Raw genomic sequence first — 57,671 nt, forward strand, 5'->3', positions numbered from 1 at the left:
GGGTCCGGCCGACTTGTCCGGTCGCACCGGCCCGTTCGATTCCACTGGCCCGTCTGGTTCCACCGGCCGTTCCGGCCTCACCGGCTCGTCGGGTCCGGCCGACTCGTCCGGTTCCACCGGCCCCTTGGATTCCACTGGCCCGTCCGGTCGCGCCGGTCCGTCCGGTCCGGTTGAGCCGACGGAGCGTCGGTGACGTGCGGCCACGGCCGCGTACACCACCAGCACCGCCGCGATCGCCGCCAGATGCTCCTTGCCGGCGAGGTTCTCCTTCACCAGCACCTCGACGACCATCGCCACGACGACCGCGCCCGCCGTGAAGTACGCCCGGTAGAGGCATCCCACGAACACGGCGAGCCCGACCACGGCCGCCGACGGCCCGGTGTCCACGACCCGCGCGTCCGACGCCGGCAGCCCCACGAAAAGGACGTCCGGGCCGAGCGCGATGCCCATGCGCGCGTACAGCGTGCCGGCCAGCGTGGCGACGTACGCGATCGCCAGCGTCCGCCGCTTCCCCAGACAGAGCTCCGCGATCCCGAACACGATCAGGATCTGCGCCAGCGCGCCCCACACCGGCAGATCCAGCGCCGGTACGAAGAGGGAGAGCGGCGTCCGCAGCAGCGCGAGCCAGAGCGGCTCCTCGGCGCGCACGGCACCCACGTTCTCGATGAACCGGTAGCCCCAGGACTGGTGGTGCACGGCGTGGACGAGGGCGGCGAGACAGACGGCGGCGATCGTCATGGGGATCGCCCGCAGACGACGCCGCACAAGGGCCGGCCGCACGGTGTCGTACAGCAGCCCCCACTCGGCGCGCGCCCCGCGGACGGCCCCGTTCATCCGTGTGTCCTCATCCGTGCGACTCCAGGTGCTCGCGGTGCGGCCACCACAGCGCCCGCCACGTTCGAAGACCGAACGGAACACCGCGAAGTTGAGCGGGACCCTCGTGATCCCGGTCTCCCCGGCTCGCTCAGGTCGCGTCGTACTCCTCGGCGAGCGTCTTCTCGTCGGCGTCGGCGTCGGCCTTCTCCGGCTCCACCGGCTCCCGCTCGGGGAGCTCCGCCGACAACGCCGCCGCGGCCCGCACCAGCGGCAGCGCCAGCAGCGCCCCCGCCCCTTCCCCGACCTTCACCCCGTGGTCGAGCAGCGGCTCGATGGCCATCCGGTCCAGCGCCTTGGCCTGCGCCGGCTCCCCACTGCTCTGCCCGGCGAGCCACCAGTCCGGCGCCCGGAACGCCACCCGCTGGGCGACCAGCGCACACGCCGCCGAGACGACCCCGTCCAGGATCACCGGCATCTTCCGCACCGCACTCTGCAGCAGGAACCCGGTCATCGCCGCCAGATCCGCCCCGCCCACGGTCGCGAGCAACTGCAACTGGTCCCCGAGCACCGGCCGGGCCCGCCGCAGGGCGTCCCGTACGGCCGCGCACTTGCGCATCCACGCCAGATCGTCGATCGCCCGACCGCCCCGCCCGGTCACCACGGACGCGTCGGTCCCGCACAGCCCCGCCACGAGGACGGCCGCCGCCGTGGTCCCGCCGACGCTCACATCGCCGAGGACGACGAGGTCCGTCCCGGAGTCCGCCTCCTCGTCCGCGAGCGCGACGCCCACGCGGAACGCGGCCTCCGCCTCCTCCGTCGTCAGCGCGTCCTCGACGTCGATACGGCCCGACCCGCGCCGCACCCGGTGCCGTACGACCTCCGCGGGCAGCGCGTCCGGGTCGCAGTCGAGCGAGAGGTCCACCACGCGTACGGGGACGTCGAGCTGCCTGGCAAGCACCGACACCGGGCTGCTGCCGTCGAGGACACCCCGTACCAGCTGGTCCGCCGTGCTCGCGGCCCGCGCGGAGACGCCGAGTTCGGCGATCCCGTGGTCGCCCGCGAACAGCACCACACGGGCCTGGCCGATCGGTCGCACCGGCACGGCCGACTGCGCCGCCGCCAGCCACTCACCCAGGTCGTCGAGGCGGCCCAGCGCCCCGGGCGGCACGATCTGCCTCTCCCGGCGCGCCTCGGCGTCGCGGCGCACCCCGCCGTCGGGGCGCTCGATCAGATCGGTGAAGTCGTCGAGATTAAGCGAGCTCATTCGCCGAACAGTACCGGCAGCGATCGAACACGACCGCGCCACACCGTGACCCCGCGACGTACGGACGCCTCACCACGCCACCGGCACGTCATTGCACCTCGGATCACCCACACCTACGTACCTTTTTGAGGCGAATGTCCTTAGGTCGTCGCCCTTGTCGTCCCCGTTTCCTCCGTCGCCCCGTCGCCCCGTCGCTTCCGCCGTCCCCAGGAGCCGCCATGCCCCCCACCTCGCGGCCGGACCCCGGCCAACTCGCCCCCGGCACCGACCCGTTCCAGGAGCCACGCCGAAACGACTGTCCGTGGTGCGGCTCGCGTCAGTTGCGTACGCGGGTGCGCGCGCCGGAGGGGAGGCGGCGCACGCGGGGCGTGTTCGTGGTCGACGAGTGCCGGGACTGCCGCCACGCCTTCCAGAACCCGCGGCCCACGGCGGACGGGCTGCTCCTCCGCCACCACCAGCACCCCGTCGAGGACCACATCCGCTCGCACCTCACCGGGCGGCTGCGCCACCGGTACCTCCGGGCCGCCGCCCGCGCGCTGCTGCCGTACCCGGAACCGGAGAGCTGGCTCGACGTCGGCACCGGCCACGGCCACTTCCCGGAGGCCGCGCGCGAGATCCACCCGTACACCGCCTTCGACGGCCTCGACCCGACCGCGCGTGTCGAACGGGCCTGGGCGGCGGGGCGCGTAGAGGAGGCTTATCAGGGCCTGCTCACCGACCCGGAGATCACCGCGCGGCTGCGCGCCCGCTACGACGTGGTGAGCATGTTCCACCACCTGGAACACACCGCCGACCCCCGCGAGGAACTCCGCGCCGCCCGCACCGTCCTGCGCCCCGGCGGCCACCTCGTCGTCGAAGTCCCGGAGCCCGTCCGCCCGTTCGGCAGACCGCCCGGCAGAGGACGCCGACCCTGGAGACGGTCCGACCGCCCGCGCCCCCTCCACCTCATGCCCCTGCGCAACCTGCTCGCCGAGCTGGAGTCCCTGGGCTTCGAGATCCTGGTCACCCGCACCTGCGCCGCGCTCCCGGCCCGCGCACACCGCATCATCGCGCGCCGCCCGGCACAACCGGCCGCCCCGGCACCCCTCAGAGTCCCGACGGCCAGGCCCTCAGCCCCGTCAGCGCCCCCTGCCGCCTCCGCGCCCCCTGGGCAGTCCTGGCCCGACCCCTCGGCCTCAGCCCCGTAGGGGCAGCGCCTGACCCGCCACCACCAGCAGCACGTGCTCGCACTCCGCGGCGAAGGCCGCGTTCAGGCGGCCGAGTTCGTCACGGTAACGGCGCCCGGAGGCGGTGGCCGGCACGATCCCGGAGCCCACCTCGTTGGAGACGGCGACCACCGTGCGGCGCGTGTGCCGTACGGCATCGGTCAGCTCGGCGACACGCGCCCGGAGCGCGCGCTCCCCACCCCCGGCCCACTCCGCGTCGTCCCACGCCCCCACCGAGTCCATCGCGTCCGTCAGCCACAGCGACAGACAGTCGATGAGCAGCGGCGCCCCGTGGTCGTCCTTCAACAGCGGTACGAGGTCACAGGTCTCGACCGTGCGCCAGAAGCCGGGCCGCCGCTCACGGTGGGCGGTGACCCGCGCGGCCCACTCCCCGTCGCCGTTGCGCGTCCCACCGGTCGCCACGTACAGCACGTCCGGGAACGCCTCCAGCCGCCGCTCGGCCTCCACCGACTTGCCCGAGCGCGCCCCACCGAGCACGAGCGTCCGGCGCGGCACATCGGGCACGTCCTCGTAGGCGCCCACCGCCAGCGTCGTACCGTCCGACACGGCGCGCGCGCCCGCCGCCGCGAGCCGGCGCGGCAACTCGCCGTCCCCCGGCACGTCATGGTCGATGTGTACGGCGATGACATCGGTGGTCGGCCCGACGACCCCCGCCGCCCGCAGCCGAGCCAGGGCGTCCGGCCGCCCCAGCACATCGGCGAGCACCATGTCGTACGGCTCCACCGACCGCTCGTCCATCCCGGCGGGCGCGCCCCCCGGCGGCAGATACAGCAACCGCTGCCCGCCCGGCCCCGTCACCGCGTACCCCGTCCCCGGCGAGTCCAGCGCCTGCGCCCGCACCCGGTGCCCGGTCAGCAGAGCCAGCTCCCGCCCGTCCGGCACCCGCCCCGGCTGCGGCAGCCCCGCCGGCACCTCCACGGGGGGCCCGTCGTGGGGATGCGACAGCAGCACCTGCCGTACGCCGGTCAACGAGTGCCCGGCGCGTGCGGCCGCTAGGGCGGCGCCCGGGGTGAGGTCGAGCAGCAGTGTGCCGTCCACGAGCAGCGCGGTCGCCCCGCGCGCGGCAGCGCCGAGCGCGGTCGCGCACACCGCGCACGGACAGTCGGGGCGGGGAAGCCCCGCGGGGGCGCCGGTGCCGAGCAATGTCAGTTCCACATCCCCGATTTTCCCGTGTCCCGATGAACACCCGCAGGTCTTGTGCGTCCGACTAGGCTCAGGGAGGACCGGATCTTGCTCGGTACTGTGTGCGGTATCGGGCCGGTACTTACGGAGGCTCACATGGCGGCATGGACGTGGCGGTTCGAGAAGTCCGACGGGGCGGAGGTCCAGCCCGCGGTCCAGCCCGAGGAGTTCACGACCCAGGGAGACGCCGAGTCGTGGATCGGAGAGCACTGGAAAGCGCTGCTGGAGGGCGGCGCCGATCAGGTGCGCCTCTTCGAGGACACGGCGGAGATCTACGGTCCGATGAGCCTGCACGCGCAGTAGCTCCGCGCGGTAGCTCCGCTGGGGGCGGGGTCCCGGATCGGGGCTCCGCCCCGAATCCCCGCAGGAGAACTCGGGGGTGCGGCTGCTCGGCGGGTGCGGGTGGTGTGTGGTTGCTCGCGCAGTTCCCCGCGCCCCTGAAGGGCCAGGCCCTGCGGGCCTGGAAAGCGGCGGGTCGGCGGGCCGAAAAGCACGGGGCGCAGCCCCTGCTTTTCAGGGGCGCGGGGCTGTGCTGATATGCGGCTCCGCCGCGTGGGCGCGACCAGCCCCCACTCACCCGCACCCGCCGACACACCCGCACGCCCGAGCTACTATCAGGCGCCGCGCCCTTACCCCCGCACCCCGCACAGGTGCAGCAACGCGGCCACCCGCCGATAGGGATCCGTCCGCCCCGCCCGCTCCTCGGCCGCGAGCAACGCCTCCAGCGCCTCTGGCACCTCCGGCAGCCCCGCGTCGTCCGCGGCCAGGTCCGTGAACACCCGCACCCCGTACCACGCGTGCAGCGGCGCCCCGATCCCCGCCAGCGCGTCCGTCAGCATCTCCAGCCGGTCCGCCCGCACATCCAGCCCGAGCCGGTTCCGGTACGCGGTGGTGTCGAAGGCCGCCAACGCCCCCGCCCAGTCCCCGGCCAGCCCCGCCCGCATGGCGAGCGCGTCGCCGTTCCGTACGAGCAGCGACAGCAGCCCACCCGGCGCCAGCATCCGCGCCAGCCCCGCCAGCAGCGCGTCCGGCTCCTCGACGTACATCAGGACACCGTGACAGAGCACCACGTCGAAACTGCCCGGCAGGAAGTGCACACCGGTGTCCCGGCCGTCACCCTCGACGATCCGCATCCGCCCGCGGATGCCCTCGGGCTCGGCGGCGACCACCTCCCGGGCCACGGCGATCAGCTTCGGCTCCCGCTCGATCCCGGTCACCGCGTGCCCGGCCCGGGCCAGCCGCAGCGCCTGCGTGCCCTGTCCCATGCCCACGTCGAGCACCCGGAGCCGCTGCCCGACCGGGAAGCGTCCGGCGATCTGCTCGTCCACCTGGCGGGAGACCAGTTCCTGTCGTACGACCTCGCGCAGTGTGCCCAGCCGGTTCAGCCAGGCCTCTGCGGCACCCCCGGAGAAAGCCGTCGTGCTCAGGGTCGCTCTCCGCGCTTGACCTGCGGCTTCGGCAGCCGGAGGCGACGCATCTGGAGGGTGCGCATCAGGGCGTAGGCCACGGCGCCCTTCTTGTTCGCGTCGGGGAAGCGCGCGTTCAGCTGCTTCTTCAGACGGAACCCGAGGCTGATCGAGTCGACCACGATCAGGACGATGACGAAGAGCCACAGCAGCAGCGCGATGTTCTGCAGCGACGCCACCCGCACCATGCTCAGCACGAGGATGATCACGGCCAGCGGCAGGAAGAACTCCGCGACATGGAACCGGGAGTCCACGAAGTCACGGGCGAACTTGCGCACCGGGCCCTTGTCCCGGGCGGGCAGATAGCGCTCGTCGCCGGTCGCCAGCGCCTGGCGCTGCTTCTCCAGCGCGGCACGGCGCTCGTCGCGGGAGCGCTTGGCGGCCTCCTTGCGCGTCGTGGGCGTGTTGGCCACGCTGCGACGCTGGGACTGGGCCTCGCTCCGCTTGGGAGTGGGCCGCCCCTTGGGGGCCTGCGGATGACGGGTCTGCTTGGAGTCGGTCACCGGCGCCTTGTCGGCGACCGGGTCCTTCTCGCTCTTGGCGCGGCTACGGAACACAAAACCCAAGGGTACGGGGTGCCGGGGCATGGACCCCAGCCCGGTGGGGAACGATCCGGCAACACCCGGCGTCTGTGCTGGGGACAGAGCCAGGGCGAATGTGGCCGGAAGTCTCGGAGAAGGGGGAGTGCGGTGAAGGTTCGTCCGTGGGCGAACTGAGGTGTTCCGGGGGGCGGCCCGTACTCAACCCCGGGGAACACCTACTCCCTACGCCGGAGCGGCGCCGTACACAGTCGTCCTTGGGGATGAGCGCATCCGTCCCCGAACAGTGCGGTAATGGATGCAGGGCCCGTACTGTGGGTTCTGTCGCAGACCTGTGAGCTGGAGTCCGTCAGAAGGGGGCGCGCGAAGCCCATGAGCGGTGTCATGAAGCGTATGGGGATGATCTTCCGCGCGAAGGCGAACAAGGCCCTTGACCGGGCCGAGGACCCGCGCGAAACCCTCGATTACTCGTACCAGAAGCAGCTGGAGCTGCTCCAGAAGGTGCGGCGGGGTGTGGCCGACGTCGCCACGTCGCGCAAGCGCCTGGAGCTCCAGCTCAACCAGCTCCAGTCCCAGTCCTCGAAGCTGGAGGACCAGGGCCGCAAGGCGCTCGCGCTGGGCCGGGAGGACCTGGCCCGCGAGGCGCTCTCGCGCCGTGCCGCGCTCCAGCAGCAGGTCACGGACCTGGAGACACAGCACGCCACCCTCCAGGGCGAGGAGGAGAAGCTCACCCTCGCCGCCCAGCGTCTTCAGGCCAAGGTCGACGCCTTCCGCACGAAGAAGGAGACGATCAAGGCCACCTACACGGCCGCCCAGGCCCAGACCCGTATCGGCGAGGCCTTCTCCGGCATCTCCGAGGAGATGGGCGACGTCGGCCTCGCGATCCAGCGCGCCGAGGACAAGACCGCGCAGCTCCAGGCCCGCGCCGGCGCCATCGACGAGCTGCTCGCCTCCGGCGCCCTCGACGACCCGTCCGGCATGCACAAGGACGACATCCAGGCCGAGCTGGACCGCCTCTCCGGCGGCACGGACGTCGAGCTGGAGCTCCAGCGCATGAAGGCGGAGCTGGCCGGCGGTTCGTCCGCGCAGCAGCAGGCCATCGAGGGCGGCACGGGACAGGCCGCCCCGCAGCAGCAGTCCCAGCGGCAGGACACCCCGCGCTTCGACAAGTAGGGGTCTCTCGTCCCCGAGGAGGGCGACATGATCGTACGGATCATGGGGGAGGGGCAGGTGAGGCTGGACGACGTCCACTTCGCCGAGCTGAACAAGCTGGACGACGTACTCCTGGCGGAAATGGAGGTCGGCGACGGCCCGGGCTTCCGCCACACCCTCCACGCCCTCCTGGACAAGGTCCGGGAACTGGGCACGCCCCTGCCCGACGACTCCCTGGAGCCGTCGGAGCTCATCCTCCCGGCGCCGGACGCGACGCTGGAGGAGGTCAAGGAGATGCTGAGCGAAGACGGTCTGATCCCGGGATGAGAAGCAGGGCGCAGCCCTTGCTTTTCAGGGGCGCGGGGCTGCATCGATATGCGGCTCCGCCGCGCGGGCGCGACCAGCCCCCACCAGCCTGCACCGGACCGACGCCCACCCCCTGGTGACAACCGTGAGCACCTTCCAGCGCGCCAGGGCCTGGCTGACAGCGCACCCCACCGCGCTGGACGCGGCCCTCGCCCTCGGCGTCCTCGTCGCGATGGTCGCGGGCTCGTTCGTCGACCCGTCCGCCGACCACGGTGGCAAATGGGGCGCCCGCACCCCCGACCGGCTCAGCCTCGCGCTCATGGTCCCGGCCGCCGCCGTCCTGATCGCCCGCCGCCGCGCGCCCATGCTCGTCCTGGGCGCGACCTCGGCCCTCACCCTCGCCGAGCTGGTGACCGGCGACCCCCGCGCCCCCGTCGCGATGTCCGCCGTGGTCGCGCTCTACACGGTCGCCTCCACCACCGACCGCCCCACCACCTGGCGCGTCGGCCTGCTCACCATGACCGTGCTGACGGGCACGGCCATGCTCGCCGGGCCCCTCCCGTGGTACGACCAGGAGAACATCGGCCTCTTCGCCTGGACCGGCATGGCCGCCACGGCCGGAGACGCGGTCCGCAGCCGCCGGGCCTTCGTGGCGGCCATCAGGGAACGCGCGGAACGAGCCGAACGCACCCGTGAGGAGGAGGCCCGCCGCCGGGTCGCCGAGGAGCGCCTGCGGATCGCCCGCGACCTGCACGATGTCGTCGCCCACCACATCGCCCTGGTCAACGTGCAGGCCGGGGTCGCCGCCCACGTGATGGACAAGCGGCCCGACCAGGCCAAGGAGGCCCTCGCCCACGTCCGTGAGGCGAGCCGTTCCGCGCTCAACGAACTCCGTGCCACGGTCGGCCTGCTCCGCCAGTCCGGCGACCCCGAGGCCCCCACCGAGCCCGCCCCCGGCCTGGCACGGCTCGACGAACTCGTCGGCACCTTCCACAGCGCGGGCCTCGCGGTCGAGGTGGCCCGCGCCGACCAGGGCGTGACCCTGCCGGCCGCCGTCGACCTCGCCGCCTACCGCGTCATCCAGGAAGCCCTCACCAATGTGCGCAAGCACGCCGGTCAGGAGGCCAAGGCCGAGGTCAGCGTCGTACGCGTCGGCTCGAACGTGGAGATCACCGTTCTCGACAACGGCACCGGACCCGAGGGGAAGGACGCGGACGCCGAGGGCGACAGGGACGCCGGCGGAGGCCACGGCCTGCTCGGTATGCGGGAACGGGTGACCGCGATCGGCGGCTCCCTCACCACCGGCCCCCGCTACGGCGGCGGCTTCCGCGTCCATGCGATCCTGCCGCTCGAGCCCCGAACGACCGCCGCAGAAGAACCCGTACGACCGTGACCACCGCCCCGGGGGACCCCGTATGACGATCCGTGTCCTGCTCGCCGACGACCAGGCGCTGCTGCGCAGTGCCTTCCGGGTACTCGTCGACTCGGAGCCGGACATGGAGGTCGTGGGGGAGGCCTCGGACGGGGCGGAGGCGGTGCGGCTCGCGAAGGAGGAGCGAGCGGACGTCGTGCTGATGGACATCCGGATGCCGGGCACGGACGGACTGGCCGCCACCCGCATGATCAGCGCCGATCCGACGCTCGCGCACGTCCGGGTCGTCATCCTCACCACCTTCGAGGTCGACGACTACGTCGTGCGGTCGCTGCGCGCCGGCGCCTCCGGCTTCCTCGGCAAGGGCTCCGAGCCGGACGAACTGCTGAACGCGATCCGGGTCGCGGCCGGCGGCGAGGCGCTGCTGTCGCCCACCGCGACCAAGGGCCTGATCGCCCGCTTCCTCGCCCAGCCGGACGACTCCGCCGACGGCGACGGCGGTGCCGCCGCCCGCTCGGAGCGGCTCTCCACACTGACCGGCCGCGAGCGCGAGGTGCTCGTGCAGGTCGCCGGGGGCCTCTCCAACGACGAGATCGCCGAGCGCCTGGAGGTCAGCCCGCTGACCGTGAAGACACACGTCAACCGGGCCATGGCCAAGCTCGGCGCCCGCGACCGGGCCCAACTGGTGGTCTTCGCCTACGAGTCGGGCCTGGTACGCCCAAGGGTGGACTGAGGGCCGCCGGGGACTACTCCACTCGGAGTATGCGCGGCATAAGGAAATGGCCCTGGGGAGCGAGGGAATAGGGGTCCCCTATGGCTCAGGGTATGAGGTGAGCGCTCACAACCGCTTCACAGGGGCGACACATGGGGGGATCGAAGCCGCATGTGGCATGGGCGTTCGTCCTCCGCTCACGCCACAGAAGAGAGACCCTGACCCATGTCCTGGCTGTCTCGGTTCAGCCTCGCACAACGGGCCCTCGTCGGTCTGATGTCGATCATCGCGCTCGTCTTCGGGGCGATCGCGATACCCCAGCTCAAGCAGCAGCTGCTGCCCACCATCGAACTGCCCATGGTGTCCGTGCTCGCCCCCTACCAGGGCGCGTCCCCGGACGTGGTCGAGAAGCAGGTCGTCGAGCCCATCGAGGACAGCCTCGAAGGCGTCGACGGCATCACCGGCGTCACCTCCACCGCCAGCGAGGGCAACGCCCTGATCATGGCGTCCTTCGACTACGGCCCCGGCACCGACCAGCTCGTCGCCGATGTCCAGCAGGCCGTGAACCGGGTCCGGGCGCAGCTCCCGGACGACGTGGACCCGCAGGTGATCGCCGGCTCGACGGACGACATGCCCACCGTCGTCCTCGCCGTCGCCTCCGACGAGGACCAGCAGGCCCTCGCCGACCGGCTCGACCGGACCGTCGTGCCGACGCTGGAGGGCATCGACGGTGTCGGCCAGGTCACCGTCGACGGCGTACGGGACCTCCAGGTCACCGTCACCCCCGACGACGCGAAGCTGGCGAAGGCGGGCCTGAACACGATGGCCCTCTCCCAGGCGCTCCAGGCCGGTGGCGTCACCGTCCCGGCGGGCTCCTTCGACGAGGACGGTGCCAACCGCACCGTGCAGGTCGGCGGCGGCTACACCTCGCTGGAGCAGATCGAGAACCTGATGGTGCGCGGCGAGGGCGCGAAGAAGCCCGTACGCCTCGGCGATGTCGCCGCCGTCAAGGAGGAGCAGGCCAAGGCCGACTCCATCACCCGCACCAACGGTGAGCCGAGCCTCGCGGTCATGGTCACCATGGACCGCAACGGCAGCGCGGTCGCGATCTCGGAGGCCGTGGAGGACCAACTGCCGGACATGCGGCGGGACCTGGGCTCCGGCGCGACCGTCACCGTGGTCAGCGACCAGGGCCCGGCGGTCTCCAAGTCCATCGACGGTCTGACCACCGAGGGCGCGCTCGGCCTGGTCTTCGCGGTCCTGGTGATCCTGGTCTTCCTGGCGTCGATCCGCTCGACCCTCGTCACCGCGGTGTCCATCCCGCTGTCGGTGGTCCTGGCGCTGATCGTGCTGTGGACCCGGGACCTCTCCCTCAACATGCTGACGCTCGGCGCGCTGACCATCGCCATCGGCCGGGTCGTCGACGACTCGATCGTCGTCCTGGAGAACATCAAGCGCCACCTCGGCTACGGCGAGGAGCGCGAGGAGGCGATCCTCAAGGCGGTCCGCGAGGTCGCCGGCGCCGTCACCTCGTCCACGCTGACGACGGTCGCCGTCTTCCTCCCGATCGGCCTGACCGGCGGCATGGTCGGCGAGCTGTTCGGCAGCTTCTCGCTGACCGTGACGGCGGCCCTGCTGGCCTCCCTCCTCGTCTCCCTGACGGTCGTCCCGGTCCTCTCCTACTGGTTCCTGCGCGCCCCGAAGGGCACGCCCGAGGACGCCGAGGAGGCGCGCCGCAAGGCCGAGGAGAAGGAGGCGAAGAGCCGCCTCCAGCGGTTTTACGTCCCCGTCCTGCGCTTCGCCACGCGTCGCCGGCTGACCAGCGTGGCCATCGCGGTCGTCGTCCTGATCGGCACGTTCGCCATGGCCCCGCTGCTGAAGACGAACTTCTTCGACCCGGGCGACCAGGAAGTCCTCAGCCTCAAGCAGGAGTTGAAGCCCGGCACCAGCCTCGCGGCGACCGACGAGCAGACCAGGAAGGTCGAGAAGCTGCTCGCCGACACCAAGGGGGTCAAGGACTACCAGGTCACCATCGGCTCCTCCGGCTTCCTGGCCGCGTTCGGCGGTGGCACCGACACCAACCAGGCCTCGTACAGCGTCATGCTGGACGACTCGGCCGCCGCCGCGGACGTCCAGGACACGATCGAGAAGGGCCTCGCCGGGCTCTCCGGGATCGGTACGACGACCGTCGCGGTCGGTGACGCCTTCGGCAGCCAGGACCTCAGCGTGGTCGTGAAGGCCGCCGACGGCGACGTCCTGCGCAAGGCGGCCGAGCAGGTCCACGACGCGGTCTCGACCATGGACAACGTCACCGACGTCACCAGTGACCTGGCCCAGAGCGTGCCCCGCATCTCGGTCAAGGCCACCGACAAGGCGGCCGCGGCCGGCTTCGACGACCAGACCCTCGGCGCTGCCGTCGGCCAGGCCGTACGCGGGACGACCAGTGGCCGGGCCATCCTCGACGACACCGAGCGGGACGTCGTCATCAAGTCGGCGAAGCCCGCCGAGACGCTCCAGGAGCTGCGGGACCTGCCGCTGGGCGCGGTGAAGCTCGGCGACATCGCGGACGTCGAGCTGGTGGACGGCCCGGTCTCCATGACCCGGATCGACGGCCAGCGGGCCGCGACGATCACGGCGAAGCCCAAGGGCGACAACACCGGCGCGGTCAGCACCGACCTCACCGCCAAGCTGGACGCCCTGAAGCTCCCCGAGGGCGCCACCGCCGACATCGGCGGCGTCTCCGAGGACCAGGACGAGGCCTTCGCCTCCCTCGGCCTCGCGATGCTCGCGGCGATCGCGATCGTCTTCATGCTGCTGGTCGCGACCTTCCGGTCCCTGATCCAGCCGCTGATCCTGCTGGTCTCCATCCCGTTCGCGGCCACCGGCGCGATCGGCCTGCTGATCATCACCGGTACGCCTATGGGTGTCCCCGCGATGATCGGCATGCTGATGCTCATCGGCATCGTGGTGACGAACGCGATCGTGCTGATCGACCTGATCAACCAGTACCGCCGACAGGGCCACAGCACGGTCGAGGCGGTCATCGAGGGCGGCCGCCACCGCCTCCGTCCGATCCTGATGACGGCGCTGGCGACGATCTTCGCGCTGCTTCCCATGGCCCTCGGCATCACGGGCGAGGGCGGCTTCATCGCCCAGCCGCTGGCCGTGGTCGTCATCGGCGGCCTGATCACCTCCACCCTCCTGACCCTCCTGCTGGTCCCGACCCTCTACACGATGATCGAGATCCGCAAGGAGCGCCGGGCGAAGAAGAAGGCCCTGAAGCGGGCGGGCACCCCGTCCGAGCCGACGAAGTCGGAGTCGGAGAAGCCGGAGCCCGCCGGGGTGTGACACCCCCGCGCCCAGGGCGGCCGGGTCCCGAACCATGTGGGTTCGGGACCCGGCCGTCTGCGTGCCGCCCTTGCGTATCCTGTGCCTCGAACTGCTTCACGGGGGAGGGGCCCGCGCGTGGCGCTGCACAGCGACGACCCGAGATCGGTCGGCGGGTACAAGGTGGTCGACCGGCTCGGCAACGGAGGCATGGGCGTCGTCTACCGGGCCAGGGCACGCTCCGGCCGCGAGGTCGCCGTGAAGGTGGTGCACGCCCAGTACGCGCAGGACGCCGTCTTCCGCACCCGGTTCCGGCAGGAGATCGAGGCCGTCCGCAAGGTCAGCGGCGCCTTCACCGCGGCGGTCGTGGACTCCGACCCGGAGGCCGCACGCCCCTGGATGGCGACCCAGTACGTGCCCGGTCGCTCGCTCGCCCAGCGGATCCACGACCGGGGCCCGCTCCGTGACACCGAGCTGCGCTCCCTGGCCCTCGGGCTCGTCGAGGCGCTGCGGGACATCCACCGGGCCGGTGTGGTGCACCGGGACCTGAAACCGGCCAACGTCCTGATGGCGGCGGACGGCCCCCGCGTCATCGACTTCGGCATCTCCCGCGCGGCGGAGAACCACGCCCTGACCGAGACCGGACAGATGATCGGCACCCCGCCCTTCATGTCCCCGGAACAGCTCACCGACGCCCGCACGGCCGGCCCGGCCTCGGACGTCTTCTCCCTCGGGACGCTGCTGGTGTACGCCCTCACCGGGCGGGGCCCCTTCGACGCGGACAGCCCCTATCTGACGGCCTACCGGGTGATCCACGACGAACCCGTGCTGGACGGGGTGGAAGGGCCGCTGCGCACCGTTGTGGAGCGCTGTCTGGCCAAGGAGGCCGCCGACCGCCCCGGACTCGACGAACTGGCGCGGGAGTTCGAGACCGCCCTGCCGGAGCCGGAGCCGGGCGCCCTGCCGGCGGTGGCCCGGCACGAGGACGCCGCGGCCGTCGCCACGGAGATCCACGTCGGGACCGGGACGGGCCCGGAGCCGGACCCACGCCCCGCCCGCCGACGCCGTCCCCTGCTCGCCGCGACCGGCACCGTCGGCGCGCTGGTCCTCGGAGTGACCGCCTATCTGCTGGGGCCGGGTGGCGTGGACACGACCGACGCGGCGGCCCCGGCGCCGTCCGCGACCTCCCGCTGGACGGCTCCGCCCAGCGGCTGGAAGCCCTGGCAGACGACGGTGTTCGCGACGGCGTCGGCCGGCGCACGCCGACCGCTGCCCCCGAAGGACGGCAGCCACGGCGGCGCTCCCTCCTGCCAGGCGCACGGCAACGACGTCTACTGCGCGGGCGCGGGAGCCCTCCCGGTCCGCGTCGACGGCCGTACCGGAAAGACCCTCTGGCGCGCGGGCATCGCACCGGCCACCACCGAGCGGAGGCTGTACCACGCCTCGGTCCTCGGTGTCCGGGACGGCACCGTCCTCGTGCAGCAGACCGTCTCCGGCGACGAGCCCGTGGTGGACCCGGTCCATCTCGTCGCCCTCGACGCCAAGACCGGTGAGCAGCTGTGGACCCGTCAGGTGGACACCACCCACGTCTACACGGCCCTGACCGATGGCCTGGTCCTCACCCCCGAACACGGCGGCGAGACGGTCACGGCCCGTTCCCCGCGCACGGGCGCCGAGCGCTGGTCCCTGCCGATGCCGGCCGGTCACCACTGCGTGTTCACCACGGCCGGAGCGGGCACGTACGCGCACTGCCGGCCGGTGACCCGGGACGCCAAGGCGGCCAACGCGGAATCCCGGGTCCTGGTCGTGGACCGCGCCGACGGCTCGGCCCGGACCGTGAAGGTGCCGCTGAACAGCGTCCTGCTCGGCGCGAAGCAGGGAGACCTGGTCCTGGTCGCGGACGACACCGAGTACACCGACGCGACCCGCGGCAGCGACCCGACGTACGACACGATCCTGCTCCTGGACCCGGAGACCGGGGCCCGGGTGATGACGAAGCCGGGCGAGAACGGGCGGGGCCGGGCGGCCCTGACGGGCGGCGTGCTGGTGTTCACCCGGTCCGGCGGCCAGGTGACCGCCGTGTCACCGCACACGGGCGAGCTGCTGTGGCGGGCCAGGACCAGTCTGGAACGTCCGGGCGAGCCCGGGTACGACGCCGTGACGGGCACCCTCTACCTGGCCAGCGTCACCGGCAGGGTCGCGGCGCTCGACAGGCTCAAGGGCACCCTGCTGTGGGAGACGCTGCCCCGTGCCACGCCGACCTGGTCCGTCCAGGGCGCGCCCTGGACGCTGCCCCACGAGGGAGCGCTGGTCGTGGCCGCCCCCGACGGCGCTCTCTTCTCCCTCGATCCCGCTCACCCCGACCGGGAGCCCGTGTCGGGGTGAGCGCGCGTCGCGGTACGAGGGCTACGGCAGCGCCAGCATCCGCTCCAGCGCCAGCTTGGCGAACGCCTCGGTCTCCTTGTCGACCTCGATCCGGTTGACGAGGTTGCCCTCGGCCAGCGACTCCAGCGTCCAGACCAGGTGGGGCAGGTCGATCCGGTTCATGGTGGAGCAGAAGCAGACCGTCTTGTCGAGGAAGACGATCTCCTTGCCCTCGGGCGCGAAACGGTTCGCCAGCCGCCGGACGAGGTTCAGCTCGGTGCCGATGGCCCACTTGGAACCGGCCGGCGCGGCCTCCAGCGCCTTGATGATGTACTCGGTCGACCCGACGTAGTCCGCCGCCGCCACGACCTCGTGCCTGCACTCGGGGTGGACGAGGACGTTCACACCCGGGATGCGCTCCCGTACGTCGTTCACGGACTGCAGGCTGAAGCGCCCGTGCACCGAGCAGTGCCCCCGCCACAGGATCATCTTCGCGGCCCGCAGCTGCTCGACGGTGAGGCCGCCGCCCGGCTTGTGCGGGTTGTAGACGACACAGTCGTCGAGCGACATCCCCATGTCCCGCACGGCCGTGTTGCGCCCCAGGTGCTGGTCCGGCAGGAACAGGACCTTCTCACCCTGCTCGAAGGCCCAGTCCAGGGCCCGCTTGGCGTTCGACGAGGTGCAGATCGTGCCGCCGTGCTTGCCGGTGAAGGCCTTGATGTCGGCGGAGGAGTTCATGTACGAGACGGGCACGACCTGCTCGACTATGCCGGCCTCCGTCAGCACGTCCCAGCACTCGGCGACCTGCTCGGCGGTGGCCATGTCGGCCATGGAGCACCCGGCGGCGAGGTCCGGCAGCACCACCTTCTGGTCGTCGCCGGTCAGGATGTCCGCCGACTCCGCCATGAAGTGCACACCGCAGAACACGATGTACTCGGCCTCGGGCCGCGCCGCCGCGTCCCGGGCCAGCTTGAAGGAGTCGCCCGTGACGTCCGCGAACTGGATGACCTCGTCGCGCTGGTAGTGGTGGCCGAGCACGAAGACCTTGTCCCCGAGCTTCTCCTTGGCCGCGCGGGCACGCTCGACCAGGTCGGGGTCGGACGGGGAGGGGAGATCGCCGGGGCACTCGACGCCGCGCTCGCTCCTCGGGTCGGCCTCGCGGCCGAGCAGCAGCAGGGCGAGGGGCGTCGGCTGTACGTCGAGCTCCTGGGTCTGGGCGGTGGTCACGACACGCACCCTTTCTGTTCTGCGGCTCGCCGCCCGGGGGAGGGTCGGCGGGACATTCGGGCTATCCTTTTCGTCGAATTGACGTTATCTATCATAACCGCTTCACGTCACGTTGACGATGTCCATAGCGTCGATGTGACATGAATCCCGGTGACGGCATCCCGGGCCGCCGTCCACAGGTCGGTGCCCACTTCACGGGCCATGTGCGAGCATGAAGAGAGACGCGAGGGAAATCCGCGCGGCCCGGAATGAATCCGGGGCTCCGGCGGTTGCACTCGTCGGCAAGCAGTCTCCGTACAACCCGGGAGAGATGTAGATGTCCGTATCGGACGAGTCCACCACCGTCACCGACGGCATCATCCTGTCCGACGCCGCCGCGGCGAAGGTCAAGGCCCTGCTCGACCAGGAAGGCCGTGACGATCTGGCGCTGCGCGTCGCCGTTCAGCCCGGCGGCTGCTCCGGCCTGCGCTACCAGCTCTTCTTCGACGAGCGGTCCCTCGACGGCGACGTCGTCAAGGACTTCGACGGGGTCAAGGTCGTCACCGACCGCATGAGCGCTCCCTACCTGGGCGGTGCCTCCATCGACTTCGTCGACACCATCGAGAAGCAGGGCTTCACCATCGACAACCCGAACGCGACGGGCTCCTGCGCCTGCGGCGACTCCTTCAGCTGAGTCGCGGCCCGCGCGGCAGCGGTTCGCGCACGGGTGACAGACACGACGAAGGCGGCGTCCCCCTCCGACGGGGACGCCGCCTTCGTACGTCTGCTCGCCTGCCGCGGGGCCGTCCGCCGGCCTGTCGCGGCGGTGCCTACCGCGGCTGCAGCTCCGCGATCCCGCCCTCCGGGATCGCCTCGCCGTCCGACCCGACCACCTTCCGGTCGCCCAGCGGCTCGTCCAGCCGCACCGTCCGCTCCACCGCCTTGGCGATCAGGATGCAGACCTTGTCCTCCCACGGCGTGTCGGTCACGGTGACCTTCACCTCACCCGACTCCTCGCTCACCGAGGCCGTGTAGTCGCTGCACACCCCGCCCCAGAAGGTCACGGTCAGCTCGTCGCCGTCGACCGTGTAGCCCTCCACCCGCACATCGCGCGAGGACGGACCGGTGGACGGCGTGTCACCCGGGCCGCCGGGCTCCTCGGTCGGCTCCGACCGGGCCTCGGGGGAGGTCAGGTACTTCGGGTCGATCGCCGGATGCGTCACCGTGTACGGGTCCCCGGCCCCCGCCGGCCGCACCTCGAACAGCCAGGACGGCACCAGCGCCGGCCGGCCGTCCACGTGGTGCGAGGCGAGCCCGAACACCGCGTTCCCGACGGTGACCGGCTCCGGCTTCGGCGGCGTGGACATCCGCTCGCACGGCGTCGTCGGGTCCGCTCCGACCGTCCCGCTCTCGCCGGCCGGCTCGTTCTCGCCCTCCAGCGGTACGGGACCGGTGCAGCCGCCGACCCCCCCGCGCGCGGTGCCGGCACCCTGACCGGAGCCGTTCAGCAGCTCCAGCGCCCGCTCCGCGTCGACCACGGCGTACGTGTCGCTCTTCACCGGCGACTTCAGGTTGCCGCTGCCGCCGGCCACCTGGCCGTCGGCGCCGATCTGGATGCCGGTCGTCCAGCCGTACGTCGGCAGACCGCCGACCTCGGGATCGGCGTTCACCACCCGTACGGCGCCCATGAGCTGGGTGGCGTCGAGCTTGGCGTCGTCCTGGCCGACGGCCTTGAGCACCGGGGCCGCCGCCTTCTCGGCCGCCGCCTCGCTCACCGGGTCGCCGCCCTCGGCCGCGCCGCCGGAGCAGACGTCGACCTTCTGGCAGTTGTCGGTGCCCGGCGTGAACCGGCTGAACGTCCATGTCCCCGGCGACTGCCTGTTGACCTGGAGCGCCGGTCCCGACCCGTCCCCGGCGTTCCCCACCCGCCAGGCCTCGCCCTCGGCCGTCGGCTTGCCCTCCACACCGAGCGCCTTCGCGAGCCGCGCCACCTCGGCGGCCGTCACCTCGCCCCTGACCGGGTACACGGCGGCCGAGCCGGGGCCGTCGGGCAGCTCACCGCCCGCGCGATAGGTCACCCCGCCGGGGTTCGGCTCACCGGGAGCAATGCCGTTCGAACCGCCGCCGGTGTAGCCGTCGAGGGCGAGCGGCGGGGGAGTGCCGTCACCGCCGGGTGCGCCGGAGCCGCCGCCGGACCCACCGGAGGCGGTGGCGGCGAGGAGCGCCCCGCCGCCTCCGACCAGCAGCACCGCGGCGGCCACCGCGGCCACGGCCACCCGGGAACGCGGTCGGCGCGGCCGCTCCGCGGTGCGGACTTCCACGAGGTGACCGACTTCGTCGTCGTCGCCACCACCGCCATCGGCGGCTACGGTACGTTCGTCCGCGGCGCCGTCGGCGGCAGCCCGCGCGCCCTCGTCCTCGTCGCCGGAGCCGGCCCCCTCATCCACGTCACTCTCCGCCGCGGCCGTGGGCTCATCGGCCCGGTCGGCGGCATCATCGGCCTCGTCGGCCCCGGTGACGTCATCCCCGGCAGCCCTGAGCTCCTCGGTGGCGTCGGGCTCGGGGCCCTCGTCCGGGGTCTCGGGGTTGTCGGGTCGCTCGGAGTTCACCGCATCGCTCCTTCGGCTGGTCGTACACCGCATCCCCTATACAGGGGACAGCGATGGGACGCGGCGGAGGAGCCGACGGTTCCCTCAGCCGCCGTATTCCGACATCGCGTCCACGAGCCGGGCGGACGTCGCCGGCACCGTCACCCCGTGAATGAGCGAAGGAGACACCGGAGCCGTAATGACCTTCGCGGGGGCCGCCCAGTGCGGAGCCATCCGGGCGCAGTCGCCGCGCAGCGCCGCGAGGTCGCCCTCCGGGTCGAACGGGACGGTGCCGTGGATCTTGGGGTTCGTCATGACCGCACCGTATGCATCGCGAACCCCACGAAGAAAGACCTACTATCGGGTAGTTTTGCCTGCTTCAGAGCACGTGGACGACCCGGTAGCGTGAACTGTCAATCCCCTCTCCCTTCGCAGGAGCGTGTCCTCGCCGTGCGTATCGCAGTCTCCGGCTCCATCGCCACCGACCATCTGATGACCTTCCCGGGCCGCTTCGCCGACCAACTCGTCGCGGACCAACTGCATACGGTCTCCCTCTCCTTCCTCGTCGACCAGCTCGACGTCCGCCGGGGCGGTGTCGGCGCGAACATCGCGTTCGGCATGGGACAGCTCGGCACGCGCCCGATCCTGGTCGGCGCGGCGGGCTCCGACTTCGACGAGTACCGCGCGTGGCTCGACCGGCACGGGGTGGACACCGCCTCCGTGCGCATCTCCGAGACCCTGCACACGGCCCGCTTCGTGTGCACCACGGACGCCGACCACAACCAGATCGGCTCCTTCTACACCGGCGCGATGAGTGAGGCCCGCCTCATCGAGCTGAAGACCGTCGCCGACCGCGTCGGCGGCCTCGACCTCGTCCTCATCGGCGCGGACGACCCCGAGGGGATGCTCCGCCACACCGAGGAGTGCCGCTCCCGGGGCATCCCCTTCGCCGCGGACTTCTCCCAGCAGATCGCCCGCATGGACGGCGACGAGATCCGGATACTGCTGGACGGCGCCACGTACCTCTTCTCCAACGAGTACGAGAAGGGCCTCATCGAGTCCAAGACCGGCTGGTCCGACGAGGAGATCCTCGGGAAGGTCGGCCACCGGGTGACCACCCTCGGCGCGCGCGGCGTCCGCGTCGAACGGGCCGGTGAGGACCCCATCGAGGTCGGCTGCCCCGAGGAGGAGCGCAAGGCCGATCCCACGGGTGTCGGCGACGCGTTCCGTGCGGGGTTCCTCTCGGGGCTGGCGTGGGGCGTCTCGCTGGAGCGGGCCGCCCAGGTCGGCTGCATGCTCGCCACGCTGGTCATCGAGACGGTGGGGACGCAGGAGTACCAGCTGCGGCGGGCGCACTTCATGGACCGGTTCACCAAGGCGTACGGGGACGAGGCGGCGGCCGAGGTGAAGAAGCACCTGAGCTGAGGCGGGCCCCGGCGACCCATGGGTTGCCGGGGTCGGTGCGTTGTCGGCTGCGGGTGCGATGTGGCTGGTCGCGCAGTTCCCCGCGCCCCTTGGAGGCCTGCGGCCTCCTCCGCGGCGCGGGGACTCGTATGCGATCAGCTCACCCGGCGCACCACATACGCCGAACCCCGCTCCGCCGGCTCCTCGCCCACGTACTCCTGGCCCCGCATCTCGCACCACGCCGGGATGTCCAGGCGGGCCGCCTCGTCGTCGGAGAGGACGCGGATCGTGCCGCCCACCGGCGCGTCCCCGATCACCTTCGCCAGCTCGATGACGGGGATCGGGCAGCGCTTGCCGAGGGCGTCCACGATGAGGGTGGCCTCTCGGACGGCCGCCACAACGGTGGTCACCGGGGCGCCCAGCTTCTCCCGTACCGCCGCGACGGCGTCCGGCAGTACGGACAGGAACCGCTCGACGTCCTCCTCCAGGGCGCCCGGCGGCAGCGACACGCGCACATTCCCCTCGCTCAGCACCCCCATGGCCCGCAGCACATGGCTGGGCGTCAACGTGCTGCTCGTGCAGGAGGAGCCCGAGGAGACGGAGAAGCCCTCGCGGTCCAACTCGTGCAGCAGTGTCTCCCCGTCGACATAGAGACAGGAGAAGGTGACGACCCCCGGCAGCCGGTGCTCGGGGTCGCCCACCACCTCCACGTCCGGCACCAGCGACGGCACCCGGGCCCGGATCCGCTCCGTCAACTCCCGCAGCCGTACGGCCTCCGCGTCCGCCTCCGCCCGCACGGCCCGCAGCGAGGCGGCGGCCGCCACGATCGCCGGGATGTTCTCGAAGCCGGCGGCCCGCCCCGACTCCCGCTCGTCGGCGGGCCCTTGCGCCGCGAACCGGACGCCCTTGCGTACGACGAGCAGTCCGACCCCGGACGGACCGCCCCATTTATGGGCACTGCCGGTCAACACCGACCAGTCCCCGCTCACCCGTCCCCACGCCAGCGACTGCGCAGCGTCCACCAGCAGCGGCACCCCGGCCGCCTGGCACACCTCCGCCACCTCGGCCACCGGCTGCGCCGTCCCCACCTCGTGGTTGGCCGACTGCAGACAGGCGAGCGCGGTGTCGGGGCGCAGGGCCTCGGCGTAGGAGGAGGCGGCGACCGAGCCCGTACGACCCACCGCCACCTGGGTGACCGTCCCGCCCTCGGCCTCGTGCACCTCCGCCGCGTGCAGTACCGAAGAGTGTTCGACGGCCGACACGATCAGGTGGCGTCCCACCCGCCGCCGCCCCGCCAGCACACCGGCGATCCCGGAGTGCACGGCCCGCGTCCCGGACGACGCGAAGACCAGCTCGTCCGCCCGGCACCCCACGGCCTCGGCGGCGGCCTCCCGAGCCGCGTCCAGCAGCAACCGGGCCCGCCGCCCTTCCCGGTAGAGACGAGCAGGATCGGCCCATCCCTCGTCCAGCGCGGCCACCAGCGCCTGCCGGGCAACGGGATGAAGAGGAGCGGAGGAAGCAGAGTCGAAGTACGCCACAGCTCCACGCTAAAGCCTGGGACCGGCCGAAAAGGGGCGCGAGGCTCTGACCTTGTGCGGCTCCGCCGCGTGGGCGCGAACAACCACAACGCGCGCGCACCCGCCAAATCACCCGAACTTCCGAGCTATCAGGCGCCCCCGGTACACCCGAATAGCCGCTACAAGTGGCCCCCGGCGAGTTGGGACCCCCTCCCCGCGCGACCCCAAATCGCGTCCAGTAGGGTTTGGTCCGCATAAACATCCAAACCCCTGCCCGACGCAGGGCGGCGACCGACCAGCGAGAAGGCCGCAGCCATACCGCGCGGGCGAGACTCTCGGGAAGGCGCTACGTGAGTCCCAACGGCTCCGACCTCCCCCGCTGCCTCAAGAGCGCGGGTGGTACCCCCATGCCGCGGCGCCCGATGCGGCGGAAGCTGCTGCAGGCACTGACTGCGGGCCTGGTCCTGGCGACCGCCACCGGTTGCACATACAAGGACTTCCCCCGCCTTGGTATGCCCACCCCGACCACGGAAGAGGCTCCGCGGATCCTCTCCCTGTGGCAGGGCTCGTGGGCCGCCGCGCTCGCCACGGGCGTACTGGTCTGGGGCCTTATCCTGTGGAGCGCTTTCTTCCACCGGCGCAGCCGCACCAAGGTCGAAGTTCCCCCACAGACCCGGTACAACATGCCCATCGAGGCGCTGTACACGGTCGTCCCGCTGATCATCGTCTCGGTGCTCTTCTACTTCACCGCCCGCGACGAGTCGAAGCTCCTCGACACGTCGAAGAAGCCCGACCTCACGGTCAACGTGGTCGGCTTCCAGTGGAGCTGGTGCTTCAACTACATCGAGAACGTCGAAGGCTCCACCGGCGACGCGGCCACCGACAAGAACCTGGCCGCGATCCCGGACCGGTACAAGAAGGACTTCCCGGCGAACGCCGGCGGCGTCTACACCTGCGGCATTCCTGGCGACAAGAACCCGCAGACCGGCAACCCCGGCCCGACCCTCTGGCTCCCCGAGGGCAAGACGGTCCGCTTCGTCCTCACCTCGCGTGACGTCATCCACTCCTTCTGGGTGGTGCCGTTCCTGATGAAGCAGGACGTCATCCCGGGCCACACCAACGCCTTCCAGGTGACCCCCAACCAGGAGGGCACCTTCCTGGGCAAGTGCGCCGAACTGTGCGGCGTGGACCACTCTCGGATGCTCTTCAACGTGAAGGTCGTCTCCCAGGAGCGCTACGAGGAGCACCTCAAGTCGCTCGTGGAGAAGGGGCAGACCGGTTACGTCCCGGCCGGCATTGAGCAGACGAGCCACGAGAAGAACCGGGAGACGAACCAACTGTGAGCATCCTCAACGAACCTCAGGGTGCCGAGGCAGCGGGGTCCCACTACGAGGACGAGCTGCCGGTCCGGCGCCAGCGGCGTGGCGAGGTGATCGTCAAGTGGCTGACGACCACCGACCACAAGACGATCGGCACGCTGTACCTGGTCACGTCGTTCGCGTTCTTCTGCATCGGCGGCGTCATGGCGCTCTTCATGCGCGCCGAGCTCGCCCGCCCGGGTACGCAGATCATGTCGAACGAGCAGTTCAACCAGGCGTTCACGATGCACGGCACGATCATGCTGCTGATGTTCGCGACGCCGCTGTTCGCCGGTTTCGCGAACTGGATCATGCCGCTGCAGATCGGCGCGCCCGACGTGGCGTTCCCGCGGCTGAACATGTTCGCCTACTGGCTGTACCTCTTCGGCTCGCTGATCGCGGTCGGTGGCTTCCTCACCCCACAGGGCGCGGCCGACTTCGGCTGGTTCGCCTACTCCCCGCTGTCGGACGCCGTCCGCAGCCCAGGCGTCGGCGCCGACATGTGGATCATGGGTCTGGCCTTCTCCGGCTTCGGCACGATCCTCGGCTCGGTCAACTTCATCACCACGATCATCTGCATGCGCGCACCCGGCATGACGATGTTCCGCATGCCGATCTTCACCTGGAACGTGCTGCTGACCGGTGTCCTGGTCCTGCTCGCCTTCCCGGTCCTCGCGGCCGCGCTGTTCGCCCTGGAGGCGGACCGCAAGTTCGGTGCCCACGTCTTCGACGCGGCCAACGGCGGCGCGTTGCTCTGGCAACACCTCTTCTGGTTCTTCGGCCATCCAGAGGTGTACATCATCGCCCTGCCGTTCTTCGGCATCATCTCCGAGGTCATCCCGGTCTTCTCCCGTAAGCCGATGTTCGGCTACATGGGCCTGATCGGCGCGACCATCGCGATCGCCGGCCTCTCGGTCACGGTGTGGGCGCACCACATGTACGTCACCGGTGGCGTGCTCCTCCCGTTCTTCTCCTTCATGACGTTCCTCATCGCCGTACCGACCGGCGTGAAGTTCTTCAACTGGATCGGAACGATGTGGAAGGGCTCGCTGTCCTTCGAGACCCCGATGCTCTGGGCGACCGGCTTCCTGATCACCTTCACCTTCGGTGGTCTGACCGGTGTCATCCTGGCCTCGCCCCCGATGGACTTCCACGTCTCCGACTCGTACTTCGTGGTGGCGCACTTCCACTACGTGGTCTTCGGCACCGTCGTCTTCGCGATGTTCTCCGGCTTCCACTTCTGGTGGCCGAAGATGACGGGCAAGATGCTGGACGAGCGCCTCGGCAAGATCACCTTCTGGACGCTGTTCATCGGCTTCCACGGCACGTTCCTCGTCCAGCACTGGCTGGGCGCCGAGGGCATGCCGCGCCGGTACGCGGACTACCTCGCCGCCGACGGCTTCACCGCGCTGAACACGATCTCCACGATCGCCTCGTTCGTGCTCGGTCTGTCGATCCTGCCGTTCCTCTACAACGTGTGGAAGACCGCCAAGTACGGCAAGCCCGTCGAGGTCGACGACCCGTGGGGCTACGGCCGCTCGCTGGAGTGGGCGACCTCCTGCCCGCCGCCGCGGCACAACTTCCTCACCCTGCCGCGGATCCGCAGTGAATCCCCGGCGTTCGACCTGCACCACCCGGAGATCGCCGCGCTCGAACAGCTCGCGCACGGCGGCCCGGCGGCAGGCGAGCTCGCTGCCAGCGGCAAGGAGGCCGGCAAGTGAAGGTCCAAGGCAAGATGTTCATCTGGCTGAGCGTCTTCGTGCTCGCCATGGCGATCGTCTACGGCTACTGGTCGAAGGAGCCGGCCGGAACCACGGCGCTGTTCCTGGCCTTCGGCCTGTGCATCATGGTCGGCTACTACCTGGCCTTCACGGCCCGGCGGGTCGACGTCGGCGCGCAGGACGACAAAGAGGCCGACGTCGCGGACGACGCCGGTGAGCTGGGCTTCTTCAGCCCGCACAGCTGGCAGCCCCTCGCTCTCGGCGTGGGCGGAGCGCTCGCCTTCATGGGCGTCGTCTTCGGCTGGTGGCTGCTGTACTTCTCGGCCCCGGTCATCCTGATCGGTCTGTGGGGCTGGGTCTTCGAGTACTACCGCGGCGAGAACCAGAACCAGTAACACGCGCCGGTAACACACGCAGAGCGCACGGAAGCCCGGACACTCCGACAGGAGGTCCGGGCTTCCCCCTTTTGCCACGCCGGACGTACCTCACTCGGGTCACCCGGCGCGCCGCGCTCGACGTCCGTTCCTACGTTGAACCCATGAGCACCTCACCGCGAAACCGCACGGTCGTCAGCTGCGCCCTGCTGGTGGTCTCCCTGGGAGCGGGCGTCACCGCCTGCGGTTCCGGCGGCCACCCGCTCTCGGGAAAGCCCTACGACGCGGCCGACCAGATCTCCTTCAACACCCCCACCGGCGACGGCGAGAAGGCCGACCCGGACAAGCCCCTGGAAGTCACCGCCCACGAGGGCGGACGCATCACCGACGTCACCGCCGTGGACGCCGCAGGACGGTACGTGGCGGGCGAACTCTCCGCCGACGGCACCCGCTGGCACTCCACCTCACCGCTCGCCGCCAACGCCCGCTACACGGTCCGTGTGAGCACCGAGGACGAGGACGGCGCCCCCGGCCGCGAGAGCCTCGCCTTCGACACCGGCCGCCCCCTCACCAAGAAGCGCCTCGACGTCACCTTCGGCCCCGAGCCGGGAAAGTACGGCGTCGGCCAGCCCGTCACCGCCGAGCTCAGCAGACCGGTCAAGGACAAGGCGGCCCGGGCCGTCGTCGAACGCGCCCTCAAGGTGGACTCGACCCCCGCCGTGGAGGGCACCTGGCACTGGGTGGACGACAAGAAGCTCCACTACCGCCCCAAGGACTACTGGCCCGCGAACGCCACCATCAGGCTCCGCAGCAACCTGGAGGGCCTCAAGATAGGCGACCGTCTCTGGGGCGGAAAGGCCGCGGCCCTCGAACTGACCACCGGCGACAAGATCGTCGCCATCACGGACGCCGCGGCGCACCGCATGACCGTCTACAAGAACGACCAGGTCATCAAGGAGATCCCGGTGACCACGGGGATGCCCGGCTACGACACCCGCAACGGTGTCAAGGTCGTACTGGCCAAGGAAGGTACCGTTCGCATGACCAGCGCCAGCATAGGCGCGTCCGACTTCTACGACCTGACCGTCCACCACTCCGTACGGGTCACCAACAGCGGTGAGTACGTCCACGCCGCCCCCTGGTCCACCGGCTCCCAGGGATACGCCAACGTCAGCCACGGCTGCACCGGCATGAGCACCGGCAACGCCCAGTGGTTCTACGACACCATCAACGAGGGCGACATCGTCCAGGTCGTAAACTCCGCCGGCGACACCATGGCCCCCTTCGGCAACGGCTTCGGCGACTGGAACCTCGACTGGAAGCAGTGGCGCGAGGGCAGCGCCCTGGTCGGCGGCACCGAGGAAGTACCCGGCCCCCAGGTACAGGCCCGCCTGAGACCGGAGTCGGTGTGAGGGGACGGGCGCCCGGAAGGGGCGCGGGGAACTGCGCGATCAAGCACAATCCACCCGCACTCGCCTTCCGTCGGAGCCTCTCGAGCTACTAGGCGCTCAGTGCCTGCCTCTTGCGGAGCAACGACGCCAGCGCCGCCGCGAACTCCACCGGCTCCACCGGCAGGGTCACCGCCGCGTCCGCCCGGCTCCACGTCGCCAGCCACGCGTCCTGCGGCCGCCCGATCAGCACCAGCGCCGGCGGACACTCGAAGATCTCGTCCTTGATCTGCCGGCAGACCCCCATGCCCCCCATCGGCACGGCCTCACCGTCCAGCACACAGACATCGATCCCGCCCTTGTCCAGCTCCTTGATGACGGCGGCGGGGGTCGCGCACTCCACGAACTCCACCTGAGGAACATCCGGTGCCGGACGGCGCCCCGTCGCCAACCGAACTTGTTCGCGGGTGTTGGAGTCGTCGCTGTAGACCAGCACCGTGGCGGTCGGCTGCATTGTTCCTCCGTGACGTCAGCGTCTTAAGGACAGGCCCGATGCGCGGATGCTACTCCCTTGAACACCACGTCAGCACCGGTACCGAAGGGAGCAACACTCCGAACGGCACCCCCGGAGTGAGGGCGGGATAAGCGACCGACATAATGTCGGGCGTGGCGACAGCAACGACAGTAGATACCGGGCACGCGCACCCGTCGGTCAACCGGCCGAACCTCACCAGCGTCGGAACCATCATCTGGCTGAGTTCCGAGCTGATGTTCTTCGCGGCCCTCTTCGCGATGTACTTCACCCTGCGATCGGTGACCGGTCCGGAGTTCTGGTCGGAGAAGGCCGACACCCTGAACTTCCCGTTCTCGGCGACCAACACCACGATCCTGGTGCTCTCCTCCCTCACCTGCCAGCTCGGCGTCTTCGCCGCCGAGCGCGGTGACGTGAAGAAGCTCCGGATGTGGTTCATCGTCACGTTCGTGATGGGTGCGATCTTCATCGGCGGCCAGGTCTTCGAGTACACCGAGCTGGTCAAGCACGAGGGCCTCTCGCTCTCGTCCGACCCGTACGGCTCGGTGTTCTACCTGACCACCGGCTTCCACGGCCTGCACGTGACGGGCGGCCTCATCGCCTTCCTGCTGGTCCTCGGGCGCACCTACGCGGCCAAGAGGTTCACCCACGAGCAGGCGACCGCGGCCATCGTCGTGTCCTACTACTGGCACTTCGTCGATGTCGTCTGGATCGGCCTCTTCGCCACGATCTACATGATCAAGTAATCGGGCGGCCGGGCCGGGCGGACCATGCGCCCGCCTCGAACCGAGAACGACCCTTCCAGAAGCACCGACGCAGAAGATCCTGACACCGGGGTAATCCGTGAAAAAGCTCTCCGCACGACGACGCCATCCGCTGGCGGCGGTCGTCGTCCTACTCATCGCGCTGGCGGCCTGCGCGGGGCTGTACACCGCCTTCGCCCCCGCGGAAAAGGCGCAGGCCGATGAAACCGCGCAGACCCTCACCATCGAGGAGGGCAAGAAGCTCTACGCCGTGGGCTGCGCCAGCTGCCACGGCACCGGCGGTCAGGGCACCACCGACGGCCCCAGCCTGGTGGGTGTGGGCGCGGCGGCCGTGGACTTCCAGGTCGGCACCGGCCGTATGCCGGCCCAGCAGCCGGGCGCGCAGGTCCCCAAGAAGCCGGTCGTCTACTCGCAGGCCCAGATCGACCAGCTCGCGGCGTTCGTCGCCTCCCTGGGCGCCGGTCCGGAGGTCCCGACCGAGAACGCGTACAACCCCGAGGGCGCGGACATCGCCGAGGGCGGCGAGCTGTTCCGTACCAACTGTGCTCAGTGCCACAACTTCACCGGCAAGGGCGGTGCGCTGTCCGAGGGCAAGTACGCGCCGAGCCTTGAGGGTGTCGACCCGAAGCACATCTACGAGGCCATGCAGACCGGCCCGCAGAACATGCCGTCCTTCCCCGACACCACGCTGTCGGAGGAGAACAAGAAGGACATCATCGCGTACCTCGAAGCGGTCAACAGCGACGACACCGTGGAGCCCGGTGGCCTCAGCCTCGGCGGACTCGGTCCGGTCAGTGAGGGCCTGTTCGGCTGGGTCTTCGGTCTCGGCTCGCTGATCGCCGTCGCCGTGTGGGTCGCCGCTCGGACCGCAAAGGCCAAGAAGTCATGAGTAGCCAAGACATTCCAGAAGAGAACCTGCCCACTGAGCAGGACGACCCGCACGGTGCGGTGAAGGTCGCGGACGAGAAGAACCCCTTCGCGGACCCCGGCCTCCCGCCCCACGAGCACCGCATCCAGGACATCGACGAGCGGGCCGCCAAGCGGTCCGAGCGCACGGTCGCCCTGCTGTTCACGGTGTCGATGCTGTCCACGGTCGCGTTCATCGCCGCCTACGTGGCGATCCCCGTGGACAAGGCGATCTACGTCTGGCCGATCGGGCACATCAGCGCGCTGAACCTCGCGCTGGGCTGCACCCTCGGTCTGGCCCTGTTCTGCATCGGCGCGGGCGCGGTCCACTGGGCCCGCACCCTGATGTCGGACGTGGAGGTCGCGGACGAGCGGCACCCGATCGAGGCGGCCCCCGAGGTCAAGGCCAAGGTCATGGCCGACTTCAGGCAGGGCGCCAAGGAGTCCGCGCTCGGCCGTCGCAAGCTCATCCGCAACACGATGTTCGGCGCGCTGGCCCTGTTCCCGCTCTCCGGCGTCGTCCTGCTGCGCGACCTCGGTCCGCTGCCCGGCACCAAGCTGCGGCACACCACGTGGGCCAAGGGCAAGAAGCTCGTCAACATGAACACCATGGAGCCGCTGCGTCCCGCGGACGTCGCGGTGGGGTCGCTGACCTTCGCCATGCCGGACGGCCTGGACGAGCACGACCACGACTTCCAGAAGAACATCGCCAAGGACGCCCTGATGATCGTCCGGATCCAGCCGGACGACATCAAGGACAAGCGCGAGCTGGAGTGGTCCCACGAGGGCATCGTGGCGTTCTCGAAGATCTGCACCCACGTGGGTTGCCCGATCTCCCTGTACGAGCAGCAGACGCACCACGTGCTCTGCCCCTGCCACCAGTCCACCTTCGACCTCGCCGACGGCGGCCGGGTCATCTTCGGCCCCGCGGGTCACGCCCTGCCGCAGCTGAGGATCACCGTCGGCGAAGACGGCTACCTCGAAGCCGTGAGTGACTTCGAAGAGCCCGTCGGTCCTGCCTTCTGGGAGCGCGGATGAGCACTACGACCACCACAGACGCGCGCGACAAGCGCGGGAAGGCACCGGCCGGCGAGCGCGTCGCCGACTGGGCCGACGGCCGGCTGGGGATCTACTCCCTGGCCAAGGCCAACATGCGCAAGATCTTCCCCGACCACTGGTCGTTCATGCTGGGTGAGATCTGCCTCTACAGCTTCATCATCATCATCCTCACGGGTGTGTACCTGACGTTGTTCTTCCACCCCTCGATGAACGAGGTGGAGTACCACGGCCCGTACGTCCCGCTGCAGGGCCAGCTGATGTCCGAGGCGTTCAACTCGACCATGCACATCTCGTTCGAGGTGCGCGGTGGTCTGCTGATCCGGCAGATCCACCACTGGGCCGCGTTGGTCTTCCTCGCCGGCATGTTCGTGCACATGATGCGCGTGTTCTTCACCGGCGCGTTCCGCAAGCCGCGTGAGATCAACTGGCTGTTCGGCTTCCTGCTGTTCGTCCTCGGCATGTTCACCGGCTTCACCGGTTACTCGCTCCCGGACGACCTGCTCTCCGGCACCGGTGTCCGCTTCATGGAGGGCGCGGTCCTGTCCGTGCCGATCGTCGGCACGTACCTGTCGTTCTTCCTCTTCGGCGGGGAGTTCCCGGGCGGCGACTTCGTGGCCCGCTTCTACTCCGTCCACGTCCTGCTGCTGCCGGGCATCATGCTCGGCCTCGTGGTGGCGCACCTGATCCTGGTCTTCTACCACAAGCACACGCAGTTCGCGGGCCCCGGCAAGACGAACAACAACGTCGTCGGCATGCCGCTGCTGCCGGTGTACATGGCGAAGGCCGGCGGCTTCTTCTTCCTGGTCTTCGGTGTCATCGCGATCATCTCGGCGATCGCCACGATCAACCCGATCTGGACCATGGGCCCCTACCGTCCGGACCAGGTGTCGACCGGCGCCCAGCCCGACTGGTACATGGGCTTCTCCGAGGGGCTGATCCGTGTCATGCCCGGCTGGGAGATCAACTTCTGGGGTCACACGCTCGTCCTGGGTGTGTTCATCCCGCTGGTGATCTTCCCGCTGGTCCTGGTCGCGATCGCGGTCTACCCGTTCATCGAGTCCTGGGTCACTGGCGACAAGCGCGAGCACCACATCCTGGACCGCCCGCGCAATGCCCCGACCCGTACGGCCTTCGGTGTCGCGTGGATCACGTGGTACATGGTCCTGCTGATCGGTGGTGGAAACGACCTCTGGGCGACCCACTTCCACCTGTCGATCAACGCCATCACCTGGTTCGTCCGGATCGCGTTCTTCGTGGCCCCGGTCGTCGCGTTCGTCATCACCAAGCGCATCTGCCTCGGCCTGCAGCGCCGGGACAAGGACAAGATCCTGCACGGTCGCGAGACCGGCATCATCAAGCGCCTGCCGCACGGTGAGTTCATCGAGGTCCACGAGCCGCTCAGCCAGGAGCAGCTGCACACGCTCACGGCGCACGAGCAGTACGTGCCGGCGCAGATCGGTCCGGCGGTCGACGAGAACGGTGTCGCCCGCAAGGTCACGCGCCGCGAGAAGCTCCGCGCCAAGCTGAGCAAGGGCTACTACAGCGAGGACAACCAGATCCTCAAGCCGTCCGTCGAGGAGTACAAGGAGATCACGAGCGGCCACGGCCACCACTGATCGCTTCGCTTCGCCACACCACGGTCGAAGGGCCCCCGTCCGATCTTCGGACGGGGGCCCTTCGCCGTGCTCCGACCTGGATAGGGTGGGGTTCACAGGATTTCTGATCTACGACGACAACCAGGAGCGGCCCGATGAGCGCTGTGACCCCCGCTGGAGGCGACACCGCGGCGGGCCGTTCCTGGCCCGAGGTACTGAACGCCCTGCTGTCCGGACGGGACCTGAGCGCGGACGAGACGGCCTGGGCGATGGGCCTCGTCATGCGCGGTGAGGCGACGGACGCGCAGATCGCCGGGCTCGTGGTGGCGCTGCGGGCCAAGGGGGAGACCGTCGAGGAGATCGGCGGGTTCGTACGGGCGATGTACGAGCACGCCAACGTCATCGAGGTCTCGGGAAAGACCGTCGACATCGTCGGTACGGGCGGCGACGGCGCCAAGACGGTGAACATCTCCACGATGTCGTCGATCGTCGTCGCCGGTACGGGCGCGAAGGTCGTCAAGCACGGCAACCGCGCGGCCTCGTCGGCGTCGGGCGCCTCGGACGTCCTGGAGAAGCTGGGCGTCAATCTGGAGCTGACGCCCCAGCGCGTGGCCGAGGTCGCCGAGGAGGCCGGGATCACCTTCTGCTTCGCGGCGAAGTTCCACCCGGCGATGCGGCACGTGGGAGCCGCACGAGGGCAGCTGGGCATCCGGACCGTCTTCAACGTCCTGGGGCCGCTGACCAATCCGGCGAAGGTGAGGGCACAGGCGGTAGGTGTGGCCGATCCCCGGATGGCGCCGATCGTGGCGGGCGTCTTCGCCGAGCGCGGCAACTCCTCCCTGGTCTTCCGCGGCGACGACGGCCTCGACGAGCTGACGACGACGGCGACGTCCCGGGTGTGGATCGTCCGGGACGGCAAGGTGACGGAGGAGTCCTTCGACCCCCGGGACGTGGGGCTGGAGCTGGTGCCGGTCGAGGCGCTGCGGGGAGCGGACGCGTCCTACAACGCGGATGTCGCGCGACGGCTGCTGGGCGGGGAGACCGGTCCTGTGCGGGACGCGGTGCTGCTCAACTCCGCGGCGGCGCTGGTGGCGTTGGAGCCGACGTCCGCCTCGCTGGCGGAGCAGTTGCGGGGTGGGATGGAGCGGGCGGCGGAGTCGATCGACTCGGGGGCGGCGCGGGGAGTTCTTGAGCGGTGGGTCGCCGCGACGAACAGGTAGTTCTTCGGGTGCGGGTGTGTGGGGGCTGGTCGCGCAGTTCCCCGCGCTCCTAAAAGACCAGGCCCTGCGGGCCTGAAAAGCACGGGGGGCGCAGCCCCTGTTTTTCAGGGGCGCGGGAACTGCGCGAGGAGCCCCACTCAGCCGCACCCGCCATCGCTCCCGCACCCTCCGACCCATCAGGCGCCCCATCCCGCCATCCGGACACGAGTTGCGGCGCGGCGATCACCTCACGTACGTTTTTCGGCAGGTCATGAGCGACAGCCACAAGGCCCCGGCCGGCTGTCCGGCAACCCTCCGTCCGTGGCGGGGTGCCCCGGGTGAAGACCAGGTCGTAGGCACAGAGGTCTACGGCAAGCGCGGACCCCTCGCGAACCCAGGGGTCCTGGTCGTTCGAGGGAGCCTTCCGTGAGCAAGCGAATGCGATAGGGCCGCCGAGCCCCGCCTCCGCGCACCCTTTTCCTCTTTCCGCATGCCTTCCTTCCGCATGCCTCTCACGGGAGTTCACCCATGTCTGTCTCCACCCTTGCCGCCGCCCAGTCCGTTTGCGCCCCGCTGCCCGTTCTGGGACGGGATGTCACCGTCCCGCTCGTCACCGGCGGCGAGGTCACCTACGCCGCACTCGACTACGCCGCCAGCGCCCCGGCGCTGCAGCGGGTGTGGGACGACGTGGCGGCGTACGCGCCGTACTACGGCAGCGTGCACCGGGGCGCCGGTTACCTCTCGCAGCTGTCCACCGACCTCTTCGAGAACGCCCGGAACACCGTCGCCGAGTTCCTGGACTGCCGGGACGACGACCAGGTCGTCTTCACCCGGTCGACCACCGACTCGCTCAACCTCCTCGCCGCCGCGCTGCCCGCCGACTGCCAGGTCTTCGTCTTCGAGACGGAGCACCACGCCTCGCTGCTGCCGTGGCGCAACGCGCGGGTGACGTACCTGGACGCCCCGCGTTCGCCCGCCGAGGCCGTCGCCACGCTGGAGCGGGCCCTCGCCGACCGGGACCCGCACGGCCCGGCCCTCGTCTGCGTCACCGGTGCCTCCAACGTCACCGGGGAGATCTGGCCCGTGCGCGAACTGGCCGCCGCCGCGCACGCGCACGGCGCGCGGATCGTGCTCGACGCGGCCCAGCTCGCGCCCCACCACCCCGTCTCCGTAAGGGAGTTGAGCGTCGACTGGGTCGCCTTCTCGGGGCACAAGCTGTACGCGCCGTTCGGCTCCGGCGTACTCGCCGGGCGCGCCGACTGGCTGCGCGAGGCGGACCCGTACCTCGCGGGCGGCGGAGCCAGCCGCAAGGTGACCCGGCGTACGGACGGGGGCGTGGACGTCGAGTGGCACGAGAGTGCCGCCCGGCACGAGGCCGGCTCGCCCAACGTCATCGGGGCCTACTCCATCGCCTCCGCCTGTAAGGCCCTCACCGATGCCGGGTTCGAGACACTGGTCGCCCGTGAGCGGCACCTGATCGACACGGTCCGCGCCGGTCTCGCCGAGGTGCCCGAGGTCCGGGTCCTCTCCCTCTTCGGCGACGACGCGCCGCGCGTCGGCGTCATCTCCTTCGTCGTCGAGGGCTGGAACAGCTCCCACTTCGCCGCCGCCCTGTCCGCCGAGTACGGCATCGGCGTGCGCGACGGTCTCTTCTGCGCCCACCCGCTGGTCCGCACCCTCCTCGGCAGCGACCCGCAGACCCAGGGCGAGTGCGGCGCCCCCGAGGCCGCGCCCGGCGAGCGGTCCCTCAACGCGATCCGGGTGAGCTTCGGCGCGGGCACGCCCGACGAGCACGTGGAGCGGTTCGTGGGCGCGGTGAAGGAGCTCGTGCGGGAGGGCGCGAAGTGGAACTACCGTACGGAGGACGGGCGTTGCGTCCCCGCGGTGTGATTCCCGCCGCCCGACGCGGTCACCCGCGCGCCCAGCACGATCATCCGCAGGGCCCGTTCCGTGGCGTCCGTGAGGAGTTCGCTCGCGCGGACCATGGCCTCGGCGAGCGCCATCGGGGCGGGCAGGATGCCGGTGTACGCGTCCACGCCCGGGACCTCGTGCGCCCCCTCGCCCAGGGTGCCCGCGAGGGCGAGGACCGGGCGGCCGTGCAGCTTGGCGCGGCGGGCCACCTCGGCGGGGACCTTGCCACGGGGGGTCTGGTGGTCGAGGGCGCCCTCGGCGGTGATGACCAGGTCGGCGCGGGCGAGCCGGGCGTCGAGGTCCAGGTGGCTCAGCAGGACCTCGAAGCGGGGGAGCAGCCGGGCCCCGAGGGCGGCCAGCCCGGCACCGAGACCGCCGGAGGCACCGGTGCCGGGGCCGCCGTGCAGGTCCGTGGTGGTGGGCGCGAAGTCCCGTAGGTCCCGGGTGAGGACGTACGCCCAGTTCTCCAGGCCGGCCGACAGCTCCTCGACCTGCTCCGGCGTCGCGCCCTTCTGGGGGCCGAAGACCCGGGCGACGCCGCGTTCGCCGCACAGCACGTTGAACGGGTTGCAGGCGACCAGGAGTTCCACGTCCTTGAGGCGAGGGTCCAGACCGGACGGGTCGACTCGGTCCAGCCGGATCAACTCCCGTCCACCCGGCGGGAGTTCGGCACCCTTCGCGTCCAGCAGCCGGGCGCCGAGCGCCTGGAGGGCACCGGCCCCGCCGTCCGAGGTGCCGGAGTCGCCGCAGCCGATCAGGACGCGGCGTACGCCGGTGTCGAGCGCGGCACGGATCAGTTCGCCGACGCCGTAGGTGGTCGTGGCGCCGGGGTCGCGGAGGGCGCCCGGGACGAGGGAGAGGCCCGCGACGGCGGCCATCTCCACGACGGCCGTCTGCGTCATGGTCGGGTCGTGGGAGCCGAGGAGGGCGAAGTGGGTGTCGACCGGTTCGCCGATCGGGCCCGTGGCGAGCAGGGAGACCAGGCGGCCCCCGGTGGAGGCGGCCAGCGCGGCGGCCGTGCCCTCGCCGCCGTCCACCAGGGGAATGAGGTCCACTTCGGCGTCGGGCACGACCCGGCGGACACCCTCCGCGATGGCCTCGGCTGCGGCCTCGGCGGACAGGGACTCCTTGAAGCCACTGGGGGCTACGGCGACTCGGTTCAGCATGCTGCTCAGGGCTCCTATGGGTCGGTCGGTCAGGACGTCGGCGGACGTGAGGTCGAGGGGGGCGTCGCGGCTCGGAGACGAGCGGACGGCTTGGTGGGCGCGCGGGCGTCTCACGGGACCAGTGGCACGCCCAGCAGTGGCCACACCGCCACGGTGAAGAGGACGACCAGGGCGGCGGTCAGCGGGGCCAGGACGGCGGAGAGGCGTAGCAGGTCGCGCGGGGTGTAGGTGGGGGTGTCGGGGAGGTCGGCGAAGAGGGCGACCGGCTTCGCGGAGGCCGGCAGGGTGTGGCAGAAGCCCGCGGCGGCGGTGGAGGCGAGCGCGGCGGCGACCGGGTTGACCCCGGCGCCCACGGCCGCCGCGACGACCAGGGGCACGAGCACCGACGAACGCGCCGAACGGGACTGCAGGACGAGATGGGCGGCGGTGCTGATCACCACGACCACCGCCAGGAACACCAGCGGCGTCACCCCCGTCGGCATCCCGGAGACCAGCCACTTCGCCGCTCCCGAGTCGCTGAGCGCGACACCCATCGCCATCGTCGCGGCCATGAAGAGCAGCATCGACCAGGGCACCGTCTTCAGCGCGTCCTTCAGCCGTACGGTGCCCAGGGCCGGCGAGGAGGCGACGACCGCGCCGATCAGCGCGACCACGGCCGGCGAGACCCGGTGGAGCGGCTCGCTGCACCACAGCACCACGACCGTGGCCAGCAGCAGGGCGCAGCGCGACTCGGCGGGGGACCAGGGGCCGGTCACCGGCTGCTCGCTGTGCAGCTGGATCTCCTCCACCGTGATCTTCACGGGGCCGCGGCGGTCCTCGCGCCGGGTCGTCGTCAACAGGACGGCCTCGGCGGCCAGATGGGACGACACGATCGCCAGCGGCAGCCCCAGCAGCAGCCACTCCGTGAAGCCGATCCGGTCGCCCGTCGCCTCCCACAGCACCGACACGGTGATCAGATGCGCGCCCGCACCGATCAGGGTCGCCACCGCCGACAGAAGGATCACGGTCGGGAACAGCAGCGCCAGCATGACGACCAGTCGCTTCCGGTCGGCCAGTGCCTTGGCGAGCGCCAGGAACACGGGCAGGGCGAGGGCCGCCCGGCCCGAGGTGGCCGGCACCGCGAACGCCGTCACCACCAGCGCGGCCGTCGTCAGATGCGTCAGCTGCCGTACGGTCCGCGCCCCGCTCACCAGGAACGCCGCGGCCCGGCCCGCGAGGCCCGTCCGGGTCACCGCCGCCGCCAGGACGAACGCGCAGATCAGCAGCCATACGGTGGAGTCGCCGAGGGTGCCGAACAGGGTGTCGTTGCTGATCACGCCCGTGACGGTGAGGGCGAGACCGGCGCCGAGCGCGATGTAGGTGTCGTCGATGGGCGTGCCGATCCACGCGCAGGTCGCCAGCGCGAAGACCGCGAGGGTGAGGCGGGCCTCGCCACCCAGGCCGGCGAAGTTGCCGGGCACCGCGAGCAGCGCGCAGAGGGAGAGGGCCACGCAGAGGGAGGCGGCGAGACGGAAGTTCAGGGTCACGTCATCAAGGGTTCAGCTGGGGGGTGAGCCCTTGATGAGTCGTTTATGAAGGAAGCTTCACGTCGTCGCCCGACCGGCCGCCGCTGGGAGCCGGTAGCCCATGCCCCTCACCGTTTCCAGTTGCGCGGCCCCGAGCTTCTTCCTCAGCGCCCGCACATACACATCCACGATGTTCGACCCCGGATCGAAGTCGTAACCCCATACGTGCGACAGGATCTGCTCCCGCGACAGCACCTGCCCCGGATGGCGCAGGAACAGCTCCAGCAGCACGAACTCCCTCGCGGTCAGGTCCACCAGACGCTCACCGGCCCTCGCCCTCCGCGTCCGCAGGTCGAGGGTCAGCTCGCCGCTCCTCAGCATCGTGACCTCGGGTGCCCTGGCCGCCGTACGCAACCGCAGGCGTACCCTCGCCAGCAACTCCTCGAAGCGGAACGGCTTGGTCATCCAGTCGTCGGCGCCGCCCTCCAGGCCGGCCACGGTGTCGCGTACGGAGTCCCGGGCGGTCAGGACGATGACGGGGACGGTCACGCGGGCCTCGCGCAGCTCGCGCAGGACGGTGAAGCCGTCGCGGCCGGGCAGGCCGATGTCGAGGACGATCAGGTCGAAGCCGCCGGTGAGGGCGTACTCGTAGGCCGCGTCGCCGTCGCCGACCACCGTCGTGGTGAAGCCGCCGGCCCGCAGCCCCTTCTCGACGAAGGAGGCGATGCGTTCCTCGTCCTCGACGATGAGAATGCGGTTCACGGGAGCGCCCTTTCGCCGTCGGTCCGTTTCACGTGCGTGCCTCTTCCAGGGTCAGTACGAAGGTGGCGCCGCCGCCCTCGGTGTCGTGTAGCCGTACCCGGCCGCCATGGGCCTCGGCGATCGCGCGGACGATCGACAGGCCGAGCCCCGCACCGGAGCCACGGGCGCCGCGCCGGGCCGTGCCGCGCCGGAACCGCTCGAAGATCACCTCGGCGTCCTGCGGCTGCACACCGGGCCCCGAGTCGACGACGTACAGCTCGATCGACGAGCCGTCGGCGCGGGAGCCGATGCGGATGGTCTGGCCGGCGGTCGTGTGCTGTACGGCGTTCTGGGCGAGCTGGACCATCGCCTGGGTGATCCGCTGGGGGTCCAACTCGGCCTCCAGGTCAGCCACTTCGGCGAGCTGCCAGTCGCGTTCGCCGAGGGTGCGGGCCTTGACGTAGACATCGGCGGTGAGTTCGGCGAGCTGGACCGGCTCGGGGGTGACGAAGTCGGGCCGCTCGGCCTTCGCGAGCAGCAGCAGGTCCTCGACGATCCGGCTCATCCGGTCCAGTTCGTCGGTGACCAGCCGGATCGTCTCCTCGCGCTCGGCGGGATCGTCGCCCATCAGCTCCAGATGGCCCCGCACGATCGTGATGGGCGTCCGCAGCTCGTGCCCGGCGTCGTCGACGAACTCCCGCTGCGCGGCGAAGGCCCGCTCCAGCCGGTCGAGCATCGCGTTGAACGTCTCGGCGAGCGCGGCCACATCGTCCCGGCCGTGTACGGGTATGCGCCGCGTGAGGTCCTGCTCGGTGAGCTGGGCCGCGGCGGACCGCACCACCCGTACGGGCTTGAGGATGCGCCCCGCGACCACCCAGGCGATACCGGTCGTCATCAGCAGGGCGACGGCGGAGATGGCGAGCAGCACCCGGAACACCTGGTTGGCGCGTTCCTTCTCGCTCGCCGGATGGAAGGCGACGACGAACGCCGCGTCCGCCGTGGACCCGTGCCGGGCCACCTCCACCTTCGCCCAGCGGATCTCCCCGGCCGCCCGCTCAAGCGTCCCCGTGGACTCGGGCGATGCGAAGATCCTCCGCTTGGCGTCGTCGTCCTCGTGCAGCGGCAACGGGACGGGGATCTCCCGCTGCTGGATGATCTGCGCGGGGTCCCGTCCGGGCCGGCCGACGAGCCCGATCAGTTCCTCGTCCAGGTCGGCGTTCTGCCGCTGCAGGAACACCCGCAGCAGTCTCGACGGCTCGGTGAAGGGCTGCCCGGTCTCCGGATCGACCCCCTGTGCCTGGAGGTTGGTGAACTCCCCGGCCTCCTGCGCGAGCAGCTCGTTGATCCGCTGGTCGACGTCCCGCAGCAGGATGGAGCGCGTCGTCGTCGCCACGGAGGCCAGCGCCACCGCCATCACCAGCAGCAGCCAGAGCAGGATGCGGACACGGGCCGAGACCCGCCGGGCCGGCGGCGTCTCAGCCGTCGTCACCGGGTCCGTCGTCGTCGGTCTCCTGCCCGTCCTGCCCGGGCCTGTCGTCATCGTCATCACTCGCCGGGCTGTCGGTCACCGGAGGCCGCGACACGACCTCGTCACTGGGCGTCGCCTTCGGCCGCGAAGGCGTGGGAGTCGGCGACCCGCCGTCCGACTCCACGGTGGGCCGCGAGGGCGTGGGACCGGGCGACCCGCTCTCCAACTCCACCTTGGGCGGCACCTTCGGTGTCTGCGGGCTGTCGGTCAGGGCGAAACTGGTCGCGGCGATCCCGAGCGGAATCGCCACGACGGCGGCGAGAGCCGCGATCCGTCGAGAGAAGACCATGGGCACGATCCTGCGGAGGGGACCGGGTGGTCAGGATGAGACCGAGATGAGTACTTCTTCATCTTGGGGCCCGATGGGGTTCCCGGCTTGGGGGCCCGGTGGGTTCTCAGCCGTCCAGTCCGATGGCGAACGCGGCCTCGAGGTCATGCTGGGAGTAGGCGCGGAACGCGACATGCGTGTCCGTCCCCAGCACCCCCGGAATCTTGCTGATACGCCCGGGGATCACATCCGCGAGGTCCTCGTGCTCCTTCACCCTGACCATGGCGACGAGATCGTACGTACCGGTCACGGAGAACACCTCGGTCACGGATTCGATCGCGGCGATCGACTCCGCGATCTCCGGAATCCGGTCCACGCTGGTCTTGATGAGCACGATCGCGGTGATCACGGCTGTTTCTCTCCCTCGGGGGCCGGAGCTGGGACGTTCTCTGAGGCGTCCACGGGCGCTTTCACTCTAGCCCTACGCCCATAACGCCCCCACGCGTAGACGAACCCCAGTCCGAACCCCACCAGGTGCGCCAGATAGGCCACCCCCGGGCCCGACGTCTGCCGCCCCGCGGCCAGCCACTGCAGGCTCGCCCAGAACGGCAGGGTCACCCACGCCGGAAACCGCAGCGGAAGGAAGAAGAGGAACGGCAGGAGGCTCGTCACCCGCGCGCTGGGGAACAGGAAGAGAAACGCGCCGAGGACCGCGGAGATCGCCCCGGACGCGCCGACCAGCGACTGCGGCGACCCGGCGTGCGCCGCCGCGTACGCCACCAGCGCGACATAGCCGCAGCCGACGTAGAAGAGGGCGAACTCCACATGACCCATGCGTTCCTCGGCCATCGCCCCGAAGACGAAGAGGAAGAGCATGTTGCCGAGGAGATGCAGCCAGCTGCCGTGGACGAAGAGCGCGGTGACGGGGGTGAGCGCCGCGCGCGGGGTGCCGGGAAAGAGGTCGGCGGGTACGACACCCCAGCGGCGGAAGTACGCCCGCTGCGCGGCGAACAGCTCGTCCCCCGTCCCGTACCCGGGGTTGAGGCCCGCCGCCGGTCCGATCAGGAAGATCGCGCAGCAGACGGCGATCAGCCCGTACGTCACCGGCGCCGACTCGTTTCGTACGGCCCGGGCGGCCGTGGTGCTCCACTTGCCGATCATGAGCAGAGCATGACGTAACGGGACCCACCGTCACAGACCGCCTCGCCGCCGGTGGCGATCGGCCGGGCCGCCGGAGGCAATCCGTGCCACCGCCGCAGGCGAACGGGCGTCGAGTACCGGTCAGGCCGTAGGGTTACGAGCCACACGCACCGGGAGGCCGGCGCATCACGGAGACTGGAAGAAGGAAGAGCAGCCACGATGACGGTTCCCCTGCCGACGGACACGACCCGCTGGCGCTGCACGCTCTGTGGCAACCTCACGCGGTTCGACGTGACCCGCTCGTCGAAGGTCGTCGAGTACGTGCACCTCGACCTCGCCGGGGCGCCCAAGGTCGAGGAGCGCGAGGTGGTCAGTGAGACCATCGAGTCGGTGCGCTGCCGCTGGTGCAACGCCGTGGACCAGGTGGAACTCGTGGACAGGCCGGGCGCCGGCTCCTGACGGAGCGGGCCCCGCACAGACATTGGGGTGACGGATGGTGGAGACCGCAGGCGGGGGGCCGGGCGACGGCGCCGCTGAGGTGCTCGACCGTCCGCTGCCCGAGGGCGTGCGCAGACGTGTCGTGCAGATCGTCTCCGACGGCTTCGGTGGACTCACCGTCGCCGAACTGCCCGCGCAGCTCAGGCAGTACGCCCGGTTCACCCCGAATCGCCGGGTGAAGTTCGCGGGCAACGCGATGGCGGCCGCCGTGGAGAGCGACACGCTGTTCCGGCAGCGGATCGGGGAGCGGTTCCGTGAGACCCACCCGGAGCTGTCCGGCGCCCTCGACACGGGCGCGCCCCCGCCGGCCGCGGATCCGCTGGACGTGGCGGCCGCGGCCTACGTACTGCGCCCCACGGGCTGGGTGAAGCTGGTCGCGGCGGCCGGCGAGGAGGCCCTGCGGGCGGACGCCGAGCGGGCCGGCGAGGAGAGCCGGGCCGAGCTGGAACGGCTGCGCGAGCAACTCGCCGAGGCCCGCGGCCACACGAAGGCCGAGACGGAACGGCTGCGCGCGGAGCTGGAGTCGGCCAAGAAGGAGGCCGACTCCCTGCACCGCAAGCTCCGGGCCGCCCTCAGCGACGTCAAGCGAGGCGAGGCCGCCCTGCGCAAGCTGCACGCCGAGATGGAGACCGTACGCGCCGAGGGGCACGCCCAGGTGTCCGCCGCCGAGAGCGAGACCCGGCGGCTCAAGGCTCGGCTCGGCGAGGCGGAGGCCGCCCTGGAGGCCGCCCGGCGGGCCGCCCGGGAGGGGCGCAGCGTCGAGGACATGCGCGTACGGCTGCTGCTGGACACCGTGCTGGACGCGGCCCAGGGGCTGAGACGGGAGCTGGCGCTCCCACCGGTGTCCGTACGGCCCGCCGAGACCGTCGACGCGGTCGAGCCGGGGCGGATGACCCCGAAGGACATCGCCGCCCGCGCGCTGTCCGAGAACGACCCCGCGATCCTGGACCAGTTGCTGGCCCTGCCGCAGGCGCACCTCGTCGTCGACGGCTACAACGTCACCAAGACCGGCTATCCCCAGATGCCGCTGGAGAAGCAGCGGCTGCGGCTCCTCGGTCAGCTCTCGCAGCTCGCCGCGCAGACCGGCGCCGAGGTGACGTGCGTCTTCGACGGGGCCGAGCTGGCCGCGCCGGTGCTGCTCGCGCCGCCGCGCGGGGTGCGGGTGCTGTTCTCCAAGCCCGGTGTCACCGCCGACGAGTTGATCCGTCAGCTGGTGCGCGCCGAGCCGCCGGGGCGGCCGGTCATCGTCGCCTCCACCGACCGCGAGGTGGCCGACGGGATCGCCAAGGCGGGGGCCCGCCCGGTGGCTTCCGCGGTGCTCCTCAAGCGGCTTTCCTGACCCTTCGGTTGTATGCGCCCCAACAGCAACATACAGGCGCTATGCCCGAATTGACCGAAGTGTTGCGCAACGTAGCGTCAACCGAGCATTACTGCATGTGTGTTGAGTGTAAATTGTGCACCGTGGGAGGGGATTTTTCCTGCGGGGGATTTGAAGTGATCACCATTGGGTCACTAGGGTCTGGGCTCAAACCTCTGAACGGGTGATCGTCACCGGGGTCCCCGCCGGCCGGTCGCTCACAAGAAGGAGTTCACCTACCGTGGCGTCCCACCGTCGACCCAAGCAGCCGAGCCGTGCGCGTGTGACCGTGCTCACCTCTGCCGCCGCCGCTGCCGTGGCCCTGACCTCTCAGGCCGCCAACGCCGCGCCCAGCGAGAAGCCGACCAAGGACGAGGTCAAGGCCAAGGTCCACAAGCTCTACGAGGACGCCGGGCGGGCCACCGACAAGCTCAACGGGGCCGAGGAGAAGCAGGAGAAGCTCGAGAAGGAGATCTCCACGATCCAGGACAACGTCGCCAAGGGTCAGGAAGACCTCAACGAGCTGCGTGAGGGCATAGGTCTGGCGGCCAGCGCCCAGTACCGCTCGGGCGGCATCGACTCCTCGATCCAGCTCTTCCTCTCCGCCGACCCGGACGACTACCTGGACAAGGCCGCCACGCTCGACCAGCTGACCAGCCAGCAGGTCGAGTCGCTGAAGAAGATCCAGGAGAAGCAGCGCACGCTCGCGCAGCAGCGCCAGGAGGCCTCCGAGAAGCTGGAGGACCTCGCGGACACCCGCGAGACCCTGGCCAAGAAGAAGAAGGAAGTCCAGGCCAAGCTGGCCGCGGCGCAGAAGCTCCTCAACACCCTGACGGCCGAGGAGAAGGCCGCCCTGGACGAGCAGGAGACCCGCGCCAGCCGTGACGCCGGGGACCGCGTCGACCTCGGCAAGGAGGTGGCCGCCTCCGACCGCGGCGCCGCCGCCCTGGCCGCCGCCGCAACCCAGCAGGGCAAGCCCTACGTCTCCGGCGGCAGCGGACCCAACTCCTACGACTGCTCCGGGCTGACGCAGTGGGCGTACGCCCAGGCCGGTGTGTCGATCACCCGGACCACGTACACGCAGGCGAACGACGGCACCCGGATCGGTCGCGACCAGCTCATGCCGGGCGACCTCGTCTTCTTCAACGACCTGGGACACGTCGGCCTCTACGCGGGCAACGGCACCGTCATCCACGCCCCGTACCCGGGCAAGGTCGTCCGCTACGAGTCGATGAGCACCATCGGCACCTTCCAGTTCGGTGTCCGGATCTGACACCGGCGATGGCTTGAACAAGGCCGACCGATCACACACCGTGACGGTCGGCCTTTTTCCTGTTCAAGATCAGGACACAGGGCCGCCCGAACGGGCGAATTCCCGCACCTCATGCTGACCCCTCCCCCCGCTGGTCACCTGGGTCCCGGGCCGGGCGTCACGCAGCGTGGTCGCGGAGGTCTTTGGCTGTGACACGGTCGCGCGGCTACTGTCGGCCGCGCTTCCCTCACCCGCCGTGAGGACGACCCCTTCCGGGGTCGCCGCTCCGGCGCAGGGGGGGAGCGACCTGTCCACCGTCGAAGGGAGTGCGGCTTCCCGTGGTGTCCCACAGTCGCCTTGTACCGTCCGGGTTCGACCGGGGCGCGGCCGCCGCCCTCGGCGTGCTGTCCGCCGCGGCCGCGGCCCTCGGCGCGATCCCCGTCCAGCCCGCCGCCGCCGCTCCGCACGACAACACCAGGGCCGAGGTGGACCGGCTGTACGAGGAGGCCGAGAAGGCCACCGAGGCGTACAACAAGGCCGACGAACGCGTCGACAAGCTGCGCGACCAGGTCGGCACCGCGCAGGACTCGATCGCCCGGCAACAGGACCGCGTCAACGCCATGCGGGAGAAGCTGGGTTCGCTCGCCGGCGCCCAGTACCGCTCCGGTGCCCTCGACCCCTCCATCGCGCTGCTGTTCTCCGACGACCCGGACGACTACCTCGACACGGCGGCCGCCCTGGACCGCATCAGCGCCCACCAGGCGGGCGAACTGCACGCCCTTCAGCAGGCCTTGCGCGACCTCTCCCAGAAGCGCCAGGAGGCGACCGGGAAACTCGCCGAGCTGGAGAAGAGCCGCAAGGCCGTCGCCGAGCACAAGCGGACCGTCGAGGGGAAGCTCGCCAAGGCCCGGCAACTGCTCAACGCCCTCCCGGACGAGGAGCGCGCCGAGTACGACCGCGCCTCCCGCTCCACCGGCTCCGGCCGCACCGGCATGCCCGACCTCTCCGGCGCGTCGGCGCCCAACGGCCGGGCGGCCGCCGCCGTCGCCGCCGCCCGCTCCGCTCTCGGCAAGCCGTACATCTGGGGCTCCAGCGGCCCCGACGGCTTCGACTGCTCGGGCCTCATGGTCTGGTCGTACGGCCAGGCCGGTGTCGGCCTCCCGCGCACCTCGCAGGCCCAGCGGTACGCCGGCGCCCAGGTCCCGCTCTCCCAGGCCCAGCCCGGTGACCTGGTCACCTACCGCTCCGACGCCAGCCATGTCGGCATGTACGTCGGCAACGGCCAGGTCATCCACGCCCCCTACCCGGGCGCCCCCGTCCGCTACGACCCCGTCGGCATGATGCCGATCGCCTCGGTCACCCGCCCCTGACCGCCGTACGCCTCCTCGGCGGCGCGGCCGTACGATCGGGACCGTGGCTGGCACAAGGCGCGCGTTCCCGGGAGCCGCGGGAGTCTGTCTCGCGCTCGCCCTGCTCGTCGGCTGCGGCGGAGACGCGGTACCCGACTCCGCCCGTGCCGACGTCCAGCGGATGCTCGACCGGCGGGCGACAGCCGTCCTGGAACGGGACGGGACGGCGTACCGCTCCACCGAGGCGACGACGGGGGCGGCGACCGCCCAACTGGCCACCGGGGAAGCCGAGTTCGCCAACCTCCGGGGCCTGCCGCTGGCCTCCTGGGCGTACGACGTCACCGACTTCCGGCGCTCCGGCGACCGGGCCACGGCCGAGGCGGCCCTGCGCTACCGGATACGCGGCTACGACAAGGCGCCCGTCACCGCCGTACGGACACTGACCCTCGTCCGGGACGACGAGGGCGCCTGGCGGGTCGCCGCCGACGAGCCCTCGAAGAAGGGCACCGAACAGCTGTGGGAGCAGGGGCGGATCCTCGCGGTCCGGGGGGAGCGGAGCCTCGTGCTGGGGGTCGGGCGGTCGGCGGAGGCCCTGCGGGAGTACGCGGGAATGGCGGACCGGGCCGTACCCGCGGTGACCGAGGCGTGGGGCGAGGACTGGGCGCGGCGGGTCGTCGTCCTGGTGCCGGAGTCGCTGGAGGAGATGGCGGGGCTGCTGGGGGCGCCCGCGTCCGGGTACCGGGGGATCGCGGCGGTCACCACCGGTGAGGCGGGAGGCTCGGCGAAGGCGCCCGCGGACCGGATCATCGTCAATCCCGAGGCGTACGCCGTCCTCGGCGACTTCGGCCAACAGGTCGTCCTCACCCATGAGACGACCCACGTCGCCACCCGCGCCCACACCGACGCCGCCACCCCCCTGTGGCTCTCCGAGGGCTACGCCGACTGGGTCGGTTACCGGGGGACGGGCCGTACGGCGCCCGAGGTGGCCCCGGAGCTCCAGCGGGCGGTGGCGGAGGGACAGCTCCCGGCCGCACTGCCCGCCGACTCCGACTTCGGCTTCTCCGACGACTCCGGCGAGCTCGCCCAGGCCTACGAGGGCGGCTGGCTGGCCTGCCGCCTGATCGCCGACCGCTGGGGCGAGGTCCGCCTGAACGAGTTCTACCGGGCCGTCGGCACCCACGAGAAGCGGCCCGGGGCGGTGGAGGGCGCCCTGAAGGAGATCCTGGGCATCACCGTCGAGGAGTTCACCGAACAGTGGCGGGAGTACGTACGGGCTCAACTCGGCTGACCGGGGTCCAGCTGGGCGATCGCCTCCCGTACGGTCTGTCGGGGCTGGGGCTGCCCGGGATCTGTCTGGTGCTCGGGGTGTCCATGGCGGTGCAGGGCGTGGTGCTCGTGCCGTTGCTGCCGCGCGGGCGGGCTCAGGAGCCCAGTGGCTCCTTGGCGCGGGTCGGCTGATCCGCCAGTGGTGCCGGGGTGGGTCGGGGGACCGTGTCGTGCCACAGTTCGAACGCGGCGAGGAGGGTGGCGAGGACGAGCAGGCCGTTGCGGACGAAGAGGAGGGTGACGCCCAGGCCGTCGCTGGCCACCACGTGGGAGAACCAGATCGGGAACTCCAGGACGGTCACGAAGGACGCCGCCAGGATCATGGCCGCCGGCACGCCCATGCGGCTGGCCCGGAAGCAGAGGCACACGGCGGCCAGGCCGACCAGCCACACCATGTACTGGGGGCTGATCACCCGGCTGGTGGCCGTGAACATCAGCACCGCCACGAACGCCGCGTCCGCGAGGGTGTGCGGTGCGAACCGCCGGGCCCGTACCCGCCACAGCAGCAGCCAGGCGAAGGCCACGCCGCTGAGCAGCAGGGCCGCGTCGCTGACGGTGTCCACGTGGTCGCCGAGGAACTCCACCGAGCCGTAGTTGAGCAGCACCTCGCCGTCCCAGCCGAACTGCCGGGCGACATGGAAGACCAGGGCGCCCAGCGACTCCACCTCGGTGCCCCGGTCGCGCTGGAAGGTCAGGAAGGCGAAGGCGCCGGGCAGGGAGACGGCGAACAGCACGGCCACCGCCACACCGGTGCCCGCCGCCCACGCCCAGGCCGCGCGCTTCCGGGCGCCCAGCAGCAGCAGCGCCGGCCACACCTTCAGCAGGGCCGCGAAGGCCGTCAGCGCCCCCATCGCGCGCGGATGGCGGCTGCCGGCGAGAAGGGCCGCGACCGCCACCGCCGTCACCATCACGTCGTACCGGGCGTACACGGTCGGGCCCAGCAGCGGCAGGCCCGCCACCCACACCCAGGCGCCGCGCCACGTCCTGCCGGGCCGGCCGCCCGCGAGGAGGAGCAGCGCGAGGACGGCCAGGTCGGCGACGAAGGCGAGGACGAAGAACGCCGACGCGTAGTCCAGGAAGGGCAGCAGCGCCGGGGAGAGGATCGGGAGGGCGGCGGCGGGCGGGTACTGCCAGGTGACGTCGTCGAGGGGATACGTTCCCGCACGCAGGATCTCGTACCAGCCCTGGTAGATCACCGAGACGTCGCTGGTGACGTCCGGGCCCGGGAACACGAACACCTTGAAGACGAACAGCAGCAGGAGCAGCCGGGTCGCGCCCCAGAACGTCAGCAGCCCGAACGGGAGCCGCCGAGAGCCCGTCATGTCCATCTGAGCCACGTGAGTCCCTGTCCGTCCGCGCTCTGTTTCGCCTCTGTGAGGGACATGATCCCCCGTCGGCCTGTGAAGCGGCCGTGAAGCGTGGCCCAGTCCGGTGCGGATGCGCCTGGGAGAGGGCCGGTGCCGGTTCGGTAGGGTCGGCGGCGATGTCCAAGACCCTGATCGTGACCAACGACTTCCCGCCCCGGCCCGGTGGCATCCAGGCGTTCCTGCACAACATGGCGCTGCGGCTGGACCCCGAGCGGATCGTCGTCTACGCCTCCACCTGGAAGCGGGGCCGGGAGGGCGCCCGGGCGACGGCCGCCTTCGACGCCGAGCAGCCCTTCACCGTCGTACGCGACCGCACGACCATGCTGCTGCCGACACCGGGCGCCACACGTACGGCCGTGGATCTGCTGCGGGAGCACGGCTGCACCTCGGTGTGGTTCGGCGCGGCGGCCCCGCTCGGCCTGATGGCCCCCGCGCTGCGCAAGGCGGGCGCACGGCGTCTGGTGGCCACCACGCACGGCCACGAGGCGGGCTGGGCCCAGCTGCCCGCCGCCCGGCAGCTGCTGCGGCGGATCGGCGAGGGCACGGACACGATCACCTACCTGGGCGAGTACACGCGCTCCCGGATCGCCACGGCCCTGACCCCCGAGGCGGCCGGGCGGATGGTGCAGCTGCCGCCCGGCGTCGACGAGGGGACCTTCCATCCGGGCTCCGGCGGCGCCGAGGTCCGTGCCCGGCTCGGGCTCACCGACCGTCCGGTCGTCGTGTGCGTGTCCCGGCTCGTGCCGCGCAAGGGGCAGGACACGCTGATCCGGGCCATGCCCGGCATCCTCGCCAAGGAGCCGGACGCCGTACTGCTGATCGTCGGCGGCGGGCCCTACGAGAAGGAGCTGCGCCGCCTCGCGTACGAGACCGGGGTCGCCGAGTCCGTCCGCTTCACCGGGGCCGTCTCCTGGTCCGAGCTGCCCGCCCACTACGGTGCCGGCGACGTCTTCGCCATGCCGTGCCGTACGCGCCGGGGCGGCCTGGACGTGGAGGGACTGGGGATCGTCTACCTGGAGGCCTCGGCGACGGGTCTCCCGGTCGTCGCGGGCGACTCCGGCGGCGCCCCCGACGCCGTCCTCGACGGCGAAACGGGTTGGGTCGTACGAGGCGGCTCCCCGACAGAGGCCGCGGAACGCATCGTCACCCTGCTCGGCGACCCGGAGCTGCGGGCACGCATGGGGGAGCGGGGACGGGAGTGGGTCGAGGAGAAGTGGCGCTGGGACCTACTGGCGGAAACTTTGAAAACTTTGCTGTAGCCCCATAAGGGGCGCAGGGCTGTATCGATATGCGGCTCCGCCGCGTGGGCGCGACCAGCCACAAGACGACCGGAAGTCGCCTTCCAGGAGTACCCGGCACTCCAGTAGGCGCCGCCCTGTCCCGCGAAACCCCTAGCCGGAGCCCGAAAATCCGCACATGCTGCGCACATGACAGCAAAACTGATGCAGCGTCAGCTGACGAGACGTCACATCCTTGGTATGGCCGCGCTCCAGACCGCGGCCACCCTCGGCTTCACCCGCATCGGCCTCCAGTCGGCCCACGCCGCCGAGCCCGACGCGGTCGAATCCGCCCCCGCCATCGTCATCGGCTCCGGCTACGGCGCCGCCGTGGCCGCCCTGAGGCTCGGCCAGGCCGGCATCCGCACACTCGTCCTGGAGATGGGCAGGGCCTGGACCACCCCCGGCTCCGACGGCAAGGTCTTCTGCTCGACCCGGGAGCCGGACCAGCGGTCCATGTGGTTCAAGACCCGCACGGAGGCCCCGCTCGCCACGTTCCTGTGGCTGGACGTCGTCAACAGGGACATCAGCCCCTACCCAGGCGTCCTGGACCGCGTCCGCTACGCCAACATGTCGGTCTTCCTCGGCCGCGGCGTCGGCGGCGGCTCCCTGGTCAACGGCAGCATGGCCGTCACCCCCCTCCAGTCGTACTTCGCCGAGCAGTTCCCGACCGTCGACACCGCCGAGATGTACTCCACGTACTTCCCGCGCGCCCGCGCCATGCTCGGCGTCAACACCATCGACCCGGCGTGGTTCGAGTCCACGGAGTGGTACCGCTTCAGCCGGATCTCCCGGGCGCACGCCGAGAAGGCCGGCCTCAGGACCACCTTCGTCCCCAGCGTCTACGACTTCGCCCACATGCAGCGCGAGGCCGCCGGCACCGCCACCAAGTCCGCGCTCGCCGGTGAGGTCATCTACGGCAACAACCACGGCAAGAAAAGCCTCGACAAGACGTACCTCGCCGCCGCCCTCGGCACCGGCAACGTCACCATCCACACCATGGAACGGGCGAAGGGAATCCGCCGGCTGAGCGACGGCACGTACGTCGTCACCGTCGACCGCATCGACGACACGGGCGCGGTCGTCGCGACCAAGGAGTACGGCTGCACGTACCTCTTCCTCGGCGCGGGCAGCGTCGGCACCACCGAACTCCTCGTCCGGGCACGGGCGAAGGGCACCCTGCCCGCACTGGACGCCGGCGTCGGCGCGGGCTGGGGCACCAACGGCAACGTGATGCTCGGCCGGGCCAACCACCTCTGGGACACCGTCGGGGCGAACCAGTCGACCATGCCGGTCATGGGCATCGACGACTGGGCCAACACCTCCAACCCCGTCTTCGCGGAGATCGCCCCGCTGCCCACCGGCCTCGAACACTGGGTCAGCCTCTACCTGGCGATCACCAAGAACCAGGAGCGCGCGTCCTTCACCTACGACGCCGCGAGCGACTCGGCGAAGCTCGGCTGGACCGCCGCCCAGAGCGCGGTCTCCGTCTCCATGGCCAAGAAGCTCTTCGACCGGATCAACGCCGCCAACTCCACGATCTACCGGTACGACCTGTTCGGCTCGTCCAACAAGGTGTTCGCCGACGACTTCACGTACCACCCGCTCGGCGGCTGCGTGCTGGGGAAGGCGACCGACGACTACGGGAGGGTGAAGGGGTATTCGAAGCTGTACGTCACCGACGGCTCGCTGGTGCCCGGCTCGATCGGGGTGAACCCGTTCGTCACGATCACCGCGCTCGCCGAACGCACGATGGCACGGGTCCTCGTGGAGGACACCGCGCCATGAGTCGTGCGACCGCCGGTCGCTGCGTAACAGCTGGTTACTTCTGGTAGATCGCCTCGATCTCGTCCGCGTAGTCCTTCGCCACCACGTTGCGCTTGAGCTTCAGGGAAGGCGTCAGGTGGCCCGAGTCCTCCGTGAACTGGGAGGAGAGAATGCGGAACTTCCGCACCGATTCCGCCTTCGACACCGCGGCGTTGCCGTCGTCGATCGCGGCCTGAACGGCCGCGTTCAGATCGGCGTCCGCGCTCAGCGACGCCGCGGTGGACCCCGCGGGCTTGCCGTGCTCGGCGGCCCAACGGCCCAGGAACTCCTCGTCGATGGTGACCAGCGCGCCCACGAACGGCCGCCCGTCGCCCACCACCATGCACTCCGCGACCAGCGCGTGCGCCCGGATACGGTCCTCGATCACGGCCGGGGCGACGTTCTTGCCGCCCGCGGTGACGATGATCTCCTTCTTGCGACCGGTGATGCTGAGGTAGCCGTCCTCGTCGAGGGTGCCGATGTCACCGGTGTGGAACCAGCCGTCGGCCAGCGCCTCCTCGGTCGCGCCCGGGTTGTTCCAGTACCCCTGGAACAGGTGCTCGCCGTGCAGCAGCACCTCCCCGTCGTCCGCGATCCGGATCACGGAACCCGGCAGCGGCTGCCCGACCGTACCGATCTTCTGGCGGTCCCACGGGTTGAACGCGGTCGCCGCACAGGACTCCGTCAGGCCGTAGCCCTCCAGGACCGTGAAGCCGATACCGCGGAAGAAGTGCCCGAGGCGCTCGCCCAGCGGGGCACCGCCCGAGATCGCGAACTCGCCCTTGCCGCCGAGCACTGCCCGCAGCTTGCTGTAGACGAGCCTGTCGAACACCTTGTGCTTGACCTTCAGACCGAGGGCCGGTCCCGACGGGGTGTCCAGCGCCTTGCTGTACGCGATCGCCGTGTCCGCGGCCTTGTCGAAGATCTTGCCCTTGCCGTCCGCCTGCGCCTTGGCCCGGGCCGAGTTGTAGACCTTCTCGAAGACCCTCGGCACACCCAGGATCAGCGTCGGCCGGAAGGAGGCCAGCTCGTCGGTGAGGTTCTTGATGTCCGGGACGGTCCCCAGCTTGATCGGCGCCATCATCGGCGCGACCTGCACGAGTCGCCCGAAGACGTGTGCCAGCGGGAGGAACAGCAGGACGCTGCACTCACCGGTACGGAACAACGGCCGCAGCCGCTCCACCACGTTCCCGCACTCGGCGAAGAAGCTGCGGTGGGTGAGCACACAGCCCTTGGGCCTACCGGTCGTCCCGGACGTGTAGACGATCGTCGCCGGGTCGTCGGCCTTCGCCAGTGAGCTGCGCTCGTCGACGGTCGCGTCGGTGACGTCCTGACCGAGGCGCCCCAGCTCCTCGACACCGCCGCCCTCGATCTGCCACAGGTGCTTAAGCGCCGGCAGCCCGTCGCGCACCGACTCGACGGCGGCCATGTGCGTGTCCAGCTCCACGATCACGGCGGTCGCGCCCGAGTCGGCGAGGATCCACTGCACCTGCTCCGGCGAGCTGGTCTCGTACACCGGCACGGTGACCCCGCCGGCCGTCCAGATCGCGAAGTCCAGCAGGGTCCACTCGTACCGGGTACGGGACATCAGTGCGACGCGGTCGCCCGGCTGGACCCCGGCGGCGATGAGCCCCTTCGCGGCCGTCCGCACCTCGGCGAGGAACTGGACGGCGTTGACGTCCTGCCAGGCGCCGCCAACCTTGCGGGCGATGACGGCGACATCGGGATGCTGCGCGGCGTTTCTGCGGACGATGTCGGTCAGATTGCCGTCCGTCGGGACCTCGTACAAAGCCGGAAGGCTGAACTCGCGCAAGACTGCTGCTCCTCATAGGGCGCCGGCGCCACGACTGACGTGTGTGCTGCGACGGTGCGGTCCAAGGTGGGGACGAGCGCTCAGGCCCCGCTTGGTTCCTCACTGGTTGAAAACCTGAGCACAACTGGACTGCCCGGACGTTACCCGTCGGTATGGCTTCTCCGCGAGGGGGGTCCGGGGAGATGTTCGCCGCGTCACACATGCGGGGTTCTCCCGGGAACAATAATCCCCTCACTTACCGACTGGCCAGTAACCGCACGGTCGACCGGCTCTGTTCACGTATGCCGCACACGCCTACGCTTGATCGTCATGGCACCCACACCAGGCGGCAACGGCAGGACGCGCGTTCATGTGGTCAGCGACGTGCACGGCAACGCACACGCCCTGGCCCGAGCGGGCGAGGGCGCCGACGCCCTGGTGTGCCTGGGTGACCTGGTCCTCTTCCTCGACTACGCCGACCACTCCCGCGGCATCTTCCCCGACCTCTTCGGCGCGGAGAACGCCACCCGGCTCGTCGAACTGCGCACGGCCCGGCGGTTCGAGGAGGCACACGAACTCGGGGCCCGGCTCTGGGCGGGTGTGGGCGAGGACCGGTCCGCCGTGATCGAGAAGGCCGTCCGCAAGCAGTACGCCGAGATGTTCGCGGCCTTCCCGACGCCGACGTACGCCACCTACGGCAATGTCGATATCCCGAGGCTCTGGCCGGAGTACGCGGGGGAGGGGACGACGGTCCTGGACGGCGAGCGGGTGGAGATCGGCGGGTGGGTCTTCGGGTTCGTCGGCGGTGGGCTCCGGACACCCATGCGGACGCCGTACGAGATCAGCGACGAGGAGTACGCGGCGAAGATCGAGGCGGTGGGGGAGGTCGACGTGCTGTGCACACACATCCCACCGGAGGTCCCCGAGCTGGTGTACGACACGGTCGCACGCCGCTTCGAGCGGGGGAGCCGGGCGCTGCTGGAGGCGATCCGGAAGACACGGCCCCGGTACTCGCTGTTCGGGCATGTCCACCAGCCGTTGGTCCGGCGGATGCGGATCGGGGCGACGGAGTGTGTGAACGTCGGGCACTTCGCGGGGAGCGGGAAGCCGTGGGCGTTGGAATGGTGAGCCCCCGCAAGCGGTAGCCTTCACGCTGCACATACGTGCGCACCCACCTCCCTCACCGGAACGTCTCTGGAGGAGCCACGGCGATGGCGGAATTCACCAGTTCGAGCATCACGATCGAGGCTGCGGCGGCCGACGTCATGGGAGTGATCGCCGACTTCGCCCGCTACCCGGACTGGACGGGCGAGGTGAAGGAGGCGGAGGTGCTGCAGACCGACGGTCAGGGCCGCGCCGAGCAGGTCCGGCTCGTCATGGACGCGGGCGCGATCAAGGACGACCAGACGCTGGCCTACACCTGGACCGGGGCGAACGAGGTCTCCTGGACGCTGGTCAAGTCGCAGATGCTGCGGTCACTCGACGGGTCCTACATCTTGAAGCCGGTGAGCGACTCGGTGACCGAGGTGACGTACCAGCTGACCGTCGACGTCAAGATCCCGATGCTCGGGATGATCAAGCGCAAGGCGGAGAAGGTGATCATCGACCGCGCGCTGGCGGGGCTGAAGAAGCGGGTCGAGTCGGGCGCGTAGCCGTTGCGCCCGACAACTCGGCGGGCCGCGCTGTGTCTCGGCTGCGGGGCCGCCCGTGGCCGATCGCGCAGTTCCGCGTCGGTGCGCACCCCGTCGCTGAGTTACCGTTCAGCCTCATGCGCACCATCCTGATCACCGGGCAAGGCGGCAGTGGCCGTACGACGGTCGCGGCGGCCACGGCCGTCGAGGCGGCTCGCGCGGGCGCGCGGACGCTTGTACTGAGCGCCGACCGGGTCGACAGCCTCGGTGCGGTGCTCGGGGTGGCGACCGGCGCGGAGCCCGTCCGGGCCGCGGTGAACCTCACCGCCTGGCGGCCGGATGCCGCGGCCGGCTTCCGTGAGGATCTCGTCGGCTTCCAGGAGCGGGCCGCGTCCGTGCTGGATCTGCTGGGCGCCGGGCGGCTCGACGCCGAGGAGCTCACGCCCCTTCCCGGTGCCGAGGAGCTCGCCCTGCTGCGGGCGCTGCGCGATGCCGCGCTCTCCGAGGCGTACGACCTGCTCGTCGTGGATCTGCCGCCCGCCCCCCAGGCACTCACGTTGCTCGGCCTGCCGGAGGAGCTGCGGAGGTATCTGCGGCGGTTGCTCCCGCCCGAGCGACAGGCCGCACGAGCCCTCCGTCCCGTCCTCGGACGGCTCGCCGGTGTGCCGATGCCCTCCGAGTGGCTGTACGAGACGGCCGCCCGGTGGGACGTCGAACTGGCCGCCGTCGCGGCGGTCGTCGAGGACCCCGGGACGAGCGTGCGGCTGGTCGCCGAGCCGGGGCCGGCCGGAGCCGACCATGTGCGCGTCGCGAGCGTCGGCCTCGCCCTGCGGGGCCTCGTCGTGGACGGACTGATCGCCAACCGGGTCCTGCCGGACGGCACGCACGACACCTGGCTCGCCGGTCTCGTCGCCCAGCAGCGCAAGGCGATGGAGGAGTGGGAGCAGGTCCGTCCGGTGCACGGCGTCGCCCATCTCGGGCACGACCCCCGCGGTGTCGACGACCTCGCCGCCCTCGACGTACCCGGTGCGGGTGACGCTCCCGCCCGCGTCGAGTGGGCCGTCACCGACAACCTCGGGGACGAGGGCGTGCTCGTATGGCACATTCCGCTGCCCGGGGCGATACGCGAGGAGCTGGACCTCGTCCGGCGCGGCGACGAGTTGGTCGTCACGGCGGGGCAGTTCCGCCGTATCGTTCCGCTGCCGTCGGCACTGCGCCGCTGCACGGTCGACGGTGCGGCCCTGCGCGACGGAGAGCTGAGGATCCGTTTCGCGCCGGATCCGCGGTTGTGGCCCCGGACGCGGTGAACCGCATACGTCCGTTCGGGTAACGTCGAAGGTACGAACCGTAGGCAGGAGCCCGCCATGAGCGAAGAGCGCCCCACGTCCGACCCCGCACGGGAGGACGCGGCCGAGGAGGCGCGGACGGCCGACGAGGTGCGCACGAGTGATCGGGCGCGCGCGACCGACCGGGCGCGTGCGACCGACTCCGACGCCTGGGCCACGGCGTGCGAGGAGGACCTCGCCGCGGAGAAGGCCCGCCGCCGGGCGAAGTACGGGCCGCCGCCGGGCTCGGCCGCCGAGGAACTGCGCAAGCTCGTCGACACGGTCGCGGACAAGCTGTCCGGGCTGCAGTCGCCGTTGCTCGGCGCGGTCGCCGGCGGCGCGGCCCAGCAGATGGTCAACCAGGTCGTCCGGCAGGCCAAGGCCGCCGTCGAACCCGTCATCGAACGCAACCCTGACGTCTTCGACCATCTGGCCGCGGCCGGAGGCGAACTGCTCGCCGCGTACCGCTCCGCCGTCGAGGCCCAGGAACGCCGCTGGACGAACCGGGACACCACCGACCGGGAACGGCGCGGCCAGGGCGACGATCCGGGCCCCGGAGAGCGCATCGACCTGGACTGACGCCGGGCCCGTCCGCCCGGCGGACGACAGGACTCCCAGGGCAGGGCCTCGGGTACGGTTGGCCGTAGCGGGGCTCGACCGAAACTGAGGGATTCATGGGACTCACCATCGGCGTCGACATCGGCGGTACCAAGATCGCGGCCGGTGTGGTCGACGAGGAAGGCAACATCCTCTCGACCCACAAGGTGCCGACCCCGGGCACGCCCGAGGGGATCGTGGACGCCATCGCCGCCGCAGTCGAGGGCGCGCGAGCCGGACACGAGATCGTCGGTGTCGGCATCGGCGCGGCCGGTTACGTCAACCGCCAGCGGTCGACGGTCTACTTCGCCCCCAACATCGACTGGCGCAACGAACCGCTCAAGGAGAAGGTCGAGGCCCGCGTGGGCCTGCCGGTGGTCGTGGAGAACGACGCCAACGCCGCCGCCTGGGGCGAGTACAGGTTCGGCGCCGGCAAGGGCCACCGCAACGTCATCTGCATCACCCTCGGCACCGGCCTCGGCGGCGGCATCATCATCG

50 protein-coding genes, 1 pseudogene and 1 riboswitch (1 of these 52 only partly in view) are annotated in these 57,671 nt (G+C 70.9%); of the genes and pseudogenes, 32 read left to right on the plus strand and 19 right to left on the minus strand.

Annotated features, from left to right (window positions below):
- Positions 1-174 precede the first annotated feature (174 nt).
- Both ACWD26_RS03495 and cobT read right to left on the minus strand, forming a co-directional pair.
- Positions 175-834 (minus strand): annotated as a pseudogene (locus tag ACWD26_RS03495) (hypothetical protein); the annotation flags it as partial.
- 130 nt (positions 835-964) lie between these two features.
- Positions 965-2,080: a nicotinate-nucleotide--dimethylbenzimidazole phosphoribosyltransferase gene (gene cobT, locus ACWD26_RS03500; RefSeq protein WP_451265760.1), complete on the minus strand. Its 1,116-nt coding sequence runs from the start codon at positions 2,078-2,080 to the stop codon at positions 965-967.
- Between the two features lie 218 nt (positions 2,081-2,298).
- Between cobT and ACWD26_RS03505 the strand changes: the two genes are divergently transcribed.
- The gene (locus tag ACWD26_RS03505) at positions 2,299-3,267 is read left to right on the plus strand and encodes a class I SAM-dependent methyltransferase (protein ID WP_451265762.1); all 969 of its coding nucleotides are present in this window, start codon (positions 2,299-2,301) and stop codon (positions 3,265-3,267) included.
- On the opposite strand, the gene ACWD26_RS03510 is transcribed toward ACWD26_RS03505, so the two are convergent.
- Positions 3,256-4,461 carry a bifunctional adenosylcobinamide kinase/adenosylcobinamide-phosphate guanylyltransferase gene (locus ACWD26_RS03510; protein WP_451265764.1) on the minus strand — a complete coding sequence of 402 codons (1,206 nt, stop codon included), beginning with the start codon at positions 4,459-4,461 and terminating at the stop codon, positions 3,256-3,258. The two genes, ACWD26_RS03505 and ACWD26_RS03510, sit on opposite strands and share 12 nt — an antisense overlap.
- Before the next feature lie 123 nt (positions 4,462-4,584).
- Here ACWD26_RS03510 and ACWD26_RS03515 point away from each other — a divergent pair, with 123 nt between their 5' ends.
- Entirely contained in the window at positions 4,585-4,791 is a 207-nt protein-coding gene (locus tag ACWD26_RS03515) for a hypothetical protein (RefSeq protein ID WP_451265766.1), read from the plus strand.
- A 326-nt stretch (positions 4,792-5,117) separates the two neighbouring features.
- On the opposite strand, the gene ACWD26_RS03520 is transcribed toward ACWD26_RS03515, so the two are convergent.
- Together ACWD26_RS03520 and ACWD26_RS03525 are read right to left on the minus strand one after the other, a co-directional pair.
- Positions 5,118-5,831, minus strand: coding sequence for a class I SAM-dependent methyltransferase (locus tag ACWD26_RS03520; protein ID WP_451265994.1), 714 nt, complete (start codon positions 5,829-5,831; stop codon positions 5,118-5,120).
- 80 nt (positions 5,832-5,911) lie between these two features.
- The gene (locus ACWD26_RS03525; protein WP_451265768.1) at positions 5,912-6,541 is read right to left on the minus strand and encodes a DUF3043 domain-containing protein; all 630 of its coding nucleotides are present in this window, start codon (positions 6,539-6,541) and stop codon (positions 5,912-5,914) included.
- 336 nt (positions 6,542-6,877) lie between these two features.
- Between ACWD26_RS03525 and ACWD26_RS03530 the strand changes: the two genes are divergently transcribed.
- The 6 genes from ACWD26_RS03530 (at position 6,878) to ACWD26_RS03555 (ending at position 15,747) form a co-directional block, all read left to right on the plus strand.
- Positions 6,878-7,666, plus strand: coding sequence for a PspA/IM30 family protein (locus ACWD26_RS03530; RefSeq protein WP_451265770.1), 789 nt, complete (start codon positions 6,878-6,880; stop codon positions 7,664-7,666).
- Between the two features lie 27 nt (positions 7,667-7,693).
- Positions 7,694-7,972, plus strand: a complete 279-nt coding sequence (gene pspAA, locus ACWD26_RS03535) for a PspA-associated protein PspAA (protein WP_451265772.1) — start codon at positions 7,694-7,696, stop codon at positions 7,970-7,972.
- A 124-nt stretch (positions 7,973-8,096) separates the two neighbouring features.
- Positions 8,097-9,344, plus strand: a complete 1,248-nt coding sequence (locus tag ACWD26_RS03540) for a sensor histidine kinase (RefSeq protein WP_451265774.1) — start codon at positions 8,097-8,099, stop codon at positions 9,342-9,344.
- A 22-nt stretch (positions 9,345-9,366) separates the two neighbouring features.
- Complete coding sequence (locus ACWD26_RS03545) at positions 9,367-10,056, plus strand: response regulator (protein WP_451265776.1); 690 nt, start codon at positions 9,367-9,369, stop codon at positions 10,054-10,056.
- 204 nt (positions 10,057-10,260) lie between these two features.
- Positions 10,261-13,383 carry an efflux RND transporter permease subunit gene (locus ACWD26_RS03550; RefSeq protein WP_451265778.1) on the plus strand — a complete coding sequence of 1,041 codons (3,123 nt, stop codon included), beginning with the start codon at positions 10,261-10,263 and terminating at the stop codon, positions 13,381-13,383.
- 117 nt (positions 13,384-13,500) lie between these two features.
- Positions 13,501-15,747, plus strand: coding sequence for a protein kinase domain-containing protein (locus tag ACWD26_RS03555; RefSeq protein WP_451265780.1), 2,247 nt, complete (start codon positions 13,501-13,503; stop codon positions 15,745-15,747).
- A 21-nt stretch (positions 15,748-15,768) separates the two neighbouring features.
- Here ACWD26_RS03555 and nadA read toward each other — a convergent pair whose 3' ends face one another.
- On the minus strand, positions 15,769-16,953 hold the full coding sequence (nadA, locus tag ACWD26_RS03560) for a quinolinate synthase NadA (RefSeq protein ID WP_451265782.1): 1,185 nt from the start codon (positions 16,951-16,953) through the stop codon (positions 15,769-15,771).
- A gap of 316 nt (positions 16,954-17,269) precedes the next feature.
- Here nadA and ACWD26_RS03565 point away from each other — a divergent pair, with 316 nt between their 5' ends.
- The gene (locus tag ACWD26_RS03565; protein WP_451265784.1) at positions 17,270-17,626 is read left to right on the plus strand and encodes a HesB/IscA family protein; all 357 of its coding nucleotides are present in this window, start codon (positions 17,270-17,272) and stop codon (positions 17,624-17,626) included.
- A 136-nt stretch (positions 17,627-17,762) separates the two neighbouring features.
- Here ACWD26_RS03565 and ACWD26_RS03570 read toward each other — a convergent pair whose 3' ends face one another.
- Both ACWD26_RS03570 and ACWD26_RS03575 read right to left on the minus strand, forming a co-directional pair.
- The gene (locus tag ACWD26_RS03570) at positions 17,763-19,541 is read right to left on the minus strand and encodes a hypothetical protein (RefSeq protein ID WP_451265786.1); all 1,779 of its coding nucleotides are present in this window, start codon (positions 19,539-19,541) and stop codon (positions 17,763-17,765) included.
- A gap of 84 nt (positions 19,542-19,625) precedes the next feature.
- Positions 19,626-19,835, minus strand: coding sequence for a hypothetical protein (locus ACWD26_RS03575; protein WP_451265788.1), 210 nt, complete (start codon positions 19,833-19,835; stop codon positions 19,626-19,628).
- Positions 19,836-19,970: 135 nt separating this feature from the next.
- Between ACWD26_RS03575 and ACWD26_RS03580 the strand changes: the two genes are divergently transcribed.
- Positions 19,971-20,945 carry a carbohydrate kinase family protein gene (locus ACWD26_RS03580; protein WP_451265789.1) on the plus strand — a complete coding sequence of 325 codons (975 nt, stop codon included), beginning with the start codon at positions 19,971-19,973 and terminating at the stop codon, positions 20,943-20,945.
- Positions 20,946-21,079: 134 nt separating this feature from the next.
- Here the strand turns inward: ACWD26_RS03580 and ACWD26_RS03585 are convergent, their stop codons facing one another.
- On the minus strand, positions 21,080-22,462 hold the full coding sequence (locus ACWD26_RS03585; protein ID WP_451265791.1) for an aminotransferase class V-fold PLP-dependent enzyme: 1,383 nt from the start codon (positions 22,460-22,462) through the stop codon (positions 21,080-21,082).
- 329 nt (positions 22,463-22,791) lie between these two features.
- Here ACWD26_RS03585 and ctaC point away from each other — a divergent pair, with 329 nt between their 5' ends.
- From ctaC to ACWD26_RS03605, 4 genes are all read left to right on the plus strand, one after another.
- Positions 22,792-23,784 (plus strand): aa3-type cytochrome oxidase subunit II, encoded by a 993-nt coding sequence (ctaC, locus tag ACWD26_RS03590; protein ID WP_451265793.1) that lies wholly within the window; start codon positions 22,792-22,794, stop codon positions 23,782-23,784.
- Entirely contained in the window at positions 23,781-25,520 is a 1,740-nt protein-coding gene (ctaD, locus tag ACWD26_RS03595; protein ID WP_451265795.1) for an aa3-type cytochrome oxidase subunit I, read from the plus strand. The genes ctaC and ctaD overlap by 4 nt, the downstream gene beginning before the upstream one ends.
- Entirely contained in the window at positions 25,517-25,915 is a 399-nt protein-coding gene (locus ACWD26_RS03600; RefSeq protein ID WP_451265797.1) for a cytochrome c oxidase subunit 4, read from the plus strand. The genes ctaD and ACWD26_RS03600 overlap by 4 nt, the downstream gene beginning before the upstream one ends.
- Before the next feature lie 143 nt (positions 25,916-26,058).
- A complete protein-coding gene (locus ACWD26_RS03605; protein ID WP_451265798.1) occupies positions 26,059-27,306 on the plus strand; it encodes an Ig-like domain-containing protein in 1,248 nt (415 codons plus the stop codon).
- A gap of 88 nt (positions 27,307-27,394) precedes the next feature.
- Here ACWD26_RS03605 and ACWD26_RS03610 read toward each other — a convergent pair whose 3' ends face one another.
- Positions 27,395-27,796 carry a hypothetical protein gene (locus ACWD26_RS03610; protein ID WP_451265800.1) on the minus strand — a complete coding sequence of 134 codons (402 nt, stop codon included), beginning with the start codon at positions 27,794-27,796 and terminating at the stop codon, positions 27,395-27,397.
- Between the two features lie 143 nt (positions 27,797-27,939).
- On the opposite strand from ACWD26_RS03610, the gene ctaE reads away from it, so the two are divergent.
- From ctaE to ACWD26_RS03640, 6 genes are all read left to right on the plus strand, one after another.
- A complete protein-coding gene (gene ctaE / locus ACWD26_RS03615) occupies positions 27,940-28,560 on the plus strand; it encodes an aa3-type cytochrome oxidase subunit III (protein WP_451265802.1) in 621 nt (206 codons plus the stop codon).
- A gap of 97 nt (positions 28,561-28,657) precedes the next feature.
- Positions 28,658-29,467, plus strand: coding sequence for a cytochrome bc1 complex diheme cytochrome c subunit (gene qcrC, locus ACWD26_RS03620; RefSeq protein ID WP_451265804.1), 810 nt, complete (start codon positions 28,658-28,660; stop codon positions 29,465-29,467).
- Positions 29,464-30,522, plus strand: coding sequence for a cytochrome bc1 complex Rieske iron-sulfur subunit (gene qcrA, locus ACWD26_RS03625; protein WP_451265806.1), 1,059 nt, complete (start codon positions 29,464-29,466; stop codon positions 30,520-30,522). Before qcrC ends, qcrA begins: the two co-directional genes overlap by 4 nt.
- Positions 30,519-32,159 (plus strand): cytochrome bc1 complex cytochrome b subunit, encoded by a 1,641-nt coding sequence (qcrB, locus tag ACWD26_RS03630; protein ID WP_451265808.1) that lies wholly within the window; start codon positions 30,519-30,521, stop codon positions 32,157-32,159. The genes qcrA and qcrB overlap by 4 nt, the downstream gene beginning before the upstream one ends.
- Positions 32,160-32,293: 134 nt before the next feature.
- Positions 32,294-33,358, plus strand: coding sequence for an anthranilate phosphoribosyltransferase (gene trpD / locus ACWD26_RS03635; RefSeq protein WP_451265810.1), 1,065 nt, complete (start codon positions 32,294-32,296; stop codon positions 33,356-33,358).
- A 246-nt stretch (positions 33,359-33,604) separates the two neighbouring features.
- Positions 33,605-33,721: riboswitch (SAM riboswitch) on the plus strand.
- A gap of 144 nt (positions 33,722-33,865) precedes the next feature.
- Entirely contained in the window at positions 33,866-35,227 is a 1,362-nt protein-coding gene (locus ACWD26_RS03640; protein ID WP_451265812.1) for an aminotransferase class V-fold PLP-dependent enzyme, read from the plus strand.
- On the opposite strand, the gene ACWD26_RS03645 is transcribed toward ACWD26_RS03640, so the two are convergent.
- The 7 genes from ACWD26_RS03645 to ACWD26_RS03675 all read right to left on the minus strand — a co-directional run bounded on the left by ACWD26_RS03645 (position 35,188) and on the right by ACWD26_RS03675 (position 41,617).
- On the minus strand, positions 35,188-36,414 hold the full coding sequence (locus ACWD26_RS03645; protein WP_451265814.1) for a glycerate kinase family protein: 1,227 nt from the start codon (positions 36,412-36,414) through the stop codon (positions 35,188-35,190). The two genes, ACWD26_RS03640 and ACWD26_RS03645, sit on opposite strands and share 40 nt — an antisense overlap.
- A gap of 110 nt (positions 36,415-36,524) precedes the next feature.
- Positions 36,525-37,940, minus strand: coding sequence for an SLC13 family permease (locus ACWD26_RS03650; protein WP_451265816.1), 1,416 nt, complete (start codon positions 37,938-37,940; stop codon positions 36,525-36,527).
- 57 nt (positions 37,941-37,997) lie between these two features.
- Positions 37,998-38,681 carry a response regulator transcription factor gene (locus ACWD26_RS03655; RefSeq protein ID WP_451265818.1) on the minus strand — a complete coding sequence of 228 codons (684 nt, stop codon included), beginning with the start codon at positions 38,679-38,681 and terminating at the stop codon, positions 37,998-38,000.
- A 28-nt stretch (positions 38,682-38,709) separates the two neighbouring features.
- Positions 38,710-40,149, minus strand: a complete 1,440-nt coding sequence (locus tag ACWD26_RS03660; protein ID WP_451265820.1) for an ATP-binding protein — start codon at positions 40,147-40,149, stop codon at positions 38,710-38,712.
- Positions 40,136-40,477 (minus strand): small secreted hydrophilic protein, encoded by a 342-nt coding sequence (locus ACWD26_RS03665; RefSeq protein WP_451265822.1) that lies wholly within the window; start codon positions 40,475-40,477, stop codon positions 40,136-40,138. Before ACWD26_RS03665 ends, ACWD26_RS03660 begins: the two co-directional genes overlap by 14 nt.
- A gap of 106 nt (positions 40,478-40,583) precedes the next feature.
- Positions 40,584-40,865 carry an Lrp/AsnC family transcriptional regulator gene (locus ACWD26_RS03670; protein ID WP_037693480.1) on the minus strand — a complete coding sequence of 94 codons (282 nt, stop codon included), beginning with the start codon at positions 40,863-40,865 and terminating at the stop codon, positions 40,584-40,586.
- The gene (locus tag ACWD26_RS03675) at positions 40,862-41,617 is read right to left on the minus strand and encodes a rhomboid family intramembrane serine protease (RefSeq protein WP_451265825.1); all 756 of its coding nucleotides are present in this window, start codon (positions 41,615-41,617) and stop codon (positions 40,862-40,864) included. Before ACWD26_RS03675 ends, ACWD26_RS03670 begins: the two co-directional genes overlap by 4 nt.
- Before the next feature lie 198 nt (positions 41,618-41,815).
- Here ACWD26_RS03675 and ACWD26_RS03680 point away from each other — a divergent pair, with 198 nt between their 5' ends.
- The 5 genes from ACWD26_RS03680 (at position 41,816) to ACWD26_RS03700 (ending at position 47,340) form a co-directional block, all read left to right on the plus strand.
- Positions 41,816-42,055, plus strand: a complete 240-nt coding sequence (locus ACWD26_RS03680; RefSeq protein WP_016639563.1) for a hypothetical protein — start codon at positions 41,816-41,818, stop codon at positions 42,053-42,055.
- Between the two features lie 34 nt (positions 42,056-42,089).
- Positions 42,090-43,433: an NYN domain-containing protein gene (locus ACWD26_RS03685; protein WP_451265827.1), complete on the plus strand. Its 1,344-nt coding sequence runs from the start codon at positions 42,090-42,092 to the stop codon at positions 43,431-43,433.
- A gap of 259 nt (positions 43,434-43,692) precedes the next feature.
- Positions 43,693-44,724: an NlpC/P60 family protein gene (locus ACWD26_RS03690; RefSeq protein WP_451265829.1), complete on the plus strand. Its 1,032-nt coding sequence runs from the start codon at positions 43,693-43,695 to the stop codon at positions 44,722-44,724.
- Positions 44,725-45,041: 317 nt separating this feature from the next.
- The gene (locus tag ACWD26_RS03695; protein WP_451265830.1) at positions 45,042-46,073 is read left to right on the plus strand and encodes an NlpC/P60 family protein; all 1,032 of its coding nucleotides are present in this window, start codon (positions 45,042-45,044) and stop codon (positions 46,071-46,073) included.
- Between the two features lie 43 nt (positions 46,074-46,116).
- Complete coding sequence (locus tag ACWD26_RS03700; RefSeq protein ID WP_451265832.1) at positions 46,117-47,340, plus strand: hypothetical protein; 1,224 nt, start codon at positions 46,117-46,119, stop codon at positions 47,338-47,340.
- Between the two features lie 133 nt (positions 47,341-47,473).
- Here ACWD26_RS03700 and ACWD26_RS03705 read toward each other — a convergent pair whose 3' ends face one another.
- Entirely contained in the window at positions 47,474-48,706 is a 1,233-nt protein-coding gene (locus ACWD26_RS03705) for a glycosyltransferase 87 family protein (protein WP_451265996.1), read from the minus strand.
- A 155-nt stretch (positions 48,707-48,861) separates the two neighbouring features.
- Between ACWD26_RS03705 and ACWD26_RS03710 the strand changes: the two genes are divergently transcribed.
- Together ACWD26_RS03710 and ACWD26_RS03715 are read left to right on the plus strand one after the other, a co-directional pair.
- Complete coding sequence (locus tag ACWD26_RS03710; protein WP_451265834.1) at positions 48,862-50,004, plus strand: glycosyltransferase family 4 protein; 1,143 nt, start codon at positions 48,862-48,864, stop codon at positions 50,002-50,004.
- A gap of 183 nt (positions 50,005-50,187) precedes the next feature.
- A complete protein-coding gene (locus ACWD26_RS03715) occupies positions 50,188-51,810 on the plus strand; it encodes a GMC oxidoreductase (RefSeq protein ID WP_451265998.1) in 1,623 nt (540 codons plus the stop codon).
- A 34-nt stretch (positions 51,811-51,844) separates the two neighbouring features.
- Here the strand turns inward: ACWD26_RS03715 and ACWD26_RS03720 are convergent, their stop codons facing one another.
- The gene (locus ACWD26_RS03720; protein ID WP_451265836.1) at positions 51,845-53,641 is read right to left on the minus strand and encodes an AMP-dependent synthetase/ligase; all 1,797 of its coding nucleotides are present in this window, start codon (positions 53,639-53,641) and stop codon (positions 51,845-51,847) included.
- A gap of 309 nt (positions 53,642-53,950) precedes the next feature.
- Here ACWD26_RS03720 and ACWD26_RS03725 point away from each other — a divergent pair, with 309 nt between their 5' ends.
- The 5 genes from ACWD26_RS03725 to ACWD26_RS03745 all read left to right on the plus strand — a co-directional run.
- Positions 53,951-54,748: a metallophosphoesterase family protein gene (locus ACWD26_RS03725; RefSeq protein WP_451265838.1), complete on the plus strand. Its 798-nt coding sequence runs from the start codon at positions 53,951-53,953 to the stop codon at positions 54,746-54,748.
- An 83-nt stretch (positions 54,749-54,831) separates the two neighbouring features.
- Entirely contained in the window at positions 54,832-55,272 is a 441-nt protein-coding gene (locus ACWD26_RS03730) for an SRPBCC family protein (protein WP_451265840.1), read from the plus strand.
- A 116-nt stretch (positions 55,273-55,388) separates the two neighbouring features.
- Complete coding sequence (locus tag ACWD26_RS03735) at positions 55,389-56,558, plus strand: ArsA family ATPase (RefSeq protein WP_451265842.1); 1,170 nt, start codon at positions 55,389-55,391, stop codon at positions 56,556-56,558.
- Positions 56,559-56,615: 57 nt separating this feature from the next.
- Positions 56,616-57,155 carry a DUF5304 domain-containing protein gene (locus ACWD26_RS03740; RefSeq protein ID WP_451265844.1) on the plus strand — a complete coding sequence of 180 codons (540 nt, stop codon included), beginning with the start codon at positions 56,616-56,618 and terminating at the stop codon, positions 57,153-57,155.
- A gap of 95 nt (positions 57,156-57,250) precedes the next feature.
- On the plus strand, positions 57,251-57,671 hold the 5' end (the start) of the coding sequence (locus tag ACWD26_RS03745; RefSeq protein ID WP_451265846.1) for an ROK family glucokinase. 533 nt of this gene lie beyond the right edge of the window; 421 of the gene's 954 nt are visible here — the first part of the coding sequence; the start codon lies at positions 57,251-57,253; its stop codon lies off the right edge, out of view.

Source organism: Streptomyces sp. NPDC002787, from assembly GCF_053592095.1.

Bases quoted from the DNA above. Each gene is read 5' to 3' on its own strand.
- cobT (WP_451265760.1), bottom strand. From the start codon at position 2,080: ATGAGCTCGCTTAATCTCGACGACTTCACCGATCTGATCGAGCGCCCC.
- ACWD26_RS03505 (WP_451265762.1), top strand. From the start codon at position 2,299: ATGCCCCCCACCTCGCGGCCGGACCCCGGCCAACTCGCCCCCGGCACC.
- ACWD26_RS03515 (WP_451265766.1), top strand. From the start codon at position 4,585: ATGGCGGCATGGACGTGGCGGTTCGAGAAGTCCGACGGGGCGGAGGTC.
- ACWD26_RS03525 (WP_451265768.1), bottom strand. From the start codon at position 6,541: ATGCCCCGGCACCCCGTACCCTTGGGTTTTGTGTTCCGTAGCCGCGCC.
- ACWD26_RS03530 (WP_451265770.1), top strand. From the start codon at position 6,878: ATGAAGCGTATGGGGATGATCTTCCGCGCGAAGGCGAACAAGGCCCTT.
- pspAA (WP_451265772.1), top strand. From the start codon at position 7,694: ATGATCGTACGGATCATGGGGGAGGGGCAGGTGAGGCTGGACGACGTC.
- ACWD26_RS03545 (WP_451265776.1), top strand. From the start codon at position 9,367: ATGACGATCCGTGTCCTGCTCGCCGACGACCAGGCGCTGCTGCGCAGT.
- ACWD26_RS03550 (WP_451265778.1), top strand. From the start codon at position 10,261: ATGTCCTGGCTGTCTCGGTTCAGCCTCGCACAACGGGCCCTCGTCGGT.
- ACWD26_RS03565 (WP_451265784.1), top strand. From the start codon at position 17,270: ATGTCCGTATCGGACGAGTCCACCACCGTCACCGACGGCATCATCCTG.
- ACWD26_RS03575 (WP_451265788.1), bottom strand. From the start codon at position 19,835: ATGACGAACCCCAAGATCCACGGCACCGTCCCGTTCGACCCGGAGGGC.
- ACWD26_RS03605 (WP_451265798.1), top strand. From the start codon at position 26,059: ATGAGCACCTCACCGCGAAACCGCACGGTCGTCAGCTGCGCCCTGCTG.
- ACWD26_RS03610 (WP_451265800.1), bottom strand. From the start codon at position 27,796: ATGCAGCCGACCGCCACGGTGCTGGTCTACAGCGACGACTCCAACACC.
- ctaE (WP_451265802.1), top strand. From the start codon at position 27,940: ATGTCGGGCGTGGCGACAGCAACGACAGTAGATACCGGGCACGCGCAC.
- qcrA (WP_451265806.1), top strand. From the start codon at position 29,464: ATGAGTAGCCAAGACATTCCAGAAGAGAACCTGCCCACTGAGCAGGAC.
- qcrB (WP_451265808.1), top strand. From the start codon at position 30,519: ATGAGCACTACGACCACCACAGACGCGCGCGACAAGCGCGGGAAGGCA.
- trpD (WP_451265810.1), top strand. From the start codon at position 32,294: ATGAGCGCTGTGACCCCCGCTGGAGGCGACACCGCGGCGGGCCGTTCC.
- ACWD26_RS03640 (WP_451265812.1), top strand. From the start codon at position 33,866: ATGTCTGTCTCCACCCTTGCCGCCGCCCAGTCCGTTTGCGCCCCGCTG.
- ACWD26_RS03645 (WP_451265814.1), bottom strand. From the start codon at position 36,414: ATGCTGAACCGAGTCGCCGTAGCCCCCAGTGGCTTCAAGGAGTCCCTG.
- ACWD26_RS03665 (WP_451265822.1), bottom strand. From the start codon at position 40,477: ATGGTCTTCTCTCGACGGATCGCGGCTCTCGCCGCCGTCGTGGCGATT.
- ACWD26_RS03675 (WP_451265825.1), bottom strand. From the start codon at position 41,617: ATGATCGGCAAGTGGAGCACCACGGCCGCCCGGGCCGTACGAAACGAG.
- ACWD26_RS03680 (WP_016639563.1), top strand. From the start codon at position 41,816: ATGACGGTTCCCCTGCCGACGGACACGACCCGCTGGCGCTGCACGCTC.
- ACWD26_RS03685 (WP_451265827.1), top strand. From the start codon at position 42,090: ATGGTGGAGACCGCAGGCGGGGGGCCGGGCGACGGCGCCGCTGAGGTG.
- ACWD26_RS03705 (WP_451265996.1), bottom strand. From the start codon at position 48,706: ATGGACATGACGGGCTCTCGGCGGCTCCCGTTCGGGCTGCTGACGTTC.
- ACWD26_RS03710 (WP_451265834.1), top strand. From the start codon at position 48,862: ATGTCCAAGACCCTGATCGTGACCAACGACTTCCCGCCCCGGCCCGGT.
- ACWD26_RS03715 (WP_451265998.1), top strand. From the start codon at position 50,188: ATGCAGCGTCAGCTGACGAGACGTCACATCCTTGGTATGGCCGCGCTC.
- ACWD26_RS03725 (WP_451265838.1), top strand. From the start codon at position 53,951: ATGGCACCCACACCAGGCGGCAACGGCAGGACGCGCGTTCATGTGGTC.
- ACWD26_RS03730 (WP_451265840.1), top strand. From the start codon at position 54,832: ATGGCGGAATTCACCAGTTCGAGCATCACGATCGAGGCTGCGGCGGCC.
- ACWD26_RS03735 (WP_451265842.1), top strand. From the start codon at position 55,389: ATGCGCACCATCCTGATCACCGGGCAAGGCGGCAGTGGCCGTACGACG.
- ACWD26_RS03740 (WP_451265844.1), top strand. From the start codon at position 56,616: ATGAGCGAAGAGCGCCCCACGTCCGACCCCGCACGGGAGGACGCGGCC.